At 71.1% G+C, this 41084-nt stretch carries 38 protein-coding genes and 1 pseudogene; 6 read left to right on the forward strand and 33 right to left on the reverse strand.

The features are described 5' to 3' along the window. Positions 1-435: 435 nt before the first annotated feature. Positions 436-1728 carry a tyrosine--tRNA ligase gene (gene tyrS / locus ACIBEF_RS29380; RefSeq protein WP_396796588.1) on the reverse strand — a complete coding sequence of 431 codons (1293 nt, stop codon included), beginning with the start codon at positions 1726-1728 and terminating at the stop codon, positions 436-438. A gap of 99 nt (positions 1729-1827) precedes the next feature. Between tyrS and ACIBEF_RS29385 the strand changes: the two genes are divergently transcribed. Continuing rightward, a complete protein-coding gene (locus tag ACIBEF_RS29385; RefSeq protein ID WP_396796547.1) occupies positions 1828-2217 on the forward strand; it encodes a PaaI family thioesterase in 390 nt (129 codons plus the stop codon). A 22-nt stretch (positions 2218-2239) separates the two neighbouring features. On the opposite strand, the gene ACIBEF_RS29390 is transcribed toward ACIBEF_RS29385, so the two are convergent. The 5 genes from ACIBEF_RS29390 to ACIBEF_RS29410 form a co-directional block, all read right to left on the reverse strand. Next, complete coding sequence (locus ACIBEF_RS29390) at positions 2240-3574, reverse strand: hemolysin family protein (RefSeq protein ID WP_396796549.1); 1335 nt, start codon at positions 3572-3574, stop codon at positions 2240-2242. A gap of 227 nt (positions 3575-3801) precedes the next feature. After that, positions 3802-4443 (reverse strand): hypothetical protein, encoded by a 642-nt coding sequence (locus tag ACIBEF_RS29395; protein ID WP_355009144.1) that lies wholly within the window; start codon positions 4441-4443, stop codon positions 3802-3804. Positions 4444-4452: 9 nt separating this feature from the next. Beyond that, positions 4453-4953, reverse strand: a complete 501-nt coding sequence (locus tag ACIBEF_RS29400; protein WP_396796551.1) for a GNAT family N-acetyltransferase — start codon at positions 4951-4953, stop codon at positions 4453-4455. A gap of 46 nt (positions 4954-4999) precedes the next feature. Continuing rightward, positions 5000-6475, reverse strand: a complete 1476-nt coding sequence (locus tag ACIBEF_RS29405) for a serine hydrolase domain-containing protein (RefSeq protein ID WP_396796552.1) — start codon at positions 6473-6475, stop codon at positions 5000-5002. A gap of 48 nt (positions 6476-6523) precedes the next feature. Then, on the reverse strand, positions 6524-7027 hold the full coding sequence (locus ACIBEF_RS29410) for an ArsR/SmtB family transcription factor (protein WP_396796554.1): 504 nt from the start codon (positions 7025-7027) through the stop codon (positions 6524-6526). 128 nt (positions 7028-7155) lie between these two features. On the opposite strand from ACIBEF_RS29410, the gene ACIBEF_RS29415 reads away from it, so the two are divergent. Next, complete coding sequence (locus tag ACIBEF_RS29415; protein ID WP_396796556.1) at positions 7156-8028, forward strand: universal stress protein; 873 nt, start codon at positions 7156-7158, stop codon at positions 8026-8028. Here the strand turns inward: ACIBEF_RS29415 and ACIBEF_RS29420 are convergent. The 5 genes from ACIBEF_RS29420 to ACIBEF_RS29440 form a co-directional block, all read right to left on the reverse strand. Further along, positions 8021-8656 (reverse strand): FMN reductase, encoded by a 636-nt coding sequence (locus tag ACIBEF_RS29420; protein WP_396796558.1) that lies wholly within the window; start codon positions 8654-8656, stop codon positions 8021-8023. The genes ACIBEF_RS29415 and ACIBEF_RS29420 overlap by 8 nt on opposite strands. Further along, positions 8653-9795, reverse strand: a complete 1143-nt coding sequence (locus ACIBEF_RS29425; RefSeq protein ID WP_355009150.1) for an LLM class flavin-dependent oxidoreductase — start codon at positions 9793-9795, stop codon at positions 8653-8655. Before ACIBEF_RS29425 ends, ACIBEF_RS29420 begins: the two co-directional genes overlap by 4 nt. A gap of 145 nt (positions 9796-9940) precedes the next feature. Then, entirely contained in the window at positions 9941-10216 is a 276-nt protein-coding gene (locus ACIBEF_RS29430) for a ubiquitin-like small modifier protein 1 (RefSeq protein WP_396796560.1), read from the reverse strand. A 2-nt stretch (positions 10217-10218) separates the two neighbouring features. Continuing rightward, entirely contained in the window at positions 10219-11304 is a 1086-nt protein-coding gene (locus ACIBEF_RS29435) for a WD40/YVTN/BNR-like repeat-containing protein (RefSeq protein ID WP_396796562.1), read from the reverse strand. An 86-nt stretch (positions 11305-11390) separates the two neighbouring features. Further along, on the reverse strand, positions 11391-12032 hold the full coding sequence (locus ACIBEF_RS29440; RefSeq protein ID WP_396796563.1) for a DNA-3-methyladenine glycosylase: 642 nt from the start codon (positions 12030-12032) through the stop codon (positions 11391-11393). Positions 12033-12216: 184 nt separating this feature from the next. Between ACIBEF_RS29440 and ACIBEF_RS29445 the strand changes: the two genes are divergently transcribed. From ACIBEF_RS29445 to ACIBEF_RS29455, 3 genes are all read left to right on the forward strand, one after another. Further along, positions 12217-12672, forward strand: a complete 456-nt coding sequence (locus ACIBEF_RS29445) for a hypothetical protein (RefSeq protein ID WP_396796564.1) — start codon at positions 12217-12219, stop codon at positions 12670-12672. 86 nt (positions 12673-12758) lie between these two features. Then, a complete protein-coding gene (locus tag ACIBEF_RS29450; protein ID WP_396796565.1) occupies positions 12759-13184 on the forward strand; it encodes a DNA-binding protein in 426 nt (141 codons plus the stop codon). An 81-nt stretch (positions 13185-13265) separates the two neighbouring features. Beyond that, positions 13266-13619 (forward strand): MmcQ/YjbR family DNA-binding protein, encoded by a 354-nt coding sequence (locus ACIBEF_RS29455; protein WP_357201299.1) that lies wholly within the window; start codon positions 13266-13268, stop codon positions 13617-13619. A gap of 43 nt (positions 13620-13662) precedes the next feature. On the opposite strand, the gene argH is transcribed toward ACIBEF_RS29455, so the two are convergent. The 11 genes from argH to ACIBEF_RS29510 form a co-directional block, all read right to left on the reverse strand. Next, a complete protein-coding gene (gene argH / locus ACIBEF_RS29460; RefSeq protein WP_366611667.1) occupies positions 13663-15126 on the reverse strand; it encodes an argininosuccinate lyase in 1464 nt (487 codons plus the stop codon). Positions 15127-15202: 76 nt separating this feature from the next. Continuing rightward, positions 15203-16414, reverse strand: coding sequence for an argininosuccinate synthase (locus ACIBEF_RS29465; RefSeq protein ID WP_396796566.1), 1212 nt, complete (start codon positions 16412-16414; stop codon positions 15203-15205). Continuing rightward, entirely contained in the window at positions 16411-16926 is a 516-nt protein-coding gene (locus tag ACIBEF_RS29470; protein ID WP_355009159.1) for an arginine repressor, read from the reverse strand. Before ACIBEF_RS29470 ends, ACIBEF_RS29465 begins: the two co-directional genes overlap by 4 nt. Then, the gene (gene argF / locus ACIBEF_RS29475) at positions 16923-17876 is read right to left on the reverse strand and encodes an ornithine carbamoyltransferase (RefSeq protein ID WP_396796567.1); all 954 of its coding nucleotides are present in this window, start codon (positions 17874-17876) and stop codon (positions 16923-16925) included. The genes ACIBEF_RS29470 and argF overlap by 4 nt, the downstream gene beginning before the upstream one ends. Further along, the gene (locus tag ACIBEF_RS29480; RefSeq protein ID WP_396796569.1) at positions 17873-19102 is read right to left on the reverse strand and encodes an acetylornithine transaminase; all 1230 of its coding nucleotides are present in this window, start codon (positions 19100-19102) and stop codon (positions 17873-17875) included. Before ACIBEF_RS29480 ends, argF begins: the two co-directional genes overlap by 4 nt. After that, a complete protein-coding gene (argB, locus tag ACIBEF_RS29485) occupies positions 19099-20004 on the reverse strand; it encodes an acetylglutamate kinase (protein ID WP_366611675.1) in 906 nt (301 codons plus the stop codon). Before argB ends, ACIBEF_RS29480 begins: the two co-directional genes overlap by 4 nt. Before the next feature lie 55 nt (positions 20005-20059). After that, positions 20060-21232: a bifunctional glutamate N-acetyltransferase/amino-acid acetyltransferase ArgJ gene (argJ, locus tag ACIBEF_RS29490; protein WP_396796571.1), complete on the reverse strand. Its 1173-nt coding sequence runs from the start codon at positions 21230-21232 to the stop codon at positions 20060-20062. Then, positions 21229-22230 carry an N-acetyl-gamma-glutamyl-phosphate reductase gene (gene argC / locus ACIBEF_RS29495; protein WP_396796572.1) on the reverse strand — a complete coding sequence of 334 codons (1002 nt, stop codon included), beginning with the start codon at positions 22228-22230 and terminating at the stop codon, positions 21229-21231. Before argC ends, argJ begins: the two co-directional genes overlap by 4 nt. 155 nt (positions 22231-22385) lie before the next feature. Then, a complete protein-coding gene (locus ACIBEF_RS29500; protein WP_396796574.1) occupies positions 22386-23216 on the reverse strand; it encodes a hypothetical protein in 831 nt (276 codons plus the stop codon). After that, complete coding sequence (locus tag ACIBEF_RS29505; RefSeq protein ID WP_396796576.1) at positions 23213-25441, reverse strand: hypothetical protein; 2229 nt, start codon at positions 25439-25441, stop codon at positions 23213-23215. The genes ACIBEF_RS29500 and ACIBEF_RS29505 overlap by 4 nt, the downstream gene beginning before the upstream one ends. Positions 25442-25503: 62 nt before the next feature. Next, complete coding sequence (locus ACIBEF_RS29510; RefSeq protein ID WP_396796577.1) at positions 25504-26325, reverse strand: hypothetical protein; 822 nt, start codon at positions 26323-26325, stop codon at positions 25504-25506. Between the two features lie 176 nt (positions 26326-26501). Here ACIBEF_RS29510 and ACIBEF_RS29515 point away from each other — a divergent pair, with 176 nt between their 5' ends. Next, on the forward strand, positions 26502-27389 hold the full coding sequence (locus ACIBEF_RS29515; RefSeq protein ID WP_396796579.1) for a Crp/Fnr family transcriptional regulator: 888 nt from the start codon (positions 26502-26504) through the stop codon (positions 27387-27389). Positions 27390-27585: 196 nt separating this feature from the next. Here the strand turns inward: ACIBEF_RS29515 and ACIBEF_RS29520 are convergent, their stop codons facing one another. From ACIBEF_RS29520 to ACIBEF_RS29570, 11 genes and pseudogenes are all read right to left on the reverse strand, one after another. Beyond that, positions 27586-30552: a hypothetical protein gene (locus tag ACIBEF_RS29520; RefSeq protein WP_396796580.1), complete on the reverse strand. Its 2967-nt coding sequence runs from the start codon at positions 30550-30552 to the stop codon at positions 27586-27588. Continuing rightward, a complete protein-coding gene (locus ACIBEF_RS29525; protein WP_396796582.1) occupies positions 30549-32657 on the reverse strand; it encodes an NB-ARC domain-containing protein in 2109 nt (702 codons plus the stop codon). Before ACIBEF_RS29525 ends, ACIBEF_RS29520 begins: the two co-directional genes overlap by 4 nt. A 16-nt stretch (positions 32658-32673) precedes the next feature. Then, the gene (locus ACIBEF_RS29530) at positions 32674-33000 is read right to left on the reverse strand and encodes a hypothetical protein (protein WP_396796583.1); all 327 of its coding nucleotides are present in this window, start codon (positions 32998-33000) and stop codon (positions 32674-32676) included. A gap of 340 nt (positions 33001-33340) precedes the next feature. Beyond that, a complete protein-coding gene (gene pheT, locus ACIBEF_RS29535; protein ID WP_396796585.1) occupies positions 33341-35890 on the reverse strand; it encodes a phenylalanine--tRNA ligase subunit beta in 2550 nt (849 codons plus the stop codon). A gap of 40 nt (positions 35891-35930) precedes the next feature. After that, a complete protein-coding gene (gene pheS / locus ACIBEF_RS29540) occupies positions 35931-37010 on the reverse strand; it encodes a phenylalanine--tRNA ligase subunit alpha (protein ID WP_396796587.1) in 1080 nt (359 codons plus the stop codon). Positions 37011-37228: 218 nt separating this feature from the next. Then, entirely contained in the window at positions 37229-38026 is a 798-nt protein-coding gene (locus ACIBEF_RS29545) for an RNA methyltransferase (protein ID WP_357201342.1), read from the reverse strand. A gap of 83 nt (positions 38027-38109) precedes the next feature. After that, complete coding sequence (gene rplT, locus ACIBEF_RS29550; protein WP_030488429.1) at positions 38110-38502, reverse strand: 50S ribosomal protein L20; 393 nt, start codon at positions 38500-38502, stop codon at positions 38110-38112. Between the two features lie 31 nt (positions 38503-38533). Beyond that, positions 38534-38728, reverse strand: a complete 195-nt coding sequence (gene rpmI, locus ACIBEF_RS29555) for a 50S ribosomal protein L35 (RefSeq protein ID WP_007458415.1) — start codon at positions 38726-38728, stop codon at positions 38534-38536. A 20-nt stretch (positions 38729-38748) separates the two neighbouring features. After that, positions 38749-39399: a translation initiation factor IF-3 gene (gene infC / locus ACIBEF_RS29560; RefSeq protein WP_355500056.1), complete on the reverse strand. Its 651-nt coding sequence runs from the start codon at positions 39397-39399 to the stop codon at positions 38749-38751. A gap of 741 nt (positions 39400-40140) precedes the next feature. Continuing rightward, positions 40141-40614: a PH domain-containing protein gene (locus tag ACIBEF_RS29565; RefSeq protein WP_238686768.1), complete on the reverse strand. Its 474-nt coding sequence runs from the start codon at positions 40612-40614 to the stop codon at positions 40141-40143. 336 nt (positions 40615-40950) lie between these two features. Next, a pseudogene (locus ACIBEF_RS29570) lies at positions 40951-41084 on the reverse strand (IS110 family transposase); the annotation flags it as partial.

Consider the following 41084-nt stretch of genomic DNA (forward strand, 5'->3'; position numbering starts at 1 on the left):
CGCTTTCCAGCGCCAGGCACTTTTACTACGTTACCCGCTCGTTTCCGCCCTGTCAAACCGATATTTCGCGGTTCGCCATGCTTCAACCCGATAACGCGGGCACCATGTCGCAACCGGCTTGCGCCGCTTTCGTCATGGGTTCGGCAGGCCGGCCGTCGCGATTTCCCGCGACCCGCCCGGTGCCCTGCCAGTTCGTAACCATACCCGGTCGGTTTCGCAGCGCCAAATCCGCCTCGCGGCGTTTCTGGCGGCACCTCCCGGTTGGGGCTCCGGTGGGCGTGCCCACCCGACCCCCAGGCCGTTGGCCTGCGCTCCGGCCGCTTCAGGCTTTCGCCTGTTTCGTCCGTTCCGCGCTGGCAGAGAGAAAGTTACGCGTCCGGCGGGATGATCGTCAAATCCGCCGGACGCGTCCCCCGTCACATCGTCGACAGGTGGCTATTCACCCAGCTCAACGCCCGCGAACGAACGCTTTCCCCGGCGCAGCACCAGGTATCGCCCATGCAGCAGGTCGGCCGGCGACACCCCCGCGTCCACAGCGGTCACCCGGTTGTTGTTGACGTAGGCGCCGCCTTCGGCGATCACCCGCCGAGCCTCCTTGAGGCCACTCACCAGACCGGAGTCCCGCAGCAGACCCGCCACATCCGGCAATTCGCCGGTGAGGCGTACGAGACCCGCCTCGGTCAGGGCCGCGCGCAGGGTCTCCGGCGACAGCTCGTCCAACGAGCCACGGCCGAAGAGCGCCTGACTGGCGGCGATCGCCTGTCGGGTCTCGTCGGCACCGTGCACCAGTGTGGTCAGCTCCTCGGCGAGCGCCCGCTGCGCCAGCCGGGCCGCCGGCCGTTCGGCTGTCGCCTTGGCCAGCTCTTCCAGCTCGTCGCGGGTGCGGAAGCTGAAGTACCGCAGGTAGCGGTCGACCTCCTGGTCCTCGACGTTGAGCCAGAACTGGTAGAAGGAGTACGGGCTGGTCATCGTCGGGTCGAGCCAGACAGCACCGCCCTCGCTCTTACCGAACTTCGTACCGTCGGACTTGGTGACGAGCGGCGTGGTGAACGCCTGCACCGGCCCCCCGCCCCGTCGGCGTACGTAGTCGACGCCGGCGGTGATGTTGCCCCACTGGTCGGAGCCACCGAACTGGAGCTGACAGCCGTGCCGGCGGTGCAGCTCGAAGAAGTCGTTGGCCTGGAGCAGTTGGTAGCTGAACTCGGTGTAGCTGATGCCGGTCTCCAGCCGGGCCCGCACCACCTCCCGCGCGAGCATCTTGTTCACCGGGAAGTGTTTGCCCACATCGCGGAGGAACTCGACGATCGACATCTCGCCGGTCCAGTCCAGGTTGTTGACCAACTGCGCCGCGTTCTCGCCGGAGTACGACACGAAGGGCGCGAGCTGGTCGCGGATCCGCTCGACCCAGCCGGCGATCACCTCGGTCGGGTTGAGCGCCCGCTCGGCGCTCTCCTTCGGGTCACCGATCTGCCCGGTCGCGCCGCCGACCAGCAGCAACGGGCGATGGCCGGCGAGTTGCAGCCGGCGGGCCATGAGGACCTGCATGAGGTTGCCGACGTGCAGGCTCGGCGCGGTGGGGTCGAAGCCCACGTAGTACGTGGCGGCACTCCCACCGTCGAGCAGCTCGCGCAGCTCGTCGAGGCCGGTCGAGTCCTGTATCAGGCCACGCCAGAGCAGGTCATCGGTCAGGGAGTCCCGCCCGGGCGGCGGAGGGCTGCTGTCGGTCACGGTCACCGATTCTCCCCCATCGCCGGCACCAACCCGTACCGGGTTTGGCGCAACCCGCCCCGGCTAGGCTTGCGCCCGTTGATCGAGGAGGGCCTTGCCATGGAGATTCCGGACCTGACGGGTGGCTTCGTCGCCCTGCTCGGCCTCAAGTTCGAGGAGGCCAGCGCCGACCGGGTGGTCATCAGCTGGCAGGTCGGCCCGCAGCTGCACCAGCCGTTCGGCATCCAGCACGGCGGGGTGTACTGCTCGGTCGTGGAGACCGCGGCCAGCGTGGGTGGCGCCCTCTGGCTGGCCGACCGGGGCACTGTGGTCGGGGTGTCGAACCAGACCGACTTCCTGCGGGCCGTCCGCGAGGGCGAGCTGAGGGCGATCGGCACCCCGGTGCACCGGGGCCGCAGCCAGCAGCTCTGGCAGGTGGAGATCATCGACGCCGACGAGCAGTTGGTCGCCCGTGGTCAGGTCCGGCTGCAGAACCTCTCGCCCGCCTGAGCGACGGCAGTCGCCGCACCGGTCAACTGCGGGCCTCGTCCAGCATCGGCTCCGCGGGCTGGTCGGTGTCGGCGTCGCCGTCGCCTTCCTCGGGTACGCGGCTGAGCCGTACCTCGGTGATGGCCCGGTGGTCGATGCCGGCCACCACCAGCACCCAACCGTCGAGCGTGACGTCCTCCCCGGCGACGGTGGGGATGTGCCCGAGCCGGGCCAGCACCAGCCCGGCGACTGTCGTGTAGTCACCGGCCGGGCGCGGCAGCTCCACGCCGATGTCCGGCAGGTCGTGCACCGGGAAGGTGCCGGGCAGCACCAGCGCACCGTCGGGGTCACGCCGCACCGAGCGCACATCCCGGTCGGTCTCGTCGTAGATCTCGCCGACGATCTCCTCCAGGATGTCCTCCAGCGTCACGATCCCGTCGACGGCGCCGCGCTCGTCCACGACGAGCGCGATGTGCTGACGCTCGGCCTTGAACTGGCGCAGCGCGTCCACCACCGGCAACGAGTCGGGCAGCAGCATCGGCGGTCGGGCGATCTCGTCGACCGGGCGGTCGTCGGGCACACCCACCAGGTCACGCAGGTGGATCACTCCGGCCGTGTCGTCCAGGCCGCCGTGGCGCACCACCGGCGCGCGGGAGTGCCCGGTGGCGGCCAGCACGAGCCGCGCGGCCTCCGCCGTGGTCCCGCTGTCGAGCGTGAAGACCTGCAACCGGGGTACGAGGACAGCCCGCAACCGCCGGTCGGCGATCTCGACGGCACCCGCGATGATGGTGCGCTGCTCCTTGGTGAAGCCGTGGTTGCCGGCGACGATGTCGCGCAGCTCGTCCGGGCCGATCTCCTCCGGCTCGTGTTTGGGGTTGAGCCCGACCAGGCGGACCACCACGTCGCTGGTGGCGCCGAGCGCCCAGACGGCCGGCCGGGTGAGGCTGGCGAGCAGGTCGAGCGGGCGGGCCACCAACAGCGCCCACCGTTCGGCGGACTGCATGGCGATCCGCTTGGGCGCCAGCTCGCCGAAGACCAGGGTGACGAAGGTCAGCGCGAGGGTGACCGCCACGATCGCCACCGTCTCAGCGGCGTTGCCGAACATCCCGAGCAACGGGACGAGGGGCTTGGCCAGGGAGACCGCCGCCGCGGCGGAGGCCAGGAAACCGGCGAGGGTGATGCCGATCTGGATGGTGGCCAGGAAGCGGTTCGGGTCCTTGGCGAGCCGGGCCAGCACCCGTCCGGCCCGGCTGGTGCGCTCCAGCCGCTGGATCTGGCTGTCTCGCAGCGACACCAACGCCATCTCGCTGCCCGCGAAGAGCGCGTTGATCACGACCAGGACTCCGACCAGGGCCAGTTGGCTCCCGTAGCTCTGCACGCCCGGTTCGCTCCCTCGTGGTGGTGGCACCGGCTGCCCCGCGCGGCACCCGCCGGTCGGCGAGCCCGCCCGGCGTAGGCGTGTCTTTGCCCCGTCCGGCGCCGGCCGAATCCTGCTCCGGCGAGGCTAGCCGAACCGGACGAAGCGAGGTTACGCCGAATCAGGCCACGGCGAGGCTACGCCGGATCGGACGACGGTGACGCCACGCCGACCGGGGCATCGGTGGGTCAGGCCGACTGGGGCGTTGGCGACGCCGGCAGGTCGAGGACGTACGAGTCGCCATCCGGGCGGAAGCCGAGCCGGTGGTAGTAGGGGGCCACCATCCGGGGCGGGCTGACCACCCGGTGGAAGCCCCGTTCGGTGAACAGGTGGCTGCGCCGGTAGACGAACTCGCCCGGGGTGAAGTCCCGGAACTTCGGGGTCACGTAATCCAGGTCGATCTGGGCGACACCGGGCGCCTCGGCGTGCGACAGCACCACTCCGACGACCTCGTCGGCGGTGACCACGAGAAACGCCGAGCGCCCCGACGCGTCCGGGTCCCAGTGGAAGCCGGGGTTGAACCGGGTGATGTCGGCGGCGTGCACCCGCAGCGTGTGCGCGAGGAACTGGTCGCCGACGCCGACCTCCACCACCTGGTAGGTCTTCTCGTCGTGCCGGGTGGCGAGCATCCCGCGCAGGTACCAGATGTTGATCACCGCGAGCACGACGTTGAGCCCGACGCCGGGCCAGACCTCGATCGCGGCGTTGTAGCCGATCAGCACGAAGCAGCCGACGAGGTTGAGCGCCCGCAGCCGCAGGATGCGGGACTGCAGCAGGGACCAGACCAGCACCGCGGAGCCGGCCCAGCCGACGAGATCCAACCAGTTCACGCCGCGAGACTAGTGCCCGCCCAGGTCAGAGGCGTCGGCGGGCAGCTCCAACAGCCACTCCTCGACGTCTTCGCCGCGGCCGTTGGCGTACCCCGAGTCTTCGCCGATCACCACGAACCCGCACTTGCGGAGCACCGCGAGGGAGGCGGCGTTGTCCTTGGCGGCGCGGGCGTGCACCGGCCGGGGCAGCTCGCGCAGCAGGGCGGCCAGGGCCGACGTGGCGTGGCCCCGACCCCAACGTGCCGGGTCGATCCAGTAGCTGACCTCGGTCTGCCCCTCGGCCGGCCAAGCGCTCACATAGCCGACCACCTCGCCGTCGACCTCGGCGGTGCGGACCAGGTTCTGCGGGTTGGTGAGCACCCGGGCCCAGTGTGCGGCGAACTCCCGACGGTCGGACGGGTCCTTCGGGCCGAACGCGGCCATCCGGTTGGCCTCCGGGTCCTGCTGGTGCAGGAAGAACTCGACGAGGTCGTCCTCACGGACCGGGCGCAGCAGCAGATCGGAGGTCATCGGCCGAGGGTACGCAACGGCGGTGACGACACGCCGCGGCGCGGAGTCAGCCGACGACGGCCACGACCGCCAGCACGGCAGCGCCCAGGGAACTCGCCACCGACAGCAGTCGACGCCACGGCACCCGCGCGTCGACCACCGGCAGAGCGCGCCACCGGGTCGCCGCCAGGGCCACCCCCGCCGCCGACAGGCCGGCGCCGAGCGGCCACAGCCAGGCCGGCACCATCGACCAGTCCCCCATCCGGTGCCCCAGGCCGAGATAGGCGAACGCCCAGACCGCCGCCGCCAGCAGCGTCACCTGGTCCAGTTGACGACGGCGGGCGGTGCCGAGCAGGGAGAGGCCGCCGAGGAAGGTGAAGGCAACCGCGAGGCCGGCGCCGATCCATGGCAGCACCATCGACGTCGCCGAGTCGGCCTCCTTCGGTGGCACCCCGAGCAGCCGCAGCCCGATCGGCTCGACGCCCTTGTCGGTGTTGCCGAGCACCACCACCGCCCGCCCGGTCGCCCGTTCGAGGCCGACGTAGGACCGGAACCCGCCGGTAGCGCCGTTGTGCCAGACGATCTCGCGGTCGCCGTGCCGGGTGGTGAACCAGCCGTACCCGATGCGGGTGTCGTCGTCCTCGCGGAAACGGGCGGTGGCGGCGTCGGCACCGGGTGCGGTGCCGGCGAGAGTCGCGGCGAGCAACCTGCCCAGATCCTCGGCCGTCGACCAGGGGCCGGCGCCGGCCGGGGCGTAGCCGGCTCCTGCCCACGGGTCGAGCGGCCGGCCGCCGGCCCGGCTTCCCTGGGCGCGATCGGCCGGCAGGTCGTCGACGCGGGTGGCGACAGTGGTGGCCGTCATGTCGAGCGGCCGTAGCAGCCGGTCGTGCAGCAGCTCGGGGTACGCGACGCCGGCCTTCGCGGCGAGCGCGTGGCCGAGCACGGACGGCCCGAGGTTGGAGTAGTGGACCTCGCCGCGCTCGTCGTCGTTTGTGTCGACCCGGTCGGTGGCGCTGCGAACGGCGTCGACGCCCTGCCCGGCGTAGGGGTTTGCGCCGGAGACGTTGGACCAGAGGATGCGTGCCCACCCCAGTGGGGAGCCGGGGGCCAGGCGGGGCAGGCCGGTGCGGTGGCTGGCGAGTTCGGCGAGCGTGACGTCGCGGGCGGGGCCGGTGATCTCGGGCCAGGTGGCGCCGAGCCGGTCGTCCGGGCCGACGACACCGGCGGCGACCTGGTCGGCGAGGAGCATGCCGGTGAGGGCCTTGGTGACCGAGCCGATCTCGAACGGGGTGCCCGGCTCCACGGGTCGAGCGGCGAGGTCCCGGTCACCCAGGCCGGCGGTGCGGATCCGGCCGTTCTCGACCAGGGCGACGGCGAGCCCGCGCAGGCCTGACTGGTCGGGCGTGGCCGAACGGGCGGCGGCGGCCAGGTCGCGGTCGCCGGTGCTCTGCCCGCCGAGTCGGGGCACCCGGGGCATCAACGCCACCCCGACCAGGCCGGCGATCAGCGCGACGGCGAGGACGGTGACGGTCGTCCGGCGCATGGTGGTTCCTCCGTGGGGTCGTCGGATGGGCGGCCGCGCCGCGTCTGGTCAGCGGCCGGCGGCGGTGAGGATGGCCAGCAGCGGCACCACGCGTTCGGCGGGGACCGCGTACCGGCCTCGGCCGGCGCTGCGCAGCCAACCGGCGGCGGTGATCTGGCGCAGGTGGTGATGCAGTTGGCCGGTGGTGCCTAACTCCTCGATCTCGGCCAGCTCGCTGGTGCTCTGCCGGCCGCCGAGGATCTCCCGCAGGAGCCGCAGCCGCACCGGGTGGGCCAACGCGGAAAGGGTGCTGGGCAGGTCCGTCCAGTCGGCGGCGAGCAGGTCGTCGACGGTGCGGCCGTACTGCCAGTCGTAGTGCTGGCCGGCGACGCGGACGGTGCCGGTGTAGAGCACGGCGCCCGACCCGTCGGGTGGCAGGCGCTGCTTGAGGCCGTCGAGCGCCCAGAAGGTGCCCTCCGGCGCGGGTGGTGGCGGCGGCGCGGAGGTGGGCCGCTCGCTCAACGCGGCAACCTGTGCCTCCAGCGCGGCGAGCCGATCTTCCACGGAATCCATGCGTCGATACTACGAACATACGTAATTGCGTGCAAGCGCCGGACCGTCGCGCGCCCGGAACCGGCGCGTCCGGACCTTGCGGTGCTGCCGAGCGGTCGACAATGGCCTGACCGACCCAGGGAGCGCCGATGAACCGACCTGTCGTGGTGGGCGTGGACGGATCGCCGTTTAGCCTCGTCGCCGCCGAACACGCGGCACGGGCCGCCGTGCTCCGGTCCCGACCGCTGCTCCTGGTACACGGGTACCTGCACGCGTCCGGCTACGGCGTGCCTCTCAACCCGTACGACATCGGGGTGCCCGCGCCCTCGGCGGAGGCGCAGCAGATGCTGGAGCGCACGGCGGCCGAGCTGACCGACCGGTGGCCCGGCCTCACCACCGAGGTGCGTCAGATCCTCGGGGGCCCGGGAGCCACCATGATCGAGGAGTCCCGCCGGGCGGACCTGGTGGTGGTGGGCAGCCGTGGTCTGGGCGGGTTCACCGGGCTGCTGCTCGGCTCGGTCGGCGCGCAGGTGGCCGCGCACGCCCACTGCCCGGTGCTGGTGATCCGCCCGGACGAGCAACCGATCCCGGTGGACGGCCCGGTGCTGGTCGGCGTCGACGGGTCCGAGTCGTCCCGGCTCGCCGTGGGCCTGGGCGCCGACGAGGCGGCGCTGCGGGACGTGCCGCTGGTGCTGGCGCACGTCGGCCCTCAGGACGGGGACCGGACGGTGCCGGAGGAGATCGAGGAGTCGCAGGCCGCGTACCAGGCCGACGTGGTGCGACTCCTGGCCGACGCCTCCGCCGTGGTGCGCGCCGAACACCCCGACCTGGTGGTGCGCGAGCATCCGGTCCGGGCGGCCGGCGCGGCCCAGGGGCTCATCGAGGCCAGCGGCACGGCGTCGCTGCTGGTCGTGGGCACCCGGGGCCGGGCCGGTTTCACCGGTCTGTTGCTCGGGTCGGTCAGTCAGGCGGCGATCCACCACGCGCACTGCCCGGTGCTGGTCGCCCACCCGGTCAGCTGACCGGCGCGCCGTCACCTCGGCCGAGCATCTGCAGGAAGTCGGTGGTGAGGGCGAACGGATCGGCCGGACCGGTGGCTGGTGGCCGCCGCTCGATCTGGTCGGCCAACTCCCCGGCGGCGCGCCGGATCCGGGCGCGCAACGCGCCGTCGGCGGTGCCGTCGGACCAGTCCTCCGGGGCGGCGAAGACCGCCGTCGGGACGACCACCGACCGAAGGTAGGCGAACATCGGGCGGACGGCGTGCTCCAGTGCCAACGAGTGCCGGGCGGTGCCGCCGGTCGCGCCGATCAGCACCGGCCGGTCGACCAGCGACCCGGAATCCAACACGTCGAAGAAGGACTTGAACAGCCCGTTGTACGAGGCGCTGAAGATCGGGGTGACGGCGATGAGCCCGTCCGCCCCGGTCACCGTGTCGACGACCTCGCGCAGCGCCGCCGGCGCGAACCCGGTGAGCATGTTGTTCACCACGTCGTGGGCGTACTCGCGCAGGTCCACGACGTGCAGCTGCACGTCGGAGCCGCGCCGGACCAACTCGTCGCGGGTGGCCGCGGCGAGCTGGTCGGCGAGCAGCCGGGTCGACGAGGGCTGACTCAGCCCCGCCGAGATCACGGCCAGGGTGCGCTGGGTCATCGGGTCGCCCCCTCCGGCGCCTTGCCCGTCACGTCGTCGACGGCGTGCACCGTGCTGTCCTTGGCGCCGCCCGCGGCGGCGACCAGCGAGGCGTGCGTCGGCGCCGCCGGCACGTGCGCCGGACGTCTCGCGGCGAACTCCTTGCGCAGCACCGGCACGACCTCCTCGCCGAGCAGGTCGAGCTGCTCCAGCACGGTCTTCAGCGGCAACCCGGCGTGGTCCATCAGGAACAGCTGGCGCTGGTAGTCACCGACGTACTCCCGGAAGCCGAGCGTGCGGTCGATGACCTGCTGCGGGCTGCCCACGGTCAGTGGGGTCTCCCGGGTGAAGTCCTCCAGCGACGGCCCGTGCCCGTAGACCGGGGCGTTGTCGAAGTAGGGCCGGAACTCCCGGACCGCGTCCTGCGAGTTGCGGCGCATGAACACCTGCCCACCGAGGCCGACGATGGCCTGGTCGGCGGAGCCGTGGCCGTAGTGCGCGTACCGCTGGCGGTAGAGCGCGATCATCCGCTGGGTGTGCTCCTTGGGCCAGAAGATGTGGTTGGCGAAGAAGCCGTCACCGTAGTACGCGGCCTGCTCGGCGATCTCCGGGCTGCGGATCGAGCCGTGCCAGACGAACGGGGGCACGCCGTCGAGCGGGCGCGGCGTCGAGGTGAACGACTGCAGCGGCGTGCGGTACTTGCCCTTCCAGTCGACCACGTCCTCGCGCCACAGCCGGTGCAGCAGGTCGTAGTTCTCGATGGCCAGGGGGATGCCGGCGCGGATGTCCTTGCCGAACCACGGGTAGACCGGGCCGGTGTTGCCGCGGCCCATCATGAGGTCCACCCGGCCGTCGGAGAGGTGCTGGAGCATCGCGTAGTCCTCGGCGATCTTCACCGGGTCGTTCGTGGTGATCAGCGTGGTGGCGGTGGACAGCAGCAGCCGCTCGGTACGCGCCGCGATGTAGCCGAGCATGGTGGTCGGTGACGACGGCACGAATGGCGGGTTGTGGTGCTCGCCGGTGGCGAAGACATCGAGGCCGACCTCCTCGGCCTTCAACGCGATGGCGACCATCGCCTTGATCCGCTCACGCTCGGTCGGCTCCCGACCGGTGGTCGGATCGACCGTGACGTCACCGACGGTGAAGATTCCGAACTGCATGACCAGCTCCTCGCGTGTCAACCGGGTGCCGTCGTGGTACCCGGACGCAGCTCACAACTTATTTGACGACGCAACTATTCCGTCGGCGGTACACCTCGCAGTGGCGCCGGTCACGCCCCTGACCGGACAACGGGTCGCAGAACGGTCAGCCGCCCGCGACCGACGGCAGCACCTGCACCTCCGCGCCGTCCTTGACCGGGGTGGCCAGGCCACCGGAGTGCCGGCAGTCTTCCCCGTCGACGAAGACGTTGACGTAGCGCCGCAGCTCACCACGCTCGTCGCGGATGCGCCGGGCCAGCCGCGGATGCGCGACGGCCATCTCGTCGAGGACCGCCCGCAGCGTCCCGGCGGCGGTGACGGTCAGCCGACTCGCGCCCCCGGCCTCGCCACGCAGCGGGCCGGGCAGCAGCACCGTGACCACGCTCAGACCTCCGCGGCGCGGACGCAGAGCACGTCCGGCAGGTGCGCCGCGATCAGGGACCAGGAGTCACCCTCGTCGCGGCTGGCGAAGACCGAGCCGGAGCGGGTGCCGAAGTAGACCCCACCGGGGCTGGCGTCGTCGGCGCACATCGCGTCGCGCAGCACCGCCGGATAGAACGGCCCCTCGGGCAGCCCCACCGACAGCGGCTCCCACTTGCCGCCAGCGTCGACGGAACGGAACACCCGGCAGCGGTGGTCGGTCGGGAACCGCTCGCCGTCGGCCACCAACGGGAAGGTCCACACCGTGCCGCCGCGCCCCGGGTGGGCCACCATGGGAAAGCCGAAGTCGCTGGGCAGCCCGTCGGCGATCGAGGACCAGGTGCGCCCGTCGTCGTCGGAACGGTAGACGCCGTGGTGGTTCTGCGCGTACAGCCGCTCGGGGTTGGCCGCGTCCCGGGCGACCTTGTGCACGCACTGGCCGAACTCCGGCCACTCGTCGGGCATGAAGTAGGCGCGGATGCCGGTGTTGCCCGGCGCCCAGCTCGCGCCTGCGTCCTCCGAGCGGTAGACCCCGCCGGTGGACATGGCGACCAGCAGCCGAGCCGGGTCACGCGGGTGAGGCAGCACCGTGTGCACGGCCTGACCACCGAAGCCGCCCTCCCACTGCGGGCGGTGCGGATGGTCCCAGAGGGAACGGACCAGCTCGAAGCTGCGGCCACCGTCGGTGGACCTGAACAACGCGGAGGGCTCGGTGCCGGCCCAGACCACGTCCGGCTCGTCGGGGCCGGCCGGCGTCAACTGCCAGACCCGGCCGAGGGAGACGCCGGTGTCGGCCGGAAACGCGACCGGCGCCTGGTCGGGCTCGTCCCAGGAAGCGCCGAGGTCGTCGCTGGTGGCGACGCTGGGGCCGAAGTGGGAGCTGGTCACGCCGGCGAGCAGCCGCGGGGTGGGCCGACGGGTGTCGACGGCGACCGCGTAGACCCCCGTCATCGGAAAGTGCGGACCGGTGATCTCCCAACTGCGCCGCTCGTCGGTGCTGGTGGCGAGAAACAATCCCTTGGCTGTGCCGATCGCGAGCAGTGTCGCCATGACGTCCTCCGAACCGTCGGTGAGCAGGTCCGGTGATTATGGCCACACCGTCCGACAACCCCCGCCGCCCACACGCCGCAGGTCAGTCAGCGTCGGACGCGCGGCACGTGCCGGCGGTACGCGCTGACCGTCGGATCGCCCTCCAGCCAGAACCGCCAGGGCAGATCGTGCGCGCCGGTCACCCCGACCCGGGGACCCGCCACCACCGTCTCCGGCGGCACCGGCTCGGCCGGCGGCCGCAGGCGGACCGGGCCGTCGCCGAGCAGGTCCGCCCCGTACGCCTCACGGTCGATGCCGAGCGCGGAGCAGAGCCGGGCGGGCCCACGGGCCAGATCCACCTCCCGCCGGACGGCCGGCCGGCGCTCCCGTGCCGTGGCCAGCCCGTCGACCACCGCGCCGGCGCGCAGCAGCACGGCGGAAGCCTCCCCCTCGACCCCGGTGACCACGTTCACGCACCAGTGCATGCCGTAGGTGAAGTAGACGTAGGCGTGCCCGGCGGGACCGAACATCACGGCGTTGCGCGGGGTGCGGCCCCGATGGGCGTGCGAGGCGGGATCGCCGCCACTGCCCGCGTACGCCTCGACCTCGGTGATCCGGACGGTGACCCCGCCGGCGTACAGCCGGCAGCCCAGCAGCCCACGCGCCGCCGGCAGCACCGGACCGGCGAGCAGGTCCGCCAGCGCCGCCAGGTCGGTGTCGGTGCTGCGGTCACCGGACGACAGGGCCATGTCTCCGACCGTACCCATCCCGGTTCCCCGGCACCCGGCCGGGCGCGCCGACCACTGAGCGCCGGCCCGAACACGACTCACGTCGCACACCAGACAGTCGACGGAACGGTGAAACCGGACCGTCGGCTCGGGAGTGTTCCCGATGTCGTCGCACGGGGCGACGACATCACGGGAGGAAATCACCATGACCGTACGGAGCATCCGGCTACCACTGATCGCCACCGGCCTGATCGCGGCAGCCGCGACCCTGGCCTTCACCCCGTCGGCCAGCGCGAGCGTCCCGCTGCGGGCCGCGGCGCAGGCCGACAACGCGGCGCTGCCCACGATCGCGGTCGGCGCAACGGGCACGATCGAGGCGAACGGCGCGGCGGCGATCGTGCCGGTCACCGTGACCTGCTCGAAGGCCCTCGAGTTCGACGTCACGGTCAAGGTCGCGCAGGCGGTCGGCCAGACGATGCGCGCGGGCACGACGGTTCGGAGGGTCACCTGCGCGGAGGGCACCCAGGAGGTGCGGGTCGCGGTGATCCCGGTCGAGCGTCCGTTCGCAGCGGGCGTCGCGTTCGGTGTGGTGACCGCGAGCCCCTGTGACCCGTACTGCACACCCATCTTCGGCGAGCGCCAGTTCAACCTGGTGCGCTGAGGCGTCGCCCGGCGGCACGGCATGCCCGTGCCGCCGGGCTTCAACATTAAGTTGACAATCAGACGTTCATGCGATGTGCTCGAGGTATGACGACCGAGGACATCTTCACCGCACCGGACCCGGGCCGGGCCCGCGCCCACCGCACCCACGAGGCGTTACAGCGGATCAGCGAGCGGCACGCCGGCACCGACACGCGACGGGGCCGGTGGGCCCACCCGTACGTGCTCGACCCGTGGGAGGCGGTCGCCCTGGTCACCGCGCTGGCCGCCGGCGGGGCCGAGCGCGAACCCGCTGAGGAGCCGATCGACTCCGCCGACCTGACCGCCGCGCTGACCCTGCTGCCCCACGTCCGCGCCGAACTGGACGCCCTGGAGGCCGGCCTGCTGACGCTGGCCCGCGACCGGGGGCTGACCTGGCAGGCGATCGCGTACGGGCTGGGGTTGGGCAGCGCGCAGGCGGCCCGGCAGCGCTACGAGCGGGTCGCCGCCCGTTCGGCCGACCAGACCTCCTGACGACCGCGCCCGTCGGACCGGCACGGCGCGTGTGCGACAGCAGTCGGGCGGGCACACTGTGCGCACGACGAGGAGGCACCCATGGAGCGCGCGGAGATGCTGGCGTACTGCCTGGCCAAGCCGGGAGCGTGGCTGGACCAGCCGTGGGAGGGCGACGAGGTGGTGAAGGTGGGCAGCCGGATCTTCGCGTTCCTTGGCAGCGACAGCGGCAAGCCGACGGTCGGCATCAAGTGCGGGGCGACCCGGGAGGTGGCCGACGAGTGGCTGCACCGGCACCCCGACGACGCCAGCGTGATGGCCTACATCGGCCGGTCCGGATGGAACACGCTGCGCCTCAACGGCGGGATCGACGACGACGAGCTGACCGAGGCGGTCGACTCGTCGTACGACATGGTGGTGGCCAAGCTCCCCAAGCGCGAGCGCCCGACGGCCTGAACCGCCGCGGCGCCGGCGGCAGGCGCCGACGCCACGGCACGGCTCAGCGCGGAACGACCCGCTCGGTGGCCCACTCCCGCCAGCCGGCCAGCCGGTCCGCCGCGGCGGCGAGCTGGTCGGCGACCGGGCCGGGGCCGGTGGAACCGGGGGTGGTCCGGGCCGCGAGAGCCGAACGGACCGAGAGCACGTCGCGCACCGACGGGTCGAGGTGCCCGCTGATCGCGGCCAGGTCCTCGTCGGAGACGTCGTTGAGCTCGCACTCCCGAGCAGCGCAGAGCGCCACCAACTGGCCGGTGATCTCGTGCGCGTCGCGGAACGGCACGTTGCGTCGGACCAGCCAGTCGGCGACCTCGGTGGCGAGGGAGAAGCCGACCGGGGCGGCGGCGACGAGGCGGTCCACCCGGACCGTCATCGTGGAGATCATTCCCGCCAGGGCCGGAAGCAGCAGCTCCAGGGTGTCGACCGCGTCGAAGGCCGGCTCCTTGTCCTCCTGCATGTCCCGGTCGTAGGTCATCGGCAGGCCCTTGAGCATGGTGAGCACTGTCATCAGGCCGCCGACCAGACGCCCGGACTTGCCCCGGGCCAGCTCGGCGATGTCCGCGTTCTTCTTCTGCGGCATGATCGACGAGCCGGTGGCGAAGGAGTCGTCCAGCTCCACCCAGCCGAACTCGTGCGAGGTCCAGAGCACCACCTCCTCGCCGAGCCGGGACAGGTGCACCCCGATCAGGGCCGTGGTGAAGAGGAACTCGGCCACGAAGTCCCGGTCGGCGACGGCGTCCATCGAGTTGGCGAACGACGTACGGAAGCCCAACTCCTTGGCCACCGCCACCGGGTCCAGCGGGAGCCCGGAACCGGCCAGGGCGCCCGCGCCGAGCGGGCTGATCGCCGCCCGGTGGTCCCAGTCGCGCAGCCGTTCGAGGTCGCGCAGCAGCGGCTGCACGTGGGCGAGCAGCCAGTGCCCGAAGGTGACCGGCTGGGCGTGCTGGAGGTGGGTCATGCCCGGCGCGGCGGTGTCGATGTGCCGCTCGGCCTGCTCGACCAACGCCTCCGCCAACTCGACCAGGCGACTCGCCACGCCCCGGGCGTGGTCGCGCAGGTAGAGCCGCAGGTCGGTGGCGACCTGGTCGTTGCGGGACCGGCCGGCGCGCAGCTTGCCACCGAGGCTGCCGAGACGCTCCAGCAGACCGCGCTCCAACGCGGTGTGCACGTCCTCGTCGTCGATGGTGGGGCGGAACGTCCCGGAGGCGCAGGCGGCCTCCAGGTCGTCCAGCGCGGCCAGCATCCGGCCCAGCTCCTCCGGATCGAGCAGGCCGGCGCCGGCCAGGACCCGGGCGTGCGCCCGGGAACCGGCAATGTCGTACGGGGCCAGGCGCCAGTCGAACTGCACGCTCACCGACAGTCGGGCGAGCGCCTCGGCGGGGCCGCCCGCGAACCGGCCACCCCAGAGGCTCGTCCGGTTGGTGGCGGCGCTGTTCTCGGTCAGGCTCTTGTCGTCCACGTCGCCCATCATCGCGTTGGTTGCCTTTCGCTCGCGACTGCGGGGCCCGCTTGCCGCGCTTGATCAGTCTTCGCGCTCACACGTGTCACTGTCCGCCACCGCCCAACCGGGCGTCCCGAGCCGCGGCCATCCGGCTCGGCAGCCCCCACAGCTGCACGAAGCCCTTAGCCAGGGACTGGTCGAAGGTGTCGCCGGTGTCGTAGGTGGCCAGCTGGAAGTCGTAGAGGCTCGCCTCGGAACGCCGGCCGGTCACCGTGGCCCGGCCGCCGTGCAGGATCATCCGCACCTCGCCGCTCACGTGCCGCTGCGCGTCGTCGATGAACGCGTCCAGCGACGCCTTCAGCGGCGAGAACCACAGCCCGTCGTAGACGAGTTCGCCCCAGCGCTGATCGACGCCCTTCTTGAACCGGGCCAGGTCCCGCTCGACGGTCACCGCCTCCAGCTCCTGATGGGCGGTGATCAGGGCGATCGCGCCGGGGGCCTCGTACACCTCGCGGCTCTTGATGCCGACCAGGCGGTCCTCGACCATGTCGAGGCGGCCCACGCCCTGAGCGCCGGCGCGCCGGTTGAGCTCCAGGATCGCCTGGTACGGGGTGACCGTCTCACCGTCGATCGCCACCGGCACACCGCCGTCGAAGGTGATCACGACCTCGTCGGGGTCGCGCTCCTGGGTCGGGTCGGAGGTGTACGAGTAGAGGTCCTCGACGGGGGCGTTCCAGATGTCCTCCAGGAAGCCGGTCTCCACCGCGCGACCCCACAGGTTCTGGTCGATGGAGTACGGCGACCTGGCCGACACGTCGATCGGCAGCCCCTTCTCCTCGGCGAAGGCGATGGCCTTGTCCCGGGTCCAGGCGAAGTCCCGGGCCGGCGCGATGATCTTCAGGTCGGGGGCGAGCGCGTTCAGGCCCACCTCGAACCGGACCTGGTCGTTGCCCTTGCCGGTGCAGCCGTGCGACACGATCGTGCCGCCGTGCGTGCGCGCCGCCGCCACCAGGTGCTTGACGATCAGCGGCCGGGACAGCGCCGACACCAGTGGGTAGCGGTCCATGTAGAGCGCGTTGGCCCGGATCGCCGGCAGACAGTAGTCGGCGGCGAACTCGTCGCGCGCGTCCACCACCTCGGACTCAGCGGCGCCGCAGTCCAGGGCACGCTGCCGGATGGCATCGAGATCCTCACCGCCCTGCCCGACGTCGACCGCGACCGCGATCACCTCGGCGCCGGTCTGCTCCGACAGGTACGGAATGGCGACGGAGGTGTCCAACCCACCGGAGTACGCGAGCACGACCCGCTCGGTCATGACGTGGTGTTCCCTTCAGCGGTGTCGTCCCGGCGGGCCCAACCGGCGAGCTTGTCTCCGAGTGCGGCCCCGCCGACGGCCTCACGAGCCACGACGAGGATGGTGTCGTCGCCGGCGATGGTGCCGACGATCTCGGGCAGGCCCGCCCGGTCCAACGCGCTGGCCAGGTACTGGGCTGCGCCCGGGGGTGTCCGCAGCACGGCGATGTTGCCGCTGGAGTCGACCCCGTTGAGCAGTTCGCGCAGCAGCCGCACCAACCGGGCCGGCGCGGCCTCGGCGTCACGCAACGGCCGCTGCCCGTCCTCGGGGATCAGGTAGACGGCCGGTCCGTCGCCGCCGCGCACCTTGACCGCCCCCAACTCCTCCAGGTCCCGCGAGAGGGTGGCCTGGGTGACGCCGACGCCGTCGGCGGCGAGCAGATCCGCCAGCTCGGTCTGCGACCGGATCGGCCGGTCGCGGATCAGCTCCACGATCCGGGCGTGGCGGGCCGCGCGAGTCAGCGGCGCGGTCATCGCGGCCCTCCGGTGGCGGCATCGGCGGTCGCGGGCTCCAGCAGGAACGTCAGCAGCGCCTTCTGGGCGTGCAGCCGATTCTCCGCCTGGTCGAAGACCGCGCTCTGCGGGCCGTCGAGCACCTCGTCGGTGATCTCCTCACCTCGGTGTGCGGGCAGGCAGTGCAGCACGATCGCGTCCGGTGCGGCCTGACCGAGCAGCTCCTTGTTGACCTGGTAGGGCAGGAACGGGGTGATCCGGTCCAACCCGTCGGACTCCTGCCCCATCGACGTCCAGGTGTCGGTGGCCAGCACGTCGGCGTCGCGTACCGCCTGGGCCGGGTCGGTCAGCACCCGCACCGACCCGCCGGTCTCCGCGGCGATCCCAGCGGCCCGCCGCACCACCGCCTCGTCCGGCGCGAACCCGGCCGGACCGGCGATCCGCACGTGCATACCGGCCGTCGCCCCGGCCAGCAGGTACGACTGCGCCATGTTGTTCGCGCCGTCCCCCACGTACGCCAGGGTGCGTCCGGCCGTGCCACCGCACCGCTCCCGGATGGTGAGCAGGTCGGCCAGCAGCTGGCACGGGTGGAAACCGTCGGTGAGCGCGTTGACCACCGGCACGGTCGCGCCCGCCGCCACCTCGGCGATCCGCTCGTCACCGTGGGTCCGCAGCACGATCGCCGCGACGTAACGGGACAGCACCCGCCCCGCGTCGGCGAGCGACTCCCCCCGACCGAAGTGGGTGACCTGCGTGTCCACCACCAGAGGGTGTCCGCCCAGCTCGGCGATCCCGGCGTCGAACGAGATCCTGGTCCGCAGGCTCTGCTTGTCGAAGAGCACCGCCACCGAGCGGGGGCCGACCAGCGGCCGGTGGCCGAACCGGTCCGCCTTCATGCCCGCCGCCAGGTCGAGGACAGCGGACTGTTCGGCCGGCGACAGGTCGTCGTCGCGCAGGAAGTGCCGGGTCATCGAGTCGTCCCCGTCGTGGTGGTCAGTGTGGCTGGTGCGGTCTGCGCGCCGGCAGCGGCCGGGGCGGTCGCGTCCAGTGCGGCGGGCAGCGCCGCGAGGAAGGTGTCCGCCTGGGCGGCGGTGAGGATCAGCGGTGGGGCCAGCCGGATCACACCCGGCTGCACCGGGTTGACCAGGAAGCCGGCTTCCCGCAGCGCCTCGGCCAGCACCGACGACACCGGCGCGGTCAGCGCCACACCGAGCAGCAGCCCAGACCCGCGTACCTCGCCGATCAGCGGGTGGCCCAGCGCCTCGATGCCGCGCCGCAACCGCTCGCCGACCCGCTTGACGTTGTCGAGCAGGCCCTCGTTGGCGATGGTCGCCACCACGGCGAGCGCCGCCGCGCAACTGACCGGGTTGCCGCCGAACGTGGTGCCGTGCGAGCCGGGCGTGAGCAGGTCCGCGGCGGGGCCGAAGGCCAGCGTCGCACCGATGGGCAGCCCGCCACCCAGCCCCTTGGCCAGGGTGACCACGTCCGGCTCCACACCGTCGGCCTGGTGCGCGAACCAGTGCCCGGTACGCCCGACACCGGTCTGCACCTCGTCGAGGACCAGCAGCGCGCCGTGCCGGGCGGTGATCCGCCGGGCCTCGGCGAGGTAGCCGGGCGGCGGGACCAGCACGCCGTTCTCCCCCTGGACGGGTTCCAGGATCACCATGGCGGTCGCCTCGGAGACGGCCGCTTCGAGGGCGGCGACATCGCCGTAGTCGACGTGGGTCACCTCGCCGGGCAGCGGCCGGAACGGGTCGACCTTGGCCGGTTGACCGGTCAGCGCGAGGGCGCCCATGGTGCGGCCGTGGAAGCCGCCCCTGGTGGCCACCACCTGGGTGCGGCCGGTGCGCCGGGAGAGCTTGAACGCCGCCTCGTTCGCCTCCGCGCCCGAGTTGGCGAAGAAGACCCGGCCCGGTCGGCCGGCGAGCGCCAACAGCAGTTCGGCGAGGGCCACCGGCGGCTCGGCCACATAGAGGTTGGAGACGTGCCCAAGGGTCGCGACCTGCTTCGACACCGCCGCCACCACCGCTGGGTGGGCGTGACCGAGGGCGTTGACCGCAATGCCACCCACCAGGTCCAGGTACTCCCGGCCGGCGTCGTCGACCACGACGGCGCCCTGACCGGAGACCAACGCCATCGGCGGTGTGCCGTAGTTGTCCATCATGGACTGCTTCCACCGCTGCGCCAACGTGCTCATGTCGCGTCCGTCCCGTCTCCCGGCACCACCATCGTTCCGAACCCTTCCGAGGTGAACACCTCAAGCAACGTGGAGTGCGCCACCCGGCCGTCGACGACGTGCGCGGCGGGCACTCCCCCACGCACCGCTCGCAGGCACGCCTCCATCTTCGGCACCATGCCCGACTCCAGGCTGGGCAGCAGCTTCGCCAGATCGTCCGCGGCGATCTCGGAGACCAGGCTGCTGGTGTCCGGCCAGTCCGCGTACAGGCCGGCCACGTCGGTGAGCACCACCAGCTTGCGGGCCCGCAACGCGATCGCCAGCGCGGCGGCGGCGGTGTCCGCGTTGAGGTTGTGCAGCACCCCCTCCACGTCCGGCGCCACCGTGGAGATCACCGGAATCCGACCGGCCTCGATCAGGTCGGTCACCGCGGACACGTCGACCGACTCGACGTCCCCGACCTGCCCCACGTCGACCGGCACCCCGTCCACGTACGCCGGACGCCGCACCGCGGTGAACAGCCGGGCGTCCTCGCCGGAGAGGCCGACGGCGTACGGGCCGTGCGAGTTGATCAGACCCACCAGCTCCCGGCCCACCTGACCGACCAGCACCATCCGGACCACGTCCATCGCCTCGGCGGTGGTCACCCGCAGACCACCCCGGAACTCGCTGGCGATGCCGAGGCGACCCAGCATGGCGGAGATCTGCGGACCGCCGCCGTGCACCACCACCGGCTTCAGGCCGGCGTAGCGCAGGAAGACCATGTCGGCCGCGAACGCCCGCTGCAACTCCGGCTCGGTCATCGCGTTGCCGCCGTACTTGACCACGACCGTCGAGCCGGTGAAGCGCGCCAACCAGGGCAACGCCTCGATCAACGTCTCCGCCTTGACCTGGGCACGAGCCAGATCGCTGCTGAGGCTCACCGCACCGGCCTTTCGTTCGCGACTACGGGACTCCGCTGCGCTGCGTTCCTCGCGCTCATGTGGAGTACGCCGAGTTCTCGTGCACGTACGCGTGGGACAGATCGTTTGTCCAGATCGTGGCGGCCGACGTACCCGCGTGCAGGTCGATCCGGATGGTCACGTCCCGCCCGGTCAGGTCGACCGTCGAGCGGTCCTCGGCGGCGGCGCCGCCCCGGCACACCCACACCCCGTTGACCGCCACGTCCACCTCGTCCGGCTCGAACGCGGCAGCGGTGGTGCCGACGGCGGCGAGGATCCGACCCCAGTTGGGGTCGTTGCCGAACAGCGCCGTCTTGACCAGGTTGTTACGGGCCACCGCACGGCCCACCTCGACCGCCTCGTCCTCGTCCGCCGCGCCGACCACGTCGATGGCGATCTGCTTGGTGGCGCCCTCGGCGTCGGCCACCAACTGCTGGGCCAGGTCGTGACAGGCCGCGGTGACGGCCGCGGCCAGCTCGGCCGGCGTCGGCTCGATGCCGCTCGCGCCGCTGGCCAGCAGCAACACCGTGTCGTTCGTGGACATGCAGCCGTCGGAGTCGACCCGGTCGAAGCTGACCCGGGTGGCCGCCCGCAACGCCTCGTCCAGCGTCGCCGGACCGGCCACCGCGTCGGTGGTCAACACGCAGAGCATGGTGGCCATCCCGGGCGCGAGCATCCCCGCGCCCTTGGCCATGCCGCCGACCGTCCAGCCGCTCCCCCGGGTCACAGTGGTCTTCGGCCGGGTGTCCGTGGTCATGATCGCCTCGGCGGCGGCCGGGCCACCGTCGCGGGACAGCCGACGGATCGCCGAGCGGACGCCCGGCAGCAGCTTCGGCATCGGCAGCCGCTCACCGATGAGCCCGGTCGAGCAGACCGCCACATCACCGGCGCCGAGGATCAACCGGGGACTGGCCGAGGTCAGCGCGGCGGCGGTGTGCTCGGCGGTGGCGTGGGTGTCCTGGAAGCCGGCCGGACCGGTGCAGGCGTTGGCGCCACCGGAGTTGAGCACCACGGCGCGGACCACACCACCCTGCACGACCTGCTGGGTCCAGAGCACCGGCGCGGCCCTGACCCGGTTGGTGGTGAAGACACCGGCCACACCGGCGTCCGGGCCGTCGTTGACCACCAGGGCCACGTCCGCGCCGCCGCTGGCCTTGAGGCCGGCGGCCACACCGGCCGCCCGGAACCCCCGAGGGGCGGTGACACTCAAGGGGTGACCCCCCAGATCGACAGGCCCGTCGTCTCCGGCAGGCCGAGCATCAGGTTGGCGTTCTGCACGGCCTGACCGGCCGCGCCCTTGCCCAGGTTGTCCAACGCGCTGAGCACGATCAGGCGGCCCGAGTCGACGTCGACGGTGGCCTGCAGGTGACACGAGTTGGAGCCGAGGGTCGCGGCCGTGTGCGGCCAGCGGCCCTCCGGCAGCACGTGCACGAACGGCGCGTCCGCGTACGCCCGGGCCAGCACCTCCTGCGGGTCGACGCCGCGCGCCGGCACCGCGGTGACGGTGGCCAGGATGCCGCGCGGCGTCGGCGCCAGAACCGGGGTGAACGACAGCCCGGTCGCGCCGGTGGCCTGCTTGATCTCCGGGACGTGCTGGTGGGTGCCCACCCGGTAGGGCGACAGGTCGCCCATCACCTCGCTGGCCAACAGGTGCGCCTTGGCCGCCCGGCCGGCGCCGGAGGTGCCGGAGGCGGCGACCACCACCACGTCGTCGGGGTTGGCCGCGCCGTCGGCGATCAGCGGCGCGAGCGCCAGGGTGATCGCGGCGGCGTAGCAACCGGTGTTCGCCACCCGGGTGGAGCCGGCGATCAGCTCCCGCTGACCGGGCAACTCGGGCAGGCCGTAGGTCCACTGCCCGGCGTGCGTGCCGCCGTAGTACTGCGCCCAGGCGTACGGGTCGGCCAGCCGGTGGTCGGCACCCAGGTCGACGATCCGCACCTCGGCCGGGAGTTGGGCCGCGAGAGCCGCCGACTGACCGTGCGGCAGGGCCAGGAACACCAGGTCCGCATCGGCCAGGATCACCGGATCGGTCTCGCCGAGCACCAGGTCGAGCCCGGTGAGCTGCGGGTGCACCACGTCGACGCGGTGCCCGGCCTGGCTGTGCGCGGTGGCGGCGACCAGGTCGAACTCCGGGTGCCCGGCGATCAGGCGCAGCAGCTCGCCCCCGGCGTACCCGCTCGCACCGGCGACCGCGACTCGGATCCCCATACTCACCTCCGCATGACTATGCAGCGAAGATTAACAAGGACGACTCACGAGTGCAAGTTCATGCAGTGTAGTGCATGGTAATGAACAGATGAATCACGCCGGTACGGTGCCCTGGGTGTCCTCTGCCAGACGATCCCGGCAGAGGACACCGCGTGTCAGTTCACCCGCTCGGACAACCCGTGATGACGCTCGTACGTCCTCAGGGCCGCATCCCAGGCCTCCGTGTATTCGCTCGGTCCCATACCGAGATCACCATGTCCACGCACCGCTTCACGGAGCAGTTTGATGAGGTCGGGAACGGCCTCACGACGTTCCTCCACGTACCGGCGGAACACCTCGGCGAACTGCTCACCAGTCAACCGCGCCGCATGCGAGGTCACCGGATCGTCCTCAAGATTCTGCAGCACCGCACACCAGCGACGAGTCAGCTCGTCCGCCTGGGTCGCCCTGATCTTCTGCAACTCATGATCACACTCAAGCCTGATCCGATCCTCCCAGTACGGCCGGAGGCGTTCCCGTACTCGCTCGTCCGGGCTGACGCGAATGAGCACACTGAAGTACGGCACCAATCCCTCGCGCGGCCAGCGGTGGCCACCGAGACGGCCGTTCAGCGCGCGCTCAAGATCGTGCGAGCGGTGAGGTTCGTGTTCACGTGCCAGATCCACTGCCCGCTCCCGGACAATTCCGGCAGCCCACCCCAGGTAGCGGTCGGCGCGGAGTCGAAGCTCCTCATACGCCATGTTCTGCGCGGTCCAGTTGTAAACGACGTGCAGCCGGAAATCGAACGCGTCGCCCTTGGCGGGCACCAGGATCGGCCCCGGGACGTCCTGACGGAACGTCGCCGTGGTGGAGACGACTGGCGGTGGTGGGGGTGGAGGTAGGGGAAGCTCAGCTGGCGGAAAGAGCACATGCCACCAACGACGACGGTCCACCTGTGTGGGTACGGGTGGTCTGGTGCCGGGACCACCAGGCGGATTCATGATCATCTCGTCTCCTCATCGATCAGGCGTTGTACGTCGTCGAGCAGGCTGTTGTGGGGCATCACGGGACGCCATACGTGGTGGAGCTGATGGTTCAGGCGATGACGCAGTGCAGGCTGTCCAGCGATCACGTGACGCACGAGTTGAAGGCAATGGCCGGCGACGACCGTCTGCCGATCAGCCCGGTCCAGCCAGAATCCGAGGGACCGCCACGAGCGGTATGCCGTCCACGGCAGGCTGAGGGCGGCGGCCCAGAGCACGGCCAGGTCGGCCAGACGGATCGTCCCCTGATCGACCAGGTACAGCAGCTCCGGCCAATGTTCTCTGGGCGGTTCCGTCCAACGGTCCGCGAGCACCCGCAGAGTCCGCGCGGCGTGGAGTTGCACCTCGGGATCGCCGCACGCGGTCCAACCCACCAGCGCCGTGACAACGCTCGCCGCGTGATCATTGCGGTACACCTCGACCAGCCCTCGGACGACGGAGTTGTTCCACCGCTGCATCCGCGCATGCGCCACCTGGCGCAACTGCACCAACGCCGCATCCGGCCAGAGTTGGGCCAGCCCGAGGCTGTACGCCCGCGCCACGGTGTCGCGTAGATGAGCTGCCGGGCCGGCAGTCCACCTACCGAGTTCGGTTCGGACCCGATGGTGCAACGTCGGCTGCATGGCCATGGCGACCAGCACGATGGCCGCGGCCTGCCGAACGCCGGCACGCCGTTCCCGGGCCAATACTCCGACCGTGTCGAGGGCCGCTTGCACGTCCCGGGTCGCTGACCAGCCGATGGCCCCGGCGGCGGCCTGTCGGACCGCCGGGAGGTCTCCCCGAATCAGGTCCGCCAGCCAGTCGAGGAGCTCCGCCGGAGACCACCATTCAGCCCACGCGACGTCCAGCAACGCCGATCTGAGCGGCTTCGTCCCCGCCGGAAAATCGATCCGGCATCCACCCGGCACGCGTACGTCGCTCAGCCGGGTGACGGCCTGGCTCAGTGTCGACCCCAACAGCGCCTCGATTGCCGACGGACGCAGGGGTACACCGATCGACGCCACTTCCTGAAACTGCGATCGGGCCAGACGTTGAGCTGCCTGGTGTATCTCGGCCACGGGCTGTCCGGCGAGCACGGCGCAGGACAGGCGGAACGCTCGCACGTCCTCGGCCGTGAATCCATCGATCTCATCGCCGCCGCGTCGCAGGTCGAGGATCTCGACGGCTCGCTCTCGCAGTTGAAGCGGCAGAAACTGCTCCAGCCGTTCCGTCAGGGCGCCAGCCCTGGGAGCGGTCCGAGCGATCGTCTCGACGACCTTCAGGACTTCGCTGGGTGAGGGCTCTCCGGCCAGGTAAACCGACAGCAGTGGATGTTCGGCGCAGTCCACATCCACGTACTGCTTCAGGCAATGCCCGTCGCACGTGTCCACACACCAGCCGACACACCGCCCGGCGAGATGATGGCGAAGTTGCGCCCGGAATACCTCAGCTGCCGGGGCTGCACGATGTTCCACAACGTGGCCGACGAGGTCGTGTCTCCGTCGGGAGAAATCCCCCGCCAGGACCAGTGTCGTGCCTGATGTCGCAGCCCTGGCAGCGAGCGCCACGAGTGTGAACCCGTCGACCTCGCGGAGTGCGACCTCGCTCAGCCGGAGCACGTAGCCGTGACCGGCGGGTAAAGGCGTCTCAGCGCCGAGCAGATCGGACAACTGCTCGACACCGAGCACACGGACCCGGCCAAAGCCGTGTTTCCGAGCCACTGCCAAGGTGGCCGAAGTGATCAGTCCGCTCCCGACCGGACCGGAGAGGCAGACCAGGTCGTGGAGCTGAAGATGGTGGTCGAGTCGGTGATCACTGGGCGTGTTCGCGTACCCGCTGGCGATGTCGCGGACCTTGGCCTCGACCAGGGTTTCGAACCAGATGCGCCCAGCGCCGTCGGATCGCGCGGCGGTGACGTTGACCGTCCCGATCGCGACGGCGCCATGACCGGTAGCGTTCTGCCCCTGAACCCGAACATCGCCGACGTCGATGCTCGACCCACCCAGTAGGCCAGCGAGCCCGCGCAGCACGTCGGCAGGGTCAAGGAGGTCCTCAGGTTCGTCTACCTCCTCCTCCGGTGGCACCTCGGGCAGTCCCTCTGCCGGGCCCGGCTCGTCCTTGCCATCACCGGTACCTGTAGCTGTTGATCCGCCCAGCACAACATCGTCGTCGTCACCACTCGCTTGATTGACGGCCGGTGCCTCCAACACGTTGCGCGGAAGGTGTTCCAGATCCCACTCCGTCCCAGCGGAGGCAGTGGGGTGCCGACCGGTCATCGGGGATTGCCTCGCCCCGTGCCGAAGTTCGCGTCGCCACCAAGCGAGCCGATCGCCGTCGCACCGTGGCCGATCGCGTTCTGCCCCTTGACGCGAATATCGCCGGTACGAATTCCACCGTGACGCGCCGCCCTGTTCGCTGCCTCCGCCTCGCCAATGTCCGCCGCCTCCTCGACAGCCTGGGCGGAGCCTTCCCGGTCGGGGGGCACGACGCCCGGGACCGAGACACCGCGGAGATCCTCGTCCACCACACAGAGCCAGGCGTACTCGCGGAACTCCTTGTCCGGATGGGCCACCTCGATCCGCAAGAAACGCTCGGGTCGCATCTCTTCCGGATACTCGCTGACCACGTCCCGGAAGATCTCTGTCGACACAACGAGAGCCACCCCGGCCTCGGGAAAGGCTGCCAGGGCCTTCTTGACGGGATCGGCCTCGCACAGGCGACAGACGAAAACGACGGCGTTGCCGGGGAAGCCGTTCGCACCGTCCAGGTGCACCAAACCCTGATGTACGGCCACCCGAAGTCGGATTCGAGCAACGGGGAGGCGGCTGCTGTTGTGGCTGCGCAGCCGCCGGTTCAGCTCCGGCACGAACCTACCGATGACATGAGACTCGGACACTTCGCGGGGCACGATCGCCAGCTCGCCGTCACCCGCCTGCTGAGCAGTCCAGGCCACCCGGTCCAAGCCGACAGTGCGAGCGGCTTCGTGCAGCAGCTCGCGGAAATGCCGTTGCGCGTCATATTGCTGCAGGTTGCTTCGTCGGCTGTACCGTTCCATATCCACAGAGATCAACAGTCGTCGCTCGGGATGTTGCATCAAACTCCCGCCCTTCGTCACCCGGCTCGCCCAACAAGCGAGCACCGCAGGAACCATCGAACCGCCGGGGACCGATCGGGATCCCGTAGAAGTACGGCATCGTCTCGGGCTGTCGAGAAACGGTCATCCCGTTCTGTTCGGGAGTCAGGCAGAGACCCGCACGGTCTCCTTGTCCCATGAGGACGAACCTGTTTGAGCTGCTGCTGGCCCTCGAATGGTCACCGATGGCTGTGCTGGTGTTGATTGCCGTCCGCCTGCTGGTCGAAATCGTCGCTGCCACAGGGGCATCGCGCTGCGCACAGGAACGGCTACGCTTCGGCGGCTGTCCGTGGAGGAGGCTGAGGCCGCAGATGCGACGACCACGCGAAATGTCCGCCGGCGAGTGGCCCTACGGCACGTTCCTGCAACGGCTCGCACCGCCAGTCAGGATGACGCTACTGGGCCTGGGCGTTCGTCGTCAGGTTCCCGCCGGGCAAATTGTGATCCACGAGGGCATACGGGAATCACACCTGGTACTCCTCGAAGAGGGCCTGACAAAGGTGACAGCTTCCCTGCCGGACGGCCGGTCCGCTCTGCTGTCCCTCCGGGTGGGCGGTGATCTCGTCGGCGAGATGTCAGCACTGAACAACGCACCCCGCTCCGCGACCGTCACGACCTGCGGGCCCGCAAGGTACAGCGTGATCCAGCCGGACCGGTTCAAGCAGTTCCTGAAGGAACACCCAGACGCCGCCCTCGAACTCGCCGCGATGGTGTCCGACCGGCTGCGGTGGTCCAATCGACGGCGGATCGACTTCACGTCGTACCCGGTGAAACTGCGTGTTGCCCGAGTGATCGCGGAACTTTGCCGGACCCATGGACGACAAGGGTCCGACGGCATCATCATCGACGTCCGACTAACACAGCCCGACCTGGCGACCATCTGCGGCGCCTCCGAGACCGCGATTCAGAAGGCGCTACGGGAGCTACGGACAGACGGCCTGGTCGACACCGATTACCGCCGGATCACCGTCCGCGATCTGTCGAGCCTACGGAAGCTCGGCAACCTGGAATCTAGCGACGACTGAGGGTCTCCTCCCGCGTCCCGTATGAGGAGACCCGTCGAAGCCGTCAGGCGTCGCACCGGTGACGCCGAGGCGCTCAGCCGCGGAAGTAAACGCCGCGTCCGTACCCCGACCATCTCCTCGGCGGTGAGCGGCCGGTACGGTGCCCGGCCTGGCTGTGTCCGGTCGCGGCGACAGGTCAAACTCCGGCTGCCCGCCATCAGGCCCAGCAGTTCGCCCCCGGCGTACCCGCTCGCTTCGAGGCGTTGGGATGACGGTCGAAGAAGTACGGCAGCCAACGCCGACAGAACGCCCCGAAAGGCCGGACCGCCGGACAGACCCGCCGGCTGAGGCCGGACAGGGACACCGCGTCCCGCCGGTCGGCCTGGTTGAACAGGCCGATGGTGACGTCGAAGACGCCTTGTTGTACGGCTGCCTGGACACCTGCGGCCAGAATGTCTGCATCCACCTCGTCGACGGCGGCGTCCCGCCTCAGCAACTCGCCGGCCACGGCCGGCAACAGGTTGTTGCTGATGACCGTGATCAGTTTCGGATTCGGCGCGAGATCGGCGACGGACGACGAGTAGCCCGAGACGTTGACGAACGCCTCGGTGAAGGGCAGCAGGACCTTCGCCGTGCCCCAGCTCTCGACCAGTTCCTCCGCCGACCGCGACACCTCGGAGACCAGGTACAGGTGGGTGGCGAGGACGGCGTACCGGACCCGCGGATCAGCGGCCAGTAGCTGCGCGATCCGGAACTCCTCAGCGCTGAAACAGAGCCGGGCGAGCATGTACACGCGGGCCAGCTCCCGCGCTTCGGCGGTCGTCAACAACACCTCGGCCGACCCCGCCCCCTGCGCGGGGACGTCCGGCGACGATCGGCGCGAGCGGCGGCCCTCCTCGCCCGCGACGCCGATCGCGTCGTCAAGCGTCGAGAGGATGCGCTCGGCCGGCAGCGGTGCGGCGTCCGGGCCGCCCCGACACCGTCGGGCAAGGTCCGGCCAGTGCGTCGACAGATGGCTCATGACATCCCGGCACGCCTCGGCGTGAGACTGGCCCCGTCGTGACGCGAGCCGCTCGATGCCGCGGAGCAGGTGCGCGGCCGGTGAGCCCGGGGTGGTCTCCTCGTGTAGCCGAGCGACCGCGTCCGGCAGGCTCCGGCCGGCCGTCAGCCCGAAGTAGCCGTCGAGGGTGCCGAGATCGGCAGCGCCGAAGCGCACCGCCACCGCCTTCCCGGCCACGACCCGCTCCCAGTAGTACGCGCTGAGCGCGGCGGGATCCGCCAGCAGCGCGCCGAGATCGCCGGACTCCGGCGAGGGTCGCCCCGGCGGCAACACACGCCGCAGCAGCGTGCGAACGAAATCGTCGTTGCGCGCGGTCACCTCGGCGGAAGCGGCCTGGAACCAGACCTCGGACGCCAGCTTGGCGGTCTGCCTCTCCTCGTTCACGGATTCGAGATAGGTGTCCAGCTTCTCCTTCTCCGGATGTGCCGGGCATCGTTCGCCCAGCGAGGGGGCCGCCAACCGGAGGTACATCCCGAACAGCTCTCCGGTGATCTCGCGGCCCGGAGCGCCCAGGTCGAAAAGGTCGTCGGCCAGCACGGAGCCGAGGGCACCGAACACACACCCGGTGGCCAGGGAGGCGTCGTCGGCGATGTCAGCGGCCGCGACGCACAGATCGACGATGAAGCGTCGCAGGGACAGCGCGGCCGCGTTTCCGTCGGTCGAACCCCAGACCGGGCCGGCGGGCCGGGACGCGACCGCCGTCGGCAGGAGCTGCCGCAGAGCTACCAGCGCGCCGTGCAGCTCATCGGCGAGTTCGCTGACCGGCCGGCGCGCCGCCGCGGACTCCGCGCGCAGGACCGCACCGAGGTCGTGCCGCGTGACGATGTCCCGGATGTGCTCCGGCGTCATCTCCCGGATCACGATCCGCGCCCGCTTGCGCACCTCCTCCCGCAGGTCGGTGTAGAGCGGCATGTTGAGGGCGCCCTGCAGGTCGTACTGCATGCGCAGGACGAGGCGCTGCACGATGGGCGTGTCGTCGTCGAGGGCCGAGGCCAGCGTGGCGCGGCGCAGTCGGTCGAGGGAGACGCCCCCGCTCTGCCGCTCGTACCAGGCACGGAAACCCTCGTCGCGCAGGAGATGCCGGTCCGGGTCGACGACGAGACCGGGCCGGGACGCGGCGGCCGCGAGCGCCGCGACGACCCGCGGCATCTCGTCGGCGAGAAGGTCCAGGAAAGAACGCCCGTCCCCGGTCGCCAACAGGAACCGGTCGAGCGCCGACCCCGGAAGGTCATTGGCGCCGAGGAAGCCGGTGCCCTCGTCGGTCCGGTGGAACGCCGCCATGATCGCGCTGCGTGGCCCGCCGGCGGACGTACGGTACCGGTGATGGACCAGCCGACTCGCGGCGAAGATCGTGTGACACGGCACCGGGATGTCCTCAAGGTGGACGACCCGGGGGAGGCCGTCGTCGAAGAAACGGGCCTGGGCGGCGAGCGCCTCGTCCACCCGGGCCTGCGAGGGGAAGATGCAGCTGTCCTCGTCGCTCCACACGGTGCCGTCGTCGTCCACGTAGCACTGCCGCAGGAGCCGATTCGTGCGGGGCAGGTAGGTGAGCCCCTGCCCCGAGGGCCCTCGACCGGTGCCCGTCGTCCAGGTGACGATGACCTTGAACTCGTCCATGAAGGGGCTGTTGTCGATGTGCAGGGTGTTGTCCCGCGCCACGACGTCGAGTGGCTGCGTGTCCTTGGCCCGCAAGTCGATGATCTTCACGGGCCCGCCGAGGGCGTGCGCGACGAGCGCGACCAGCAGCGGATGGGAGAACGCCTCCCGAAAGTCGGGGTGCTCGACCAGGGAGCCCGCGTCGACGACGTTCAGGTAGTTGTGCAGCGAGCCACGGCTGCCCCTGGTGTCGATCGCCGAGTCGTACACCCGCCGCGCGCTGTCGAAACGCTCGGGTGGGACGAGCCCGGCGAAGCTGAGGGCACCCTCGGCCGCGAGGTTCCCGCTCAGCGTCGTGAAGGTGTTCCGCAGGAGCGGGCCGTCCGCCTCCGCCCGGCAGGCTCTGTCGACCAGCGCTTCGATCTCGCGGCGGAACCTCGTGGCTTCCCGCTCCCGACGAAGTTGCCGATAGGACGCAGGGCTGGCCAGCTCGTCAGCCGGGACGAGCGGCGCGTACCGAGGACTCATATCGCCGGACTCCCGACCACCAATGTCGACTGGGTGAGGTCCGGGTAGTGCTCCAGGCGGGCCAGTGCCCGTTGGACCTCTTCCACGGCGCTCGCGTTTCCGCACTGACCGTACGCCTGCTCGAGCTGGCCCAGGATCGTCCGAACGGAACGGAAGTTGCCGAGGGACTCCTCCACCCGCCAGGCCCGCTCCAACCAGGTGCATCCCTCTTCGACGTCGCCCAACCGCAGGCCGGTCGCGCCGAGCAGACGCAGGGCCAGAGCGCGGCCGTAGTCGTTGCCGCGCTCCTCGCACATGGCGAGGCTGCGCAGGCCGAGCCCCCGGGCCCACGAATGGTGGCCCGTCTCGTTCAGGGCTCGCGCCGCGTCGTACAGACCCCGGGCCTCGCGGACGACGTTGTTGCCGCTCCTCGATTCCCGGGCCGCGCGCAACCCCCAGCGGAGCGCCTCCCGGTGGTCACCCGACCGGAGGCAGAGCTCGGCCATGGCGTGATGTGACGACGCCCGACCCGAATCGTCGCCCGACGCCGCGTCCAGCGCGATGGAGGCGCGCAACTGCTCCTTCGCCGGCTCAAGCTGGCCGATGTCCGCGAGGGCCCGTCCCAGTGCGCGTCGGGACAGCGCCTCCATCGCCGGGTCACCGGCGGCCGCAGCGGCGACAGCCTCCCGCTGGACGGCCAGCGTTCTCGTGACGTCCTGTCGCCAGTAGAGGAACGTGTTGACCGCCCGCGCGAACCGGGTGATGAAGGCGAAGTCGCCGTCGGCCCGGGCCTCCTCGATGAGGTAGGTCATGGACGCGGTGACCGACTCGAACCAGGAGAGGGCCTGCGCCACGGTGAGGCTGACCGATCCGGCGACCGCCAGCAGTTCCTGGTCCACCGGCAGGGAGTCCCGGTGCGGATCGATGGCGCGATCGGCGGCGTAGCTCAACGCCAGGTACACGGTGCGGATGCGGCGCGCGGTCAGCTCCCGCTCGGCGGGGTCCAGCACCTGCCCGAGCGTCTCCGCGAGATAGGCCTTCATCAGGTCGTGGAAGCGGTAACGGCCAGGGCTGATCTCGTCGATCAGGGATGCCAGGCACAGGGCTTGAAGACTGCGGTCACACACCCGCCTGGGCTGGTCGAGGACGAGGCACAGCACCGCGACCGAGCATTCGTTGCTGGGCAGCATGGACGCGACGTAGAGGACCTTCGCCGTCGCCGCGTCGAGGTCGTCCAGTGACCAGGAGATGACGCGTCCGACCTCGATGCCCAGACCGGCGTCGTCGAGGAAGCGGAGTGGGCTCTGCTCCTCCTCGATTCCCCTCGCCGCGTCGTCGATCATCCACGTGGTCTGGATGGCGAGCTTCGCCGAGACGATCGCCAGCGCCAACGGATGCCCCTCCAGAAGCTGCACGATGCGCCGGGCGGCGGCCTGCTCCCGTTCGACGCGGACGAACCCCACACGTTCGGCGATGAGCTCCACCCCCTCGTCGAGGCTCAGCAACGGAAGTTTGATGACCCGGGCGTCGTGACGAACGCTCATCTCGGGGATCGCCCGGCGGCTGGTCACCACCAACACCGACCCGAAGCCCGGCACCAGGTCCCGAACCTGCTCGTAGGAACCGACGTTGTCCACGATGACGAGGCACCGCCGGCCGGCGGTGACGGCGCGGAAGACGCCGCCCCACTCCGCCTCGTCGTCAGGAAGGTCGGACCGGTTGATCCCCAGCGTGGCCAGGAAGCTACGCAGGGCGTCCCGGGCCTCGATGCGCGGTGTGCCGGAGTACGCACGCATGTCGACGAAGAACTGCCCGTCGGGATATTCGGCGATGCGCGAGTTGGCCCAGGCGACCGCGAGGGTGGTCTTTCCCGAGCCGGCCAACCCCCAGAGCATGCAGCAGCGCGAGCCCGGCGTCGTCGTCGCCTCGTCCATCTCGTGCAGCAGGTGGTGCCTGCCGACGATCCGACCGATTCCACCCGGGAGCATGTGCGGTGGCTCGGGCACGCGCGCGGCTGTGCGCGGCTGTTCGACGTAGATCGCGCCGGAGGTGCCCACCTGGAGGACCTGGTGCGCCAACAGGCCCTCGGCCACGTTGTGCGACGAGCTTCCGGAGGCGGGCTCCATGTCGGTCACCTTCCGGCTACATCGTGATGTCGCCGACGCGCTGGGCCTGCACCAGCTTGCCCACGTTGCTGGAGGCCACCACGTTCGTGCTGCCAGCCGGCGTCGCCCCCTGCCGGAGCTCCCGCAGAAACTCCGGATCCTCGGCCGCGAGACGGGCCAGAAGCGCACGAAGCTGAGCCACGTCGTCCGCCGAGGCGTCGCCCCGCGTGACCCGGTCCAGGGATTCGAGCATCCCCGCCGGCTCGTCCCCGCGGACGAACCGCCGCCGGATCATGTCGACGAGAGCCGCCCCGGACCCCTCGGCGATTTTGACGAGCGCCCCGGCGACAATTGCCTCGATCATGCGCTGCTCCTTGACCTGAAGGCCCGCGACAGGCATCGGCGCTCACCCCTTCGCCAGGCAAGGCTACCGATTCGTGTCGACCTCGGAAAGGCTCGTGAGACGGTCGGCAACGTCGACGCCGGGCCCCCGGCCGGCCACCTGAACGCCGTCTCGCATCGACGTCGACACATGCCATCGGCGACGGATGCCTGGTGCCCAGCCACCGCGACCTGCCAGGCGACGCCGTCGGCGACGGCGAAGGCCGCCGCGGCCTGTCGGAAGCCCGACACGGCGGAGCCAGCGGCGACACGACGACGGCCCCGCTACCCGCTGCCGGGTACCGGGGCCGTCGTGAATCGCGTCAGGCGCCGCGAAGGGTGGCGCCGAGGCGCTCCGCCGCGACGGCGACCGCCGCGTCCCGTGCCGCGACCGCCTCCTCGACGGTGAGCGTCCGGTCCGGTGCCCGGAAGGTCAGCTTGTACGCCAGCGACCGTCGGCCGGCACCGAGCTGCGCGCCGGAGTACACGTCGAACAGCCGCACGTCCTCCAGCAGCTCACCGGCGCCCGCCTCCAGCGCCCGGCGCACCTGCTCCGCCGGCACCGACTCGTCCACCACCAGAGCCACGTCGATCAACGCCGGTGGGAAGCCGGACACCGTCGGCGCCGGCGTCACCGGGGTCGGCGGCAGCGCGTCGAGGTTCAGCTCCATCGCGCTGGTGCGGCGGGGCAGCTCCAGCGCCGCCACCACCACCGGGTGCAACTCCCCGGCGTGTCCGACGACCGAGCCGTCGACCCGCAGCTCGGCGCAGCGACCCGGGTGCCACGGGGCGTACTCGGCGGCACGCACCTCGACCCGCTCGTCGGGGATCCCGGCGGCGGCCAGCACGTCACGGGCCGCCTCGATCGCGTCCGCCCAGCCGGCCGGTCGACCCGCACCCCACCAGCCGGCCGGGTCCAGGTCACCGGAGAGCACCACCGCGACGTGCACCGGTTGCGCCGGCACCACCGCGTCGGCGGCTGCGAACTCCTCGTCGGTGGGGCGACGGTCCACGCCCATCGCCGGCGGGCTGCCGGCGCCGACGCGCGGGTGGAAGACCGCACCGATCTCGTAGAGGGCGAGGTCGCGGTGACCCCGCCCGAGGTTGCGCTTGAGGATGCCGAGCAGCGGGCCGAGCAGCGTGGTGCGCAGCAGCGGCTCCTCCTCGGACAGCGGGTTGGCCAGCCGCACCGCGGGCCGACGCGGGTCGTCGGCCGGCAGGCCGAGCTGGTCGGCCAGCTCCGGCGACACGAACGGGTGCGCGAGCACCTCCACGTACCCCCGCTCGGCCAGCGACCCGGCGACCGCCCGTCGGCGACGCTGCCGCGGGGTCAGACCGCGCCCCGGGGGCGCGGTCGGCAGCACCGACGGCACCCGGTCGTACCCGTCGAGGCGGACCACCTCCTCGACCAGGTCGGCCGGATCGGTCAGGTCGGGCCGCCAGGTCGGCGGGGTGACGCTCAGCACCGCCCCGACGCCGCTGGCCACGCCGACCGCGCCCGGGTCCTCGGACAACCGGTCCGCGCCCTGCGCGACAGTGCAGCCCACCTGCTCCAGCAGGGCGACCACCCGCGCCGGCGGGTACTCGACACCGACCCGCCGGGTCGGCAGGTCCGCCGGAAGACTGATCGGGGTACGCGGCCGGACGTGGTCGATGTCCAGGATCTCCACGCTCGGGGTGCCACCGCCATGCTCGGTGAGCAGCCGCACGGCACGCTCCAGCGCGACCAGCGGCACGGCCGGGTCGACGCCCCGCTCCCAGCGCTTCGCGGCCTCGCTGAACAGCTTGTGCCGACGGGCGGTGCGCCCGACCATCGCCGGGTCCCAGTGCGCCGCCTCGAAGAGCACCGTGGTGGTGACCCCGGTGACGACCTCGCTGGTCTCACCGCCCATCACGGCGGCGAGGGAGATCGGCCCGGTGTCATCGCAGATGACCATGTCGTCGGCGGTGAGCACCCGGCTGACCCCGTCCAAGGTGGTCAGCTTCTCCCCCGCCTCGGCGCGACGGACCACCAGCGGCCCGGCGATCCGGTCGGCGTCGAAGGCGTGCATCGGCTGGCCCAGCTCCAACATCACGTAGTTGGTGATGTCGACCGGCAGCGAGATGCTGCGGATGCCGGCCGTGACGAGCCGCTGGGCCATCCACGACGGCGTGGGCGCGCCCGGGTCGACGCCCCGCACCAGGCGGGCGGTGAACCGGTCGCAGCCGACCGTGTCGCGCACCTCCACCGGGTACGCCGGCGCCTCGGTGCCCGCCGGGGCGGGCACCAGGGCGGGATCACGCAGCGGCACGTCGAACGCGTGCGACAGCTCCCGGGCCAGGCCACGCAGGCTCAGCGCGTACCCCCGATCCGGGGTGATCTCCAGCTCGAACACGACGTCGTCGAGGCCGACGACGGGCCTCGCGTCGTCGCCCGGCTTGGCCGCGCCGTCCGGCGGCAGCACGATGATGCCCGAGTGGTCGTCGCCCAGGCCCAGCTCCTTGGCGGAGCAGATCATGCCGGCCGAGTTGTGCCCGTACGTCTTACGGGCGCCGATCGCGAACCCGCCGGGCAGCACACCACCGGGCAGGATCACCACCACCCGGTCACCGACGGCGAAGTTACGCGCCCCGCAGACGATCTCCTGCGGCTCGCCGGTGCCGTTGGCGGCACCCACGTCCACCCGGCAGAACCGGATCGGCTTCTTGAAGCCGGTCAGCTCCTCGATCTCGCGCACCTCGCCGACGACGAGCTGCCCGGTGACGCTCTCGCGCAGGTCCACCACGGACTCGACCTCGATACCGAGGTCGACCAGGGCCTGCTCCAGGTCACCGGTGGGCAGGTCGGCGGGGAGGTCGACGTACTCCCGCAGCCAACTGACAGAAACTCGCATGACTTCAGACCACCGTTCCCGTGTCTCGTACCCGCATCGCCTACGCCCCGGTCCCGAGCGCGCGGCTGAACCGCACGTCGCCCTCGAAGAGATGGCGGATGTCGCTGACCCCGTGCCGGACCATCAGGGTCCGGTCGATGCCCATGCCGAAGGCGAATCCGGAGTAGACCTCCGGGTCGACGCCGCAGGCGCGCAGCACCCGCGGGTTGACCATGCCGCAGCCACCCCACTCCACCCACTGCGGGCCGTCACGGTGCTCCGGGAACCACACGTCGAACTCCGCCGACGGCTCCGTGAACGGGAAGTAGTGCGGCCGCCACCGGGTCTTCGCCTCCGGGCCGAACATCGCCCGGGCGAAGTGGTCCAGCGTGCCCCGCAGGTGGGCCATCGTGATGCCCTTGTCGACCACCAGGCCCTCGGCCTGGTGGAACACCGGGCTGTGGGTGGCGTCGATCTCGTCCGTGCGGTAGACGCGACCCGGCACGATCACGTAGATCGGCGGCTTGCGGCTGAGCATCGTGCGGGTCTGCACCGTCGAGGTGTGCGTACGCAGCACCAGGCCGGAGCCCGCGGAGCCATCAGGGGATGCGATGTGGAACGTGTCCATCAACCCGCGCGCCGGGTGGTCCGCGGGGATGTTCAACGCGTCGAAGTTGACCCACTCCAGGTCGACCTCGGGCCCCTCGGCCACCTCGTAGCCCATCCCGACGAAGAGGTCGCTGATCGACTCCATCAGGGTGCTCAACGGGTGCCGGGCGCCACGCGGACGCCTGTCGTAGGGCACTGTGACGTCCACCCGTTCCTCGACCAGCACCCGCTCGGCCTGCTCGCGCTCCAACACCTCGGCGCGGTCGGCGTAGGCGGTCTCGATCGCCCGGCGGGCCTCGTTCACCCGCTTGCCCGCGTCCGACTTCGCGGCCGGCGGCAACGCGCCGATCTCCCGGCGCGCGAGGGAGACCGGGGACCGGTCACCGAGGTGCACCGGGCGCAGCGCGGTGAGCGCGTCCGGGTCGGCCGCCGCCGTGAACGCCTTCGTGGCGTCCGCGACAGCCTCATCCAGGGCGGCGGGGTCGAGCAGGGCGACCTGCTTCGGGTCGTACGGATCGTTGCGGTAGCTCATGGCGTACGGGCACTCCCTCACGGCGGCGCCTGCCCTCGTCGGGGCGGCGAAGCGAGTCTACGGACGCGCGGCTGCGCCGCAGCCCGCCGGTAGGAGTTGCGCAGGGAGCAGGTCAGGCCCGCCGCCCGCCGACACCGGCGGGCTGGCTAAACGAACGCCGTGTCGCGTTCATGGACGGACGCTCTCCCCTGCTGTCAGCGCGCCGCAGGCGTTCACCCTCAGCGCTGTGCTCTGGCTGAAGCGTACAGGCAGACCGCTGCGGCGGCAGCCAGGTTGAGGCTCTCCGCGCGCCCGTACAGCGGCACCCGCACCGTGGTGTCGGCGGCGGTGGTCAACTCCTCGGGCAGCCCGTGCGCCTCAGACCCGAACAGCCAGGCGGTGGGCCCGACGAGCCGACCGTAGTCGGTCAGGTCGTCCAGGTCGTTGTCGCCGTACCCGGTGGTGGCGAAGATCGACAGCCCGGCGGCGCGCAGCGCGCCGACCACCGCGACCGGATCGGGGGCGCGCACCACGTCGACGTGGAAGAGGCTGCCGGCCGAGGCCCGCACACACTTGCCGTTGTACGGGTCGACGGCGTCCCCGGCGAAGATCACCGCACCCGCTCCGGCCGCGTCGGCGGTGCGCAGCACCGTGCCGGCGTTGCCCGGATCACGGATCTCGGCGAGCACCGCCACCAGCCGGGGCGCACCCGCGAGGGCCTGTTCCAGTGAGACGTCCAGGTGCCGGCAGACGGCCACCAGCCCCTGTGGGGCGACGGTCTCGGTCAGCGCCGCGAGGGCGTCGTCGGTCACCTCGGAGACCGGCACGTCGGCGCGGGCCGCCGTGGCGGCCAACTCCGGGTACCGGTCGAGCGCGGTGGTCGTACCGAACAGTTCGGTGACCACCTCCGGCCGCGCGAGGGCCTCGCGGACCGCCTGCGGGCCCTCGGCCAGGAAACGGCCGGTGGCGTCGCGGTCGCGGCGGCGTTGAAGGCGGCGGGCGGCGACAACCCTTGGGGTACGCGGGGTGAAAGCCATGGTGTGCGCTCCTCCGGCACGATTGAGGCGCCCCCCGAACGGCGGTGCCGACACGGGAGACGCCTCGCTCTGGTGCGTGGGGATCAGGCGGCCTGAGCCGCCGCGCCGCCGGTGCCCTCGGCCGTGACCGCAGCCCGGGCCAGCTCGACGATCGCCGCGAACGAGGCGGCGTCGTTGACAGCCATGTCGGCCAGGATCTTGCGGTCGACCTCGATGCCGGCCAGACGCAGGCCCTGGATCAGACGGTTGTAGGTCATCCCGTTGGCCCGGGCGCCCGCGTTGATCCGCTGAATCCACAGCTGCCGGAAGTCGCCCTTGCGGTCGCGACGGTCCCGGTAGGCGTACTGCATCGAGTGCAGCACCTGCTCCTTGGCCTTGCGGTACAGGCGGGAGCGCTGACCGCGGTAACCACTCGCGGACTCCAGCAGGGTACGACGCTTCTTCTGGGCGTTTACAGCCCGCTTGACGCGTGCCATCTCAACTCCTAATTACGTAAGGTGGCGCGCGTCAGCGGCCGAGCAGCTTCTTGATGCGCTTGACGTCGGCCTTGGCCAGCACGACCGTGCCGGTCAGCCGGCGGGTCTGGGTGGAGGGCTTCTTCTCCAGGTTGTGGCGAAGGCCGGCCTGCTGGGCAACGATCTTGCCCTTGCCGGTCACCTTGACCCGCTTACCCATACCCGTGTGGCTCTTCATCTTCGGCATGTGGAACGTCTTCTCCCCTGTTACTCGCCGCTGGTGTCGGCGGCGAGGCCGGTGTCACCGGCTGCTGCGGTCTCGCTGACCGCCGCGGTCCCATCGGCTTCCGGAGTGGCGGACTCGTCCGCTGCCCGGTCCCGAGGTCCGCCGCGAGACGCCGTAGCGGCGACCGCGGAGGCCTTGACGGCCCGATGCGGGGCGAGAACCATGATCATGTTTCGGCCGTCCTGCTTCGGAGCGGCCTCGACGTATCCCAGTTCCGTGATCTCGGATTCGAGCCGGCGCAGGAGCCGGTAACCCAGCTCCGGGCGGCTCTGCTCGCGACCGCGGAACATGATCGTCACCTTGACCTTGTCGCCCGCCTTGAGGAACCGCACCACGTGACCCTTCTTGGTCTCGTAGTCGTGCGGGTCGATCTTCGGCCGAAGCTTCATTTCCTTGATGACGGTCTGCTGCTGATTACGCCGCGCTTCGCGCGCCTTGAGTGCGCTCTCGTACTTGAACTTGCCGAAGTCCATGAGCTTGCACACCGGCGGGCGCGCCATCGGCGCAACCTCGACCAGGTCCAGATCGACGTCCGCGGCCAGCTGAAGAGCGCGCTCCAGCGGGACGATGCCCACCTGCTCACCCTCTGGGCCGACCAGTCGGACCTCACGTGCCCGGATCTGCTCGTTCACGCGTGGTTCGACGCTGATGGGGCCTCCTCGAGTCGTTTCTGCTCTGTCGCCGACCCCTGCGGCTCCCGGGAGGGAACCGACCCGAAAAGCAGAAGGCCCCGGCGCATGCCAGGGCCCGCTCGACCGGTCAGCACGATCACAAGGATCGCGCATCCGGCACCCGGGACATGCCCGGAACCGGTGACCGGACCCGGCCACCGTAGCGGCGACTCGGGTGGGAGCAGGCGCTCCACTTTCAAGGCTGCCTGCTCGCACGCGGAGACAGCCTGGTCGACTCGACAACACTACACCGGTGCCCCGGCGACCCCCAAACCGGGCACGACCTGCGGCCAGACACGACCGTGGCCCACCATTGCGCCGCGCCGCCGCTGGCGCGCTTGACGCCGCCCCGTCCCCGCCCTGGGCCGCCCTTGGCGCGCCTGGACCGCCCTGACGCGCCTGAGCCGCCCTGACGCGCCTGAGCCGCCCTGGCGCGCCTGGCGCCGCTTCAAGATCCGAGTAGTTTCCCTGAAACTGCTGCCTCAGGGTGCCGGGAGGCAGCAGTTTCAGGGAAGTTGTCCAGATCTTGGCGAGGGTGCGCGGCAGGCCTGGCCGCTGGGCGGCGACGCGAGGTCGACGACGGGCGGTTCCAGCCGGGAACCGACAGAGGGGCGGTTGGGCCGCGAACCGGCATGGACCGTTAGGCGCCAACCGCAGTGGGCGGTTAGGCCGCCAACCGCAGTGGGCGGTGTCGCCGGGGTGTCAACGGCCGACGGCGCGTTCGGCGAGGCGGACCTGGTGGGCCTCGTGCAGCCGGCGCAGCGCGCGGACCCCGTCGACGGCCAGCTCCTTGTCGGCGGCCTGCAGCGCGACCATCGGCAGCAGGTCGTCGTCGTGCAGCTCCAGGCTGGCCCACGGCGCGCCCCGGTCGAAGCGGACGCCCCGGACGACCTCCCAGGGCAGCTCGTAGGAGCTGATGACGTTACGGACCCGAATGCTCCGGGCGTCGGCCTCCACCCGGGGACGGGTGAACAGCAGGAAGCCCAGCGCACCGAAGATGCCCAGGCCGATCATGGCGATCTGGTCGCCGCGCTGGAAGCTGCCGTAACCATCGCCGGTCGGGCCACTCAACGACGTGGCGACCAGACCGAACACCACCACCAGAGCGGCCGCAGCCGACCAGCAGACCACCCGAATGCGGCGGGGCTTCAGGCGGACCAGTTCGGTTTCACTCACCCCATCAGTCTGCCATCCGCGCTCGGTCATCGAACGCACCACCCGCCGAGCCACCACCCCGAGCCCACCCGCGGCCAGCAAACAAGGCGGCCAGCAAACAAGATCGTGCTAGATCCAGGATCCAGTGGCCTCCGTCGAGATCGAGGCCACTACTTCGATGATCGAGCATGATCTTCCGCTTCCAGCAGCCCAGGGCACCCGGCGCCGCGTCGATCATGGAGTTGTGGTGACGTAAACAGCGAAGGCGGCTGAAACGGCCACCATAACTCCATGATCGACGCCGGCGGGGCGAGCGGGGTGGCGGGGGCGCGGGGGGGGGTGTCCCTATGGGTTTCGTCAAGCGGAGATCGGCGTGGCTGGGCGTGGTTGGTAGGCGATCTTGTCGCGGAGCATGGCGTAGAGGACGTCGCAGCGGCGTCGGGCGAGGCAGATGAGTGCGGCGTTGTGGCGTTTGCCTTCGGCTCTTTTCG

This window comes from Micromonospora sp. NPDC050795, from assembly GCF_044456785.1.
In the GTDB taxonomy this organism is placed as follows: domain Bacteria; phylum Actinomycetota; class Actinomycetes; order Mycobacteriales; family Micromonosporaceae; genus Micromonospora.

What these genes read in the sequence shown, in the direction of transcription:
- argH (WP_366611667.1), bottom strand. Translation starts at nt 15,126, where the DNA reads ATGGGCGACGTGGACGACAAGAGCCTGACCGAGAACAGCGCCGCCACC.
- ACIBEF_RS29435 (WP_396796562.1), bottom strand. Translation starts at nt 11,304, where the DNA reads ATGGCGACACTGCTCGCGATCGGCACAGCCAAGGGATTGTTTCTCGCC.
- ACIBEF_RS29545 (WP_357201342.1), bottom strand. Translation starts at nt 38,026, where the DNA reads ATGGCTTTCACCCCGCGTACCCCAAGGGTTGTCGCCGCCCGCCGCCTT.
- argF (WP_396796567.1), bottom strand. Translation starts at nt 17,876, where the DNA reads ATGACCCGGCACTTCCTGCGCGACGACGACCTGTCGCCGGCCGAACAG.
- ACIBEF_RS29480 (WP_396796569.1), bottom strand. Translation starts at nt 19,102, where the DNA reads ATGAGCACGTTGGCGCAGCGGTGGAAGCAGTCCATGATGGACAACTAC.
- ACIBEF_RS29420 (WP_396796558.1), bottom strand. Translation starts at nt 8,656, where the DNA reads ATGACCCAGCGCACCCTGGCCGTGATCTCGGCGGGGCTGAGTCAGCCC.
- rpmI (WP_007458415.1), bottom strand. Translation starts at nt 38,728, where the DNA reads ATGCCGAAGATGAAGAGCCACACGGGTATGGGTAAGCGGGTCAAGGTG.
- ACIBEF_RS29410 (WP_396796554.1), bottom strand. Translation starts at nt 7,027, where the DNA reads ATGGATTCCGTGGAAGATCGGCTCGCCGCGCTGGAGGCACAGGTTGCC.
- ACIBEF_RS29470 (WP_355009159.1), bottom strand. Translation starts at nt 16,926, where the DNA reads ATGACCGCGCCGCTGACTCGCGCGGCCCGCCACGCCCGGATCGTGGAG.
- ACIBEF_RS29440 (WP_396796563.1), bottom strand. Translation starts at nt 12,032, where the DNA reads ATGGCCCTGTCGTCCGGTGACCGCAGCACCGACACCGACCTGGCGGCG.
- ACIBEF_RS29455 (WP_357201299.1), top strand. Translation starts at nt 13,266, where the DNA reads ATGGAGCGCGCGGAGATGCTGGCGTACTGCCTGGCCAAGCCGGGAGCG.
- ACIBEF_RS29415 (WP_396796556.1), top strand. Translation starts at nt 7,156, where the DNA reads ATGAACCGACCTGTCGTGGTGGGCGTGGACGGATCGCCGTTTAGCCTC.
- rplT (WP_030488429.1), bottom strand. Translation starts at nt 38,502, where the DNA reads ATGGCACGCGTCAAGCGGGCTGTAAACGCCCAGAAGAAGCGTCGTACC.
- ACIBEF_RS29445 (WP_396796564.1), top strand. Translation starts at nt 12,217, where the DNA reads ATGACCGTACGGAGCATCCGGCTACCACTGATCGCCACCGGCCTGATC.
- pheT (WP_396796585.1), bottom strand. Translation starts at nt 35,890, where the DNA reads ATGCGAGTTTCTGTCAGTTGGCTGCGGGAGTACGTCGACCTCCCCGCC.
- pheS (WP_396796587.1), bottom strand. Translation starts at nt 37,010, where the DNA reads ATGAGCTACCGCAACGATCCGTACGACCCGAAGCAGGTCGCCCTGCTC.
- ACIBEF_RS29405 (WP_396796552.1), bottom strand. Translation starts at nt 6,475, where the DNA reads ATGCGCCGGACGACCGTCACCGTCCTCGCCGTCGCGCTGATCGCCGGC.
- ACIBEF_RS29515 (WP_396796579.1), top strand. Translation starts at nt 26,502, where the DNA reads ATGAGGACGAACCTGTTTGAGCTGCTGCTGGCCCTCGAATGGTCACCG.
- ACIBEF_RS29450 (WP_396796565.1), top strand. Translation starts at nt 12,759, where the DNA reads ATGACGACCGAGGACATCTTCACCGCACCGGACCCGGGCCGGGCCCGC.
- ACIBEF_RS29400 (WP_396796551.1), bottom strand. Translation starts at nt 4,953, where the DNA reads ATGACCTCCGATCTGCTGCTGCGCCCGGTCCGTGAGGACGACCTCGTC.
- ACIBEF_RS29465 (WP_396796566.1), bottom strand. Translation starts at nt 16,414, where the DNA reads ATGACCGAGCGGGTCGTGCTCGCGTACTCCGGTGGGTTGGACACCTCC.
- ACIBEF_RS29510 (WP_396796577.1), bottom strand. Translation starts at nt 26,325, where the DNA reads ATGCAACATCCCGAGCGACGACTGTTGATCTCTGTGGATATGGAACGG.
- ACIBEF_RS29500 (WP_396796574.1), bottom strand. Translation starts at nt 23,216, where the DNA reads ATGATCATGAATCCGCCTGGTGGTCCCGGCACCAGACCACCCGTACCC.
- argC (WP_396796572.1), bottom strand. Translation starts at nt 22,230, where the DNA reads ATGGGGATCCGAGTCGCGGTCGCCGGTGCGAGCGGGTACGCCGGGGGC.
- ACIBEF_RS29520 (WP_396796580.1), bottom strand. Translation starts at nt 30,552, where the DNA reads ATGAGTCCTCGGTACGCGCCGCTCGTCCCGGCTGACGAGCTGGCCAGC.
- ACIBEF_RS29385 (WP_396796547.1), top strand. Translation starts at nt 1,828, where the DNA reads ATGGAGATTCCGGACCTGACGGGTGGCTTCGTCGCCCTGCTCGGCCTC.
- ACIBEF_RS29525 (WP_396796582.1), bottom strand. Translation starts at nt 32,657, where the DNA reads ATGGAGCCCGCCTCCGGAAGCTCGTCGCACAACGTGGCCGAGGGCCTG.
- ACIBEF_RS29530 (WP_396796583.1), bottom strand. Translation starts at nt 33,000, where the DNA reads ATGATCGAGGCAATTGTCGCCGGGGCGCTCGTCAAAATCGCCGAGGGG.
- ACIBEF_RS29425 (WP_355009150.1), bottom strand. Translation starts at nt 9,795, where the DNA reads ATGCAGTTCGGAATCTTCACCGTCGGTGACGTCACGGTCGATCCGACC.